The sequence below is a fragment of the Haladaptatus sp. R4 genome (assembly GCF_001625445.1).
Taxonomy (GTDB): Archaea; Halobacteriota; Halobacteria; order Halobacteriales; family Haladaptataceae; genus Haladaptatus.
This window is the reverse complement of the sequence record NZ_LWHG01000021.1, coordinates 667,134-724,642: the sequence shown is the minus strand read 5'-3', so window position 1 is coordinate 724,642 and position 57,509 is coordinate 667,134. Positions and strand designations below refer to the sequence as shown.

Here is a 57,509-nt window from a genome sequence, read left to right as displayed (position 1 = left end):
GTTGTCCCGTCGGCCGTCGTTGGGGTGAATCGTGACGTTGACGCTCACGTTGTCCACGGCGCGCGTCCAGATGGTTTCGACGTCGGGGGCCACCGACTCCTCGACGCGGCGGTCGTCCTCCTGTTCGAGGCTGGTGATTCGGACGACGAAGATGGCCTCGTCGGTTTCGAGGACGAACTCCTCGCCGACCGCCAGCGTCTCCTCGACGGGAACGTCCGCCTTCGCGGTGAACGACTCGCCTTCCTGCGAGACGACGACGTCGATTTCCTTGGTCTTCTCCTCCTCGATTTTCGTCTTGTGGACGTGGTCGCACTCGGTACATCGCACCGTCGCCTGTCCACCCGGCTTGAGGACTTCGTGAACCGTCTCCAAATCGGGGGAACAGGATGGGCAGACGACTGCCACACGTTCCGCTGTATCGCTCATGGAGCGGTGTAGGAAGTCAGGCCGTAAAAGTGCGTGGAGTTGTGGGAGAGGACGGCAAACGGAACACTCATGGAATCCGGCCGTACTCGTAGAGTCGAAATGAGACGGCGGAGGTTCGTCGGGAAAATCGGTGTCGGTGCCGTGACGCTGTCGCTCGGCGTCTCCGGTTGTAGCGAGTTCGTCGGCGGGGAAAACGAAGTCACGATTCCGCTGTTCGTCACGAACTACGACGGGATGGACCGGACGCTCACCGCGATTTGGCGCGCCGACGATGGAGAACGAGGTCGGGAAACGGGTACCGTTCCCGCCGGAAACCGGATTCGAATCGCCGATATCGGTGCGGACAACGGCGTAACCGTCGAACTCCCGACCGGATTTTCGAAGGGTGGTGGTCCGTTCTGGGATGCGACCTCGGCGGAAATATACCTCACCGTGAACGACGGTATCCAAATTCTCCCGTCGAAATCCGGGTGAACCTCACCCGTCGAAGTATAACTCGTAGTGGTTCGCACAGGCCGGATTGAATTCGGCGTCACAGTCGGGACACTGCGAGCCAGAATCGAGATACTCCGCAATCGTCAGTTCCGCACCGCAGACGCCGCACAGCACCGCCTCGGTGTCCCGTTCGTCTTCCGGCCACGTTTCGCGCGGATGCTCGGCGACCGCGTCGTGACACCGAAAACAGGGATAATACTCGTCACAGCACGGGAACCGAATTGCGATCACGTCACGCTCCGTGTCGTAGTGGGCACAGCGCGTTTCGGCGTCTACATCGACGCCGTGGACGTCGATTCCGTGGATGGTTCGCATCTGCTGGTCGATTTTATGGCTGTGGCAGTTCGACTTCCTCGCCGTCCGCGTAGACCGTCGGCTCACGAATGATGCCGTCGAGGTGGAGCGGAGCGTCCGTGTCGCCGCCGATGCCCGCGTCGTCGCCGATGGCGATGTGGACCGTGCCGCCCGCCTTCTCGTCGAGGAGGACGGAGCCGACGAGTTCGGTGACCGCGACGTTGGTGCCGATGCCGAGTTCGGCGAGGTTGTAGGCGTCCTGTCCGACTTCCTCCGCTCCCGTCTCGACCTGCTCGCGGATTTCGTCGTCGCTGATACTCGTGACGTAGCCGTCTTCGACTTCGAATTCGAGTGTCTGGCCGTCTTCGAGGAGGCCGTGCGGGCGCATGGTGCCGTCCACGACGTACTTGCCGTTCACGTTCTCGGGGCTGACGAACACCTCGCCCGCGGGAAGGTTGGTGAAGTCGCCGGGTTCGTGACAGAGGCCGGTGTCGTCGTACCACTCGCGGTCGCCGGGTTCGAAGGTGATGTCCGTCCCCTTCTCGGTCGTGACGCGAATCTCCTCCGCGTCCTCGACCTGCGCGAGCACGTCCTTGCAGTGCTCGTCGATGTTCTCGTAGTCGGCGGCGAGACCCGTCACCATCACTTTTTGTGTGATGCCGGGGAGGGTGGCGATGCGTGCCCCCTCGTCGTTCGCGTTTCCGCGTGCGCGGGTGTGGCTCAAACTCTTCGTCGTCGGCGCGAGGACGACGTCGGCGGCGGCCATCGCGGCGGCGACGGCGGCCGGTGGCTCCTCGCCGTGCTGGTTTCCGACGGGATAGCGGGTGATCGTCACGTCGTCGCTGATCTCGCTGGCGGTGTCGTACAGCGCCTTGCCGATGTCCCAGCGCTTGTCGTCGGTGATTATCGCACACGACTCGTCGGCTTCGAGTGCCATACACTGCTCGACGGCGGTCTTCGCGGCGTCGTCCAGACTCATAAATGGCGGTTGCGTTCGGGAGCGGTTAGGTGTTCCCTTTCGTGGCGTTTGGGTCGGGATTTCGTCCCGATATCGACGACCTCGAAACCGCCGAATTACTCACTTTCGAGTTGTGTTCTGCCCGGATTCGCTCGAAACGGTTTTAATGGCGGGGGTAGCAGGCCCACGTACATGCTACAGGTCGGCATTAACGGGTACGGGACTATCGGGAAGCGAGTCGCTGACGCCGTCCGCGCACAACCGGACATGGAAATCGTCGGTGTCGCGAAGACCCGGCCCAATTTCGAGGCCGAAAGTGCCGTCGAGAAGGGTTATCCGCTCTACGCCGCGATCGAAGAGCGGGCGGACCAGTTCGACGACGCGGGTATCGAACTCGCGGGAATGGTGGACGAGATGGTCGAAGCGGCCGACGTCGTCGTGGACGCTTGCCCATCTGGTATCGGCGCGGAGAACAAATCGCTGTACGACGAGTACGACACGCCCGCGCTGTATCAGGGCGGCGAGGACGCGAGCGTCGGCGAGACGAGCTTCAACGCCCGCGCCAACTACGACGAATCGATCGGCGCACAGCACGTCCGCGTCGTGTCGTGCAACACGACCGGTCTCTCCCGGCTCGTCGCCCCGCTCCGCGAGGAGTACGGCGTCGAGAAGGTTCGGGCGACCCTCGTCCGTCGCGGTGGCGACCCGGCCCAGACCGGTCGCGGTCCCATCAACGACATCGTCCCGAATCCGGTGTCGCTGCCGTCCCACCACGGTCCGGACGTGAAAACGATCTTCCCGGACCTCGCCATCGATACGCTCGGACTGAAGGTTCCGGCGACGCTGATGCACATGCACAGCATCAACGTCTCGCTCGAATCCGAACCCGACGCCCGGGACGTGCGCGAACTGCTCGAAAGCCAGTCGCGGCTGTTCGTCGTCCCCGAACACATGGACATCGACGGCGCTGGAAAGCTCAAGGAGTACGCCATGGACAGGGGCCGCCCGCGCGGCGACTTCTGGGAGAACTGCGTCTGGGGCGAGTCCGTCTCCATGGAAGGCAACGATCTCTATCTCTTCCAAGCCATCCACCAGGAGAGCGACGTCGTGCCGGAGAACGTGGACGCGATTCGGGCGGTGACGAATACGGCGGACGCCGAAGAGAGCATCGAGACCACCAACGACGCGCTCGGAATCGGCTTCTAAACCGACTCTTTCGACTTCGACTTTTTTCGAAGACACGAGTAGTACGCTCTCCCATCCGGCGAACCGAGTAACGCGGATACCGCCGCTGTGCGTCGCCAGTACGTAGTGGCTACCATCGTGTGCCTCGATATCATGACTCAATCGAATTCGAAATTGCCGTTCGGTATCGGCCGGTTCGACCGTTTACGAACGGAGTCGAACGAATGATTCCGATGCGAATGGAGTTACGCTCGGCGCTCCCGTCACTGATTTTCTTCGTTACCGGCGATTAGTCCCGAATTCAGCGCTTCGAAAAAGATGCGAACGGACTCAACGATACCCGGCGTTCATTTACCATCTCCCCGATGTGGTGAAACGGGTGGGTTGGACGGCAGAGCGGTCAGACGCTGTCCAGAAACGGTCTCTCCCGCCCGGAGAGAAAACAATGAGAAAGTCACTCAAAATCCTGCTCGTCATGAGCATGGTCGCCAGTGTGTTCGCAATCGGCTTCGCGGGTAACGCGGCCGCACTCGCCGACGACAACCAAGTACAGGTCAGCGGTCAGTATGCGAATTCGAACGTCGATCAGACGCAGTATGTCGCACAGGGTAACGCCAACTCGCAGGAGGACAACTACGCGGTCTCGGCCGCCGGTAACCTCGGAAGCGGTGAGGCTGAATCCGGTAACGCGTACGCGATCCAAGCCAGCTACCAGAGCAACGACAACTCGCAGTCCGCGTACTCGAACGCTCAGAACTTCAACTGGCAGAACCAGGACGACTAATCGAGATTCGACGGACGCTGATTTTTTCGGAATACTGCACTCGTACCCGCAAACCGGGGACTCCTCGCCGTGATTCTGTCGTCCGGAAAACGGCACGTCTGACGGCTGTCCAAAACCTTTTCCCCGGGAGGGACTTACCCTCAGGTATGCGACGAGACGATCGCGACGACCCCTTCGACGACCTCTTCCGCGAAATCGAGCGCATGATGAACGATATGATGGGCGGCAACGTCGATATGCAAGTCGACACCGGGACGACCGGGTTCGGTGCCGACACGCACGTCGATATCCACGAGGACGAAGAGTTGGTCCGCGTCATCGCGGACCTGCCCGGCGTCGAGAAAGACGACATCAACCTCAAATGCGACGGCGAAGCGATGACCATCAGCGCCGTCAGCGACCACCGCGAGTACGACGAGCGAATCTCGCTCCCGGCGCGCGTAGACGAGAGCTCCGCAAAAGCAACCTACAACAACGGCGTCCTCGAAGTCACGTTCGAGAAAACCGACGAATCCGCGAACATCAGCGTCGAGTAGTTCGGACGAGTTCGGCGAGGCGGTCGTACAACCCATTTTCGTACTTCGTTTCTTCGTCTATCGTCGGTCGTGCGTTCGTCTCGTTGACGACGACACGGTCGTCGAGGGCGAGCAAATCGACACCACAGAACCGAATTCCGAGCGTCTCCGCCGCCTGTTCAGCGATCTCACGATACTCGTCCGGTAGGGAGACGCCACGTGCTTGTGCCCCTCGGTGGACGTTGTGTTTCCAGCGTCCGGCATCCAGCGCCTCCTCCGGGAGTCGGCGCTCGACGGCGCCGACGTACTCCCCATCGACGATCATCGCCCGATAATCGACGGCGTTCGGGAGATACTCCTGCACGAGAAACGATTTGTCTCCCGTCGCCCGGTAGTCGTGAACGAGATTCAGGTAATCGATCACTCCGAGGAACGAGTCCAAGTCGTCCACTTTTGCGATGCCCGTCCCGCGCGTCGTCGAGTTGGGTTTCACCACGACCGGCGAATCGAACCGCCCGAAGACGTCGCGGAGGTCTCCCTCATCGACGGGATTCGAGACCACGACCGTCTTCGGGACGGGAATTCCCGCCCTTCCGAGTCGCGCGATGACGCCGCCCTTGTTTCGGGAGGTGAGGACCGCCTCGCGGCCGTTCACCCACGGGACCGAGAGCAACCCATCGACCACGCCGCCCTCCATCATCCGTGACGGATAGACGAATCCCACGTCGAACTCGTCGGGCGTCCACGGCGGGGATTCGAGGTCGAACGTCCGTTGCTCGCTCCGAACGTGTCGAACTCGAATCCCCCGCTCCGCGAGCGGTTCGCGGATTCGCTCGAACGTCTCCTGTCGGTACGCAACCGCCAAATCCAGCATCGGTCGTGCGTTCGTAGCCGTCGCTAAAAAGTTCGCCCGTCTCGGATCATTCGACGCGCTCGAACCGATGTCGGAACACCGTCGCGTCGTCGTCCCACTCGAAGCCATCGTGGGCGCGGTCCAGTCGCTCGCGGTAGGCGTCCAAATCCTCCGAGCCTTCCGCCCGTGCGTCCTCGTCGGTCAAATCGCCCAACGTCCGTTCGGTTACCGCCACGACCTCGAACGTTTCGCCATCGATGTCGAAGGTGTCACCCTCCTCGGCGTACGGGTTGCCGCGGTGAAGCTGTGACACCTGACCGGCCGTGACCGCTCGCTGAACGTGCTCCGACGGGAGTAGCGTGTCGGCGTCGATTTTCGACATATCCGTCCTTCGTCCTCCATCGAAAAAACGACTGCCCTTCGACCGTTCAGCCTTTCAGCACGCCGCCGATTGCGCCACCGATGGCGTTGTTGAGCGCCAGCAGGAACGCGACCAAGATGGCGATGAGGAACAGGCCCATGCCGCCGAACAGCGACCCGGCCGGACCGCCGACGAGTCCGCCGAAGACGGTTCCGGCCAGTCCGACGAACAGGGCGACGACGATTCCGCCGAGCGCTCCGGAGAGGAGGCCGTGCCAGAAACCACTCCCGAGACCACCACCGGCGACGTAACCCGCCGCAAAGCCGCCGATCAGTCCGGCACCGACGTGGCCGATTCCGGGGAGGGCGAACGCCACGATTCCGGCGAGGACCGACACGACGAAGCCGACGAAAACCGCGTACCAGTTAGTCATGAGTAAATAGGTTGGGAGGGGGAAAACAAAAGTCTCTCGCCAAAATCGGCTGGCAGAACGGTATGAACGCCCTTTTAAGGTGGGAGGGCATACGAACGTCCATGATTTTCGAGACCCTTCCGACAACGCCCACGTCGGAGGAACTCATCGACAAGGCATTCTCGCGGGCGACACGGGCAGGCCGGGCCAAAAGCGGTATTCAGGCTCAGCAGTCCATGCTCCAGACCGCTTCGAACATCCTCTCGGACAACATGCAAAACGTCGTCACCGCGTGGCCGGACTTCCAGGAAATAGACCCGTTCTACTACGAACTCGCGGACGCCGTCGTGGACGTCGACGAAGTCAGAAAGAGCCTTTCGGAGATTCAGTGGGCCTCCCGGAAGACGAAGGACATCGGCCGCGAGTACCAAGGTAAACTGCGCGGCGACATCAACTACGCTCGCAAGGTGCGAAAACAAGGGTTCGCCCGCCTCGCGTCCATCGTGGAGGAAGTCGAGGACGACCTCGACCGAATCGGCGAGGCGCGAAACGACCTGCGCACGCTTCCCGACATCGACCCGTCGGCCCCGACCGTCGTCGTCGCTGGCTACCCCAACGTCGGGAAGTCGTCCTTCGTCAACACCATCACGAACGCCCGCAACGAAATCGCGGAGTACCCGTTCACCACGAAGGGTATCCACGTCGGTCACTTCGACCGCCAGCACATCCGCTATCAGATCGTTGATACCCCCGGACTGCTCGACCGTCCGGCGGACGAGCGAAACGCCATCGAAACGCAGGCGGTGTCGGCGATCACTCACCTCGCCGACTGTATCCTGTTCTTCGTGGACGCGAGCGCCTACTGTGGCTACCCGCTCGACGCGCAACTGGAACTCCGCGATTCGGTCGAAGCGGAGTTCGGCGACGTGCCCGTCCTCACGGTCTGCAACAAAGCCGACCTCTCGACCGACGTGGAGGCGGACATGTACATGAGCATCGAAGAAGATGACAACGTCACGGAAACCCTCGACGCCGCCGTGGACGCCATCGGCTACGAACCCGAACTGCCGTTCGACGGATAGACCGATTTTCCGGACGCCGCCTCAGGCCGGAACTTCGCTAGTCTCCACGTATCGGATCTGAACCGCGACGTTTCTTCCCGTCCGCTGTGCGATTCGGTCGTGGATCCGCCTCGTGAGTTGTGGATACTGTTCCCCTTTCGGCTTACCGACGGTGACGACGACCCGATCCGGTTCGCGGAACGGTAGGTTTCGCGTGTAGTCGTTCTTCCCGACCGGGAACGTTTGACTGTACTCTACCTGCATCCGCAGCTTTTCGGCCTGCTGATACCGCGGTTCCTGAAAGACGTGGTTCGTCGCGATACTGGACCCCTGTTCGAACTGCGAACTCTGGTAGGTAAAATACGTGACTCCGCCGAGGAACACCGACAGGACTGCGATCCCGATGACGAGGGCGCCGATCCGTTTGACGGTCTCCTCGCGGGATGCTTCCAGTCTGAACCAGTTTTTTGGCCGATACCCCATGTACTGGAGCGTCACGAGGGCGGCGAGGTTGATCGAGAGGACGTTCACGAGGACGAGGACGAACGCCCCCAGCGCGACCATCGGCTTTTGCCACGCGATACCGATACCGACGGCCGCGGCGGGCGGGATGAGTGCCGCCGCGATCATGACGCCGACGAGGGCGACCGACACGCCAGCGGCGAGACTGACGACGCCCGCCGCCCCTGCGCCGAGCGCCACGATGAGCGAGAGGAAGTCGGGCGACAGTCGCCCGCTGATCTGGGATATCTGGGTGATGTCCGTGCTCGGTGGGAAGAGAAAGAGGTTCCTGATGAGGAACGCGAAGATCGTCGCGCTGCCGATGGCGACGGCGACGCCGAGCAGTTGGAGTTTGACGCCACGGCGAAACATATCGGGTTCGTTCAATACGGTACCTACTGACGCGGACAGCGCGGGACCGAGCAGTGGCGCGATGACCATCGATCCGACGACGACGGCCGGGGAGTCGAGCAGGAGTCCGGCGGTCGCCACGACGGCGCTCACCACGGTCATGAAGACGAAGGTCTGGAACCGGGGAGACAGCTCCCGCGCTTGCGTGAGGATTTCGTCACGAGCGATCCTGTTTCCGCCGTTTTCCGCTTCGTAGCGTTTTGTGAGTTGCTCGAACTCGCGGGACGTGTCCGTCTCGGCGTCGATGATTACCGTGTGGGCTTCGTCGCTCAACCCTGCGTCGTGAAGCTTGTCGATGACCGGTTGCACCGCGTTCTGCGGGAGCGGAAACGTCGCGATAGCGGCGTACCGACGGCCACCAGTCTCGTCGGTGACGAAGAAGTCGATTCCCTCGGATTCGAGCGTGTCGATGACGGTTTGTCGCTCGCCCGTCGGGATGGATACCTGTACGAGTCGCACGTCCTCCGATGCGGTTCACAGATTGATATAATCGCGGGCCGATATGCCGTTGGTTCATCCGATTTCTCTGTCAACTGCTACTGTCCGTTAGGGTGCCCTATCGACGCCGACGTAGCGAATTTGAACGGAGACGTTCCGTCCCGTCCGCCGGTAGAGTTTGGTTCGAATGCGTTCGGCCAGTCCGGGATAGGTTCGGTCCGTGGGTTTTCCGACGGTGATGATCACTTCACGAGGCTGATGAAACGGGAGCGTCGGGTCCCGATACTTTCGGGGAAGCGAAAGGGAGGGTCCGTATCGAACGACCGTTTCGAGTCGCTCTCCCCCCGCGTATCGCGGTCGTTCGAGCAGTGAATCGGTCGTCTCTCGGACGGTATGCTTGTACTGTGCGTCCTGTATCGAGGAGTACGTCACCCCACCGAGAAAAACCGAGAGGAGGACGATGACGACGAAGAGGACCGATGCACGCTTGAGCATCTCTCCTCTCGAATGTCGTCGTTTCAGCCACCCCCGCGGTCGATAGCCCATGTACCGGAGCGTGATCAGTGCCGAGAGATTGATGGCCAGAAGGTTGACCAGTACGAGGATACCGGCGCTCACGGTGACGGCCGGTTCGCCCCACGCGAGGCCGATGCCGACCGTCGCAGCGGGCGGGATGAGCGCAACGGCGATCATGACGCCGACGAGGGCAGTCGAAGCACCGGCCGACAAACTGATGATTCCGGCGATACCCGCGCCGAGTGCGATGATGAGCGAGAGGAAATCGGGGGAGATTCGAATCGCGACCTCGGGTATTTTCGTCACGTCCGCTCCGGGCGGGAACAGCGGAATCGACCGAATCAACGCGGCGAAGAGGGCGGCGCTTGCGACCGCGACGATGACGCCGAGGGCCTGTAACCGTACGCCCCGTCGAAACAGGTCACGGTCGTCGAGAACCGTCCCGATGCTCGCTGACAGGGCGGGGCCGACCAGCGGTGCGATGACCATCGACCCGACGACGACGGCGGCCGAATCGAGCAGAAGTCCGGCGGTCGCCACGACGGCGCTCACCACGGTCATCGTGACGAACGTTCGGAGGCTTGGAGAGAGTTCACGGGCGCGGATTCGAATCTCCTCGCGGGCGATGCGAATTCGTCGCCCTCGCTCCTCCCTGTAGCGTTCCACGAGTCGCTCGAAGCGATTCGAGACGTCGACCTCGGCGTCGATGACGATGACGTGAGCAACCTCGCTCAGCCCCGCATCGCGGAGTTCGTCGATGACCGGTTGCACCGCGTTCTGCGGGAGCGGAAACGTGATGATCGCGGCGTAGTCCTCCGCACCGCCCCGTCCGCTCGTCTCCTCGGTGATGTAGTAGTCGATGTCCCTCGCTTCCAGCGTTTCGATTACTAGCTCCCGTTGCCCCACCGGGATGGCGATTTCCACGAGACGCACATGCCGAGCACGACCCAGAGGACAATAAGTCTCGACGCGGGAGACGGCGGAAAACCACGGCGGTTAAACGTCGAGCGGCGTACGAACCACTATGTTCGAAAATCGACCCGGCCGAGATGCGGAAATCGTGTTCGTCGGGCGCTCGAACGTCGGCAAATCCACGCTGATGCGTGAGTTGACGGGCCACAAGTTCGAGACCGGTGGCAAACCCGGTGTCACGCGCCAACCCAACCACTTCGACTGGGCCAGCGAGGATTTCATGCTCACCGACCTGCCCGGTTTCGGGTTCATGTCCGGCGTCGAGGAGGAGTACAGGGAACAAATCAAGACCGACATCGTCCAGTACATCGAGGAGAACGCCGAGAAAATCCTGCTCGGCGTGCTGGTCGTCGATGGGAAGAGCGTCATCGACATCATCGACCGTCACTCGGGCGAGGACGAAATCCCGCACGACGTGGAGATGTTCTACTTCCTCCAGGAGGTCGGTATCCCGGTCGTCGTCGCCGTGAACAAGATGGACAAAGTGGACGACGAGGACGAACGCCTGAACGACCTCTGTGACCGCCTCGGATTGCATCCGCCGTGGAAGCAGTGGCAGGACACCATCGCCCCGATCAGCGCGAAACGCGGCAGTATCGACACGCTGAACGAGGCCGTGAAGACCCACCTGCACGAGGAGAAGCGCGACGACCTGTTCAAGTTCTTCTCGTAACGAAGGGAATCGGACGTTCGTCAGGGATTCGGGACACTGGTCAGTTTGGTCACGACATCGGGTATAAACTTTTGCAGGGGTACGAATTTTTCAGGAGTGCGAGTCGTCGAGAAGTCGTTCCCTCGCAAATCGGGTGATTCAAACCCCGCCGTGCTCACGTTCCCACGAATCGCATCGCACCCTCGGCGACGATTCGCGCGACTTCGACCACCTCGTCGGTGTAGACGAACTCGCCCGCGCCGTGGATGTTCTCGCCGTCGGGGCCGACGATGACGGTCGGCAACTCCGCACGGTCGCCGAGATAGTTGAAGTCCCCGACGCTGGCGAAGTAGCCGAACTCGGGTTCGACGCCCGCGACGGATTCGGTTGCGCCGACGAGCGATTCCACGAGGTCGTGATCCTCGGGCGTGACGTACGGGCCGTATTTGATGCCGGGGTCCGGCGATTCGCGAAACCCGAGTTCCACCTCGCTTTCGATGTCCAACTCGGCAACCGCGTCCTCGGCCTGTTGGCGCACCACGTCCTCATTTTCCCCCAGAACGACGTGGCGGTCCACCATGAGGTGGGCGCGCTCGGGCACCGACAGCGTCTGACTGCCACCCTCTACCAGGAGCGGGCAGACCGACCCGTCGCCGAGTTTCGGGTGACTTCCGGTATCGAGGTTCGAGAGCGCGTCGGCGACCTTTCCGGCGTCCACGACGGCGTTGATTCCCTTGTGCGGTTGCGAACCGTGGGCGGCGTGGCCCTTGACCTCGATGTCGTAGAGGAAGCGTCCACGAGCGCCGAGGAGGAGTGCGGGGTTTTGGATGTCCTCCTCCTGTGCGAGGATGGGGCCGGGTTCGGTGACGATGGCGGCGTCGTAGTCGTCGGTGTAGCCGTCGCGGATGAGGCGGTCGGTGCCGAGGCCGTACGGGCCTTCCTCGTCCACCACGGCGGAGAGAACGACGTCGCCCGCGAGTTCGGTTTCCGATTCGGCCAGCGCTTCGAACGCGACCATCACGGCGGCCAGTCCGCCCTTCATGTCGCAGGCTCCCTGTCCGTACAGCTTTCCGTCCTCGATTCGGCCGGAACAGGGGTCTTCCTCCCAGTCCTCCACCAGCAGGACGGTGTCCATGTGCGCATTCAGGAGGACCGTGGGAGCGTCAGGGTCGTGACCTTCCAACCGGGCAAGGACGTTGTCGCCCTCGTACTCGGTGATCTTCGGCTCGCTGACGTGGTGGTACTCGGGTTCGAGCCCCCGGGAATCCAACCAGTCGTAGACGAACTCGCTCAGTTCGTGCTCCTCGAAGTACGGCGAGGGGATACGCACCATCTCCTGCAGGAGGGAGATGGTTTCCTCGGGGTCGATCGCGGAGGTCGCTGTTATAGCCGCTTCAGCGGCTTCAGTCATCCGAGACGACCTCCGGCCCGCTCGTCTCGCGCTCCTCGCTCGACACGCCCGGAAGGGTGTCGAGAATCGCGCCGACGTCGGTGCCGCGCCGGTTGCCGAGTCGCCAGTAGACGGTGAAGATGCCGAGTCCGACGACCATCCACGGGAGGTAGATGCGGAGCGTCGGCGTGGCCTCGAACGCGGTCCAGTACGTGTTCAATACCGTCGCGCGGAGCGCGCTCAGGACCGGAATGGTTCCGGCGAATGGCGCGCCGATGAAGTCGGCGACGGAGCCGGGAAGCGCCGTAACGAAATCGCCGACTGCACTCGGAAGACCGCCGAAGTTAGCGGCCTTCGTCAGCAGTCCGGCGGCCCCGACGGCGGCGACGACACCCGTAATGGGCGTGAGCCATCCGTAGTCGAAGCCCGCCTTCTCGGCGAGGTCCGGGCGGGAGAGCCGAACGTACAGCAGGGTCAGGGAGACCGTCGAATAGGCGATGAGGTAGCTGAACGTCGCAATGATGATGGCTTCGTCGAGGCCGTCGCTCCAGAACGTCAACGCCGCCGCCACGGCGTACAGCGTGACGAGCGAGTAGTGGGGCGTGCCGAACCGCTGACTCACCGCGGAGAACTGCTTCGGAAACACCTCGTCCCACGACCACGAGTAGGGCATCTTGATGCCCGCGGCCATCACCGCGTGGACGCTGGAAGCGGTGGCGAGGAGACCGCCGAACGCGACGATGGCAGTCGCGCTGTTACCCAGGAACGCCTCCGCCGCCGTCGCCAACGGCCGGTCCGAGTTCGCCAGCACGGTGTAGTCGCCGACGACGCCGTAGATGACGACGGCCGTCCAGACGTAGAGGACGATGAGGAGCGCGGTGCCGCCGACCATCGCCAGCGGGAGGTTTTTGGACGGGTTCTTGACTTCCGCGCCCATCTGTCCCGCGACGGCGATGCCGATGTAGGCGTAGAACAGCGGAACGGCGGCCCCGATGAACCCGTCCATCCCGCCGGTGAAGAACGGGTGGTAGTTCGCGGCGTTCACGTGGAACGACCCCGGAATCACGAGAATGAGGATGGCCACCATCAGCACGGCCATGATGGCGTTCTGCGAGAGGCTGTACTCCTTCGTCCCGACGAGGTTGACCAGAAAGAGGACGGTGAGGAGCACGAAGCCCGCGATTGTCGCGTCGATACCGGGATAAAACACCTGTAAATAGTTGCCGAAGCCGAGCGCGAGCACGGCGTCTGCGGCCATGTACCCCAACCACTTCGACCACGTGACGATGAAGCCGGGGAGCCGATTGTCGAACGTCCGCGAGATGTACGCGTACGACCCGGCGGCGGCCGGGAAGATGGTCGCCATCCAACTGTAGTTCACCGCGATGGCCATCGCCAGTATTCCCGAGAGGATCACCACGAGGATGACGCTCGGTCCAGTCGTCGAACTCGCCGTACCCAGCGTGACGAACAACCCGGCCCCGAGCGTCCCCGCGACCACCGTACTCATCGCACCGAACAGCCCCATATCCCGTGAAAGGCTGTTACTGTCCTTGCCGTGTGAGGATGACATATGATGACACACAACTAGGCGGGGCCTTAGTCCCCGTCCCTCCCATGTGCGGGGTTGGGGCTAAGACGGGTGGATGATGCTTGTACTGCAGTGATTCAGGTAATTGCTTGTTTTTGTATGAGTGCAACGACCGCGATGAAGGCTTAGAAAGCCCCGCCCGCTTGCGGCCGCTGTGCGAGATATTTCGCCTCGCGTTGCTCGGCCAAAATAGTTGCTCACACAGACGCCCACGTAAACGCGAGCGGGCGGCCCCTTTCATCCCACCGTCGGAGACATGCTCCGACGAGCTCCCGTTCGCACGCTTACGGGAACACCCAGACACCGCAACGTACCGCACCACACCCCTCTCCAGCCGATTCGCTCCGGGAGAGCAACGCTCTCCCGTGCTCCCGTTCGCACGCTCACGGGAACTCCACTCCTACCAGTCGTTCCGCTCATCCCTCGCGCGATAGCCAGCACCCCCTCGGCCGGAATGGCCTCGGTCCTGCTGGCCCGCGCGCCACTGCGGTTGGTTCGTCTCGCACAGTCCGTCCATCCGAGCGAGGAATGACGAGCTAAACACACCGCATCACTTACCGGGAGAAGAAAAACGAGAAGAAGAAACCCCACTCACCGACTTCGCCGTTTCTAATTCGTGGAAACGATTTCCACGACGGACCGGTGATCGAGCTCCGAACTCGAACCGATCTGGCGCTTGCTCCGGCAGTCGATGCCGTGGAGGAACCCGTCGCCGATGTCGCTGTGCAGGTGGTACGCGAAGTCCTCGGCCGTCGAGCCACCGGGGAGGAGGAAGCAGTCGCGGAAGACGCCCTTCTCGCTGGCGCTGCCGTTGGCTGAACCGGGGAAGATGGCGATGAGGTCGAGTTCGTCGAACAGCGCGGCTTCGAGGGCGCGCTGGACGCCGGTACCGTCGAACTCGTTCGTGAACTCCCGAATCTGGTTGAGGCCCTGTTCCTGCTCTTCGCTGATGTCGCCCGTGATTTCGAAGTCCGCGTCCCCGGCGTCGTAGTCGATGACGCCCTGTTCGGCGGCGTTCTTGAGCGCCTTCTCGGCGTGGGCGCTGGCGGGGATGATGGTCAGGTGCTCGTAGTCGGGGTCGGAGGTGATGTCCTCGTAGTTCGCTTGGGCCTCGGGCGTGTCCATCTTGTTCGCCGCGATGACCATCGGTTTGGTGCGCTTTCGAATCTCGCGGGCGAGGGCTTCGCGGTCCTCGTCCTCCCACGTCTCGGGGTCCAAGTCGAGGCCGAGCGAGAGGATGATCTGTTTGATCTCGTCCTTGTTCGTTTTGAACGCCGACATCTGCTCGGCGAGGTCCTCCTCGATGTGTTTCTCCTCACCGGCGTAGCCCGAGCGGAAGCGCTCGATACCCTTTTCGAGGACTTCGAGGTACCACATGTCGAGTTCGTTTTCGAGGAAGGCGATGTCGTCGCGCGGGTCGTGACCCTCGGTCTTCTCGCCTTCGATGTCGGTCTTCCCCGAGAAGTCCACCACGTGGACGAGCACGTCGGCCTCGTTCAGGTCGGAGAGGAACTGGTTGCCCAACCCCTTGCCCTCGTGTGCACCGGGGATGAGTCCCGCCACGTCCACGAGTTTCGTCGGGACGTAGCGCGTCCCTTCCTCACAAAACCCGACACTGGGGGTGCAACTCTCGTCGAATTCGGGTGCGGCGCACTCCACGCGGGCGTACGCCTCGCCGATGGACGGGTCGATGGTCGTGAAGGGGTAGGCACCCTCCGGCACGTCGTTCATCGTCGCGGCGTTGAAGAAGGTCGATTTACCCACGGAGGGTTTCCCGACCAGTCCGATTTTGTAACTCATTAGGCCGGATTGGGTGATTCGAGGCTAAAGGCGTTTTCAAACGACGGGACGGCTGCCGAATGATACCGAATGGCTCGGTTCGCGTGCTCACTCGGGAACCGTCGGATCGATTCCGTGGCCCGGTCCCGAAATATCGATAGTCGGCCCGCCGGTCCCCTCGATCACGTCCTCTGTAACGAGCAGGTTGCCGTCCAAATCGACGTGCGAGAACGATCCGATTCCGGCGACGAGGTGTGCGCTGGTGTGGATCCCGAGCGCGCTTTCGAGCATGCACCCGATCATCAGTTCGACGTTCGCCGCCTCCGCTATCGACGCGATGTCCCGAGCGGCGAGCAGTCCCGACTTCCCCAACTTCACGTTGATCACGTCCACCGCGTCCTCGCGGACGACCCGAATCGCGTCCTCCGGCGTGAAGACGGCCTCGTCGGCCGCGACCGGAACCGACACGGCGTCCCGCGCCCGCGCCAGTCCGACCACGTCCGCCGCCGGGGTGGGCTGTTCGATGAGCGAGAGATCGATTTCCCGCGATTCGATTTCGCGGGCGAACTCCGCGGTCTCCTTCGGCGTCCAGCCCTGATTCGCGTCCACCGTCAGTTCCGCGTCGGGCGCGCCCTCGTGAACCGCCGCGACGCGGGCGACGTCGTCCGCGACCGAGGTGCCCGTCTTTACCTTCAGGCAGTCGAAGCCCTCCTCCGCTGCCCGCGTTGCCCCCCGCTCCGCGTCCTCGGGAGGCATGATGCCGATGGTGAAATCCGTGTCCACGGGGGCTGTCGGTCCACCGAACAGTTCCGAGAGGGACATCTCCCGCTCCCGGCAGTAGGCGTCGAGAATCGCGGTTTCGACCGCGAAGAGCGCGGAGACCATGCCCGGGAACGTGCTTCGGACCTCCCCGATGAGGCTTCGATAGTCGGCGAGCGACTTCCCTTCGAGCAACTCCGTCGCGGCGCGAGCGGTGGCGAGCGCCGCCTCCTGTGTTTCCCCCGTGACGGGCGTGAGCGGTGAGCCTTCGCCGTATCCGGTCACGGTCTCGGTTTCGACCGTCACGAGGACGTTCGTCGCGCTGTGTTGGGTCCCGAGCGAGATTTCGAACGGTTCGCGCAGGGGCAGGTCCAGGGGTTCGACCCACGCCCGTTCGATTTCCATTTACAGCGCCTCTCGGACCATGCCGAGGAGGTCCTCCGGACCGCCCTCGTCGTAGACGTTCGCGGCCGGGACGGAGTATTCGACGTCCGCTGGGTCGCCCCACGTCGAGACGCCAGCGACCGTCGCGTCCGAGAGTTCCTCCACGAGGTGGCGCTCGGCTTCCACGCCCGCGAGCGGCCACTGGTCGAAGTGGGTCCTGTTCTCGCGGTCCGGGTCGTCCACCAACACGACAGCGTCCGGCCACGAGCCGTGAAGGACGCCCAGCGTGACGCTCGAATAGGCGCGGTGGGTGAGCGACGCTTGGCCCTCCACGAAGACGATGTCGTGGTCCTCCGCGACGGCGGAGACGAGGTCTTCGACGACGCCAGCCGTGAAATCCGCCGGAACGCGGTCGATGACGACACCGTGGTGTGCGCCGACCATGATGCCGGTCTGACCGGTCGCGACCCAACCCGCGTTCAATCCGGCGCGTTTCGCCGCGCGATACAGTTCGAACGTCGTCGTGCGCTTGCCGACCGCACAGTCGGTCCCGGCGGTCAGCACGACGTCGGCATCGGCGTCGTCCACCGACCCGTCGCCGACGCGTAGGTCGTCCTCTTCCGGCGGTTTCCGCACGTCGAACAGTGTGACGCCGTGTTCGTCGGCGAGGCTGCGCCAGTGTTCCTGCTCGGAGAGGAAGACGTGCAGTCCGGAGACGATGTCGAGTCCGGCCCGGATGGCCTCCTCGATGTCTTCGACCCACTCGTCGGGCAGTTTGCCACCGGCGGGTGCGACGCCGATGACGAGCGCCTCGGCCTCGGGCGCGCGGTCGAGTGCGTCGCCGGTCGAGGAGACGATCGGCACGTCGCGCGTGTCGGGACGACCCAGTACCTCGCTCGTGAGGTTACCGGCGTGCGTCGAGTCGATGACCGCTCGTGCGTCGAACAGTTCGCTGTGCATGACGACCCCGTTGGCCGTCTTTCCATCCATCGTTCCGAATGCCCCCTCGGCGAGAACGAGTGCCGGGGCAGGGGCGTCGAACGAATCGCGGAGGTTCATATGGTACACTGGCTCACAGCCATTGAAAGCCTTCCCCCCTTTCATGCACGGGTGTCGATCCGTAGACCCCTCACTTCTGTCACCTATGCTAACAAATGTCATTCTCCCTGCCATACACTTTTGCCAGCTTCATTCCTCTATCCCGATAGATGACCACAGCGGAGCGCGCCGGACTCCGAGTGACGCTCGACATCTGGCACCCCAACTGCTGGACGCTCGAAGTGACCGAAGGCCGGGTCGCGGGACTGCTCGGCCACGGCGTCCACACCATCGACGGCATGGCGACCGGACGGTTCACGGCCTACGGCAACACGCTGGAGGAGGTGGACGACCTCGTCGAAGCGGTTCGGGACTCCGAGTTGACGGATTCGGTGTGGGAAACCGACCACCCGCACGCGACCGAGGACTCGGTCGCGTTCGGAAGCGCGAGTCGCGGCATCGTCGTCCACTACGATCTGCAAAACAGCATCAACGACGCGCTCGTCTCTCGCGGGTTCATCCCCGACGAACCCGTCCGGATGTACGGCGGGCGCGAGTACTGGACCGTCATCGTCGAAGCCGAACGGGACGAACTCCACGAGCGAATCGAGGACGTGTGCGAGGAGATGGACGCCGACGTCCGCGTTCGTCACGTCGCAACCGCCGAAACCGGGGCTGGCGTCCTCCGAACCGACGACCTCTCGGAACGACAGCGCGAGGCCTTCGAACTCGCCCGACGGCGAGGGTACTACCAGTGGCCTCGGAAGGTCACCGCGTCGGAACTCGCCGAAGAGATGGACGTGTCGAAGACCACGCTGCTCGAACACCTGCGGAAAGCCGAAGCGAAACTGCTGGGATAGCGGGTTAGTGGGCGGTTCTACTCCACCTGCGACGAGAGGACGCTAGCTTCGTTGCGATTGCAAGACCAAGCCACACGAATACCGCAACGCACCGGGGCCGCCCACACGCCTCCCCAACCGATTCCCTCGTCGCTAGCGCTCCCTCACTCATCCCTCGCACGGGTATGTCGGAGTGACGCGGCCAGTGGTCGGCCGCGTCGTCCCGTCAGCGCGCGCCACTCGGTTGGACGGGCCGGGCAATACTGCTGATCTTTCATCGTCGCTGAAATCGCAAAATCAGAACAGTCGGTTCGTCACACGCACGAACCCCTTCTCTCCGTTACTGAACGCCGGTCGCGTTCTTCAGGAGTCGCCAGCCGTCGTCCTCGGGTTCGAGGACGTCCCGGCGGACCATCTCGTCGAGGACTTCGCTCAGACGGTCGGGTTGGGCGATTTCCATCTGGATTCGCTCCACGTCGTGGTACTCGTTGAGGTAGTGGCGGATGTCGTCCTTCGTGAATACGTCCTCGTCGGTGCGGTCGAGCGCGCCGCTGGTGATGTCGATCATGTCCTCGATGAAGTTCCACGGGTAGACGATCCACGCCCACTCTTCGAGGCGCTCGCCGATGTAGTCGGGGTCGAACTCGCTGGTCTGGAGGAGTTGGAGGGTCGCGGTCCGGATTTCGCCCGCGTCGCGCTCGCTGACGTACTCGGCGGCGTGTTTGATCGACCCGCCGGTATCGGCGATATCGTCGATGATGAGCACGTCCTTGCCCTCGACGCTTCCCTCCGGCATCGGGTAGCGGACTTCGGGTTCGTTGGACTTCTGGGCCGCTCCGACGTAGTGTTCCATCTTCAGGCTCGTCAGGTCGTCCAAGCCGAGGAAGTCACAGATACACCGCCCCGCGAACCAGCCACCGCGCGCGAGGGCGACGATGACGTCTGGCTCGAACTCGGACTCTTTCACCTGTTCGCTCACGTCACGGCAGAGACTGTAGATGTAATCCCAGTTGGTGATGGTACATTTGAAATCGTCCGGGATATCGCTCATTCTATCCGAAACTCGCGCGCCGTGGCACTTAACGGTTTACAGGTACGCGCCGAATCGGACGGCCGAAGACGGGAATTATACTTTCGTTACCACCATGAACTATATTACGATTCGCGACTTAATATTCTTGAATCGAGCAGTGAAAATACACGGATGGTCTCCCGACGACCACCGCAAGAACCCCTACCCATGACACATACACAAGAGTTCGAACATCTCCTCGATTGCAAGAACGTCCTCGGCGTCGATTACGACGAGGACACCGACACGCTCACCGTCTTCGTCTCGCAGAAACTCCCGGACACGGAACTCGCGGACGAGGACAACGTGAAAAAGCGCGTCTCCGGCGTCACACTCCACGTCGAGGACGCGGGGTACGGCGACGAACGCGATGGTTTCGACGCGCTCGCGTTCCTCCACCCATTCCCGAGGCGGAGGGCGACCGCAAGGACCGTCACCGACCCGTCGTTGGCGGCATCAGCGAAATCAACGCGAAATCGACGGCCGCGACCGCCGGGCCGTACCCCGCCCGCGTGACCGACACCTCGAAGGCGAACTGGGGTGATTCGGTCTCCGAGGGCGACCTCGTTCGCCTCTCGAACAATCACGTCTACGCCCGAGTCAACGAGGCCGACTTCGGCGAACCCGTCATCCAGCCGTCGCCGATGGACGGCGGGAGCATGCCGGACGACAAGACCGGCGAACTACGTGGCTACGTCACCGTCGAGGACGACGCACTGGTGGACGTGGCGGCGCGCTCGGTCACCCCTGAACAGGAATCCACGGAGTACCACAAACTGGACGACTCGTGGCCGACGAGCATCCGGCGGGACGAGTACCGCTCGCTCAAAGGCCAGACCGTGACGAAATCGGGCCGAACCACCGGCGTCACGAGCGGCGACGTGAAGGCCACCGGCGCGACCGTCCGGGTGAACTACGGCGATGCGGGGGCAATCAAACTCCGCGACCAGTGCATCGCGGGACCGATGTCGAAGGGCGGCGACAGCGGGTCACCCGTCTTCCTCGACTCGTCCGGCGAACTCGTTGGCCTGCTGTTTGCCGGGTCCGAACGCCAGACCATCTTCTGTAAGATCGGCTCCGTCGAATCCGAACTCGGCGTCGAACTGCTGACCGAAGAACCCGGAAGCGGTGGCAGTGGCGGGGATGATGGCAGTGGTGGAGACGGGGGTCGCGGCGGAAGCGGCGGATCACCGACCTACCACAAGACGTTCGACACGACGGTTTCCGTCTCGACCGACGGGGCGGAACTGTCGCTCGAATCCTTCTCCGTCACCGGCCCGGCCGACTCGGACGACCGCGTGAACGCCGTCGCGACGAGTCCGGCACCGCGACCGGAACCGGGTGGCTCGCTGCCCAAGGCAACCGCACCACCTTCGAACTCACCGCCGAACACGCACGCGACGACAGCTTCGTCCGGGACGTTTCCGTTACCCTCGACGTGCCCGATTCGTCGCCGGAGTCGTTCGACGTGGACGTCTCCGGCGGGTACGTCGTCAACTCGTCGTAACGTTCAGACGGCGGTTTCGATTTCGCGTTTTTTGGTGGCGAACGACTACACTAACTCGGCGTCCACGACGCCGAGTTGTTGGAGCATCGCGAGGTTGTCCGGATGGAGCCATCGCTCGACGATTTCACCGTCTTCGATGCGGGTGAAGACCGTCTGCTGGACCTCTATTTCCCGTCCGGTCGGTTCGAGTGCTCCCATCGGTCCCTCGTGGGTTCCACGGGCCGTGAGCCGCATGGCGACCGTGTCACCCTCCGCGACGATGTCTTCGACTTTCTGGGTGATATCCGGGAACGCGGCCACGAACCCCTCGTAGGATTCACGAATCGCCGTCCTCCCTCGCAGGTCCCCGAACGGATTGTGCTCGATTGCGTCCTCGGCGTACAGTTCGTCCAACAAATCGAAGTTTCCCTCGGCGAACACCTCTTCCGGAATGCGTCGGGCAATCCGTTCGTTCGTTTCGGGCGTTTCGTTCGTCATTTCGATCCCTCCGTCGTTTCGTGGGTCGGGTACATCGCAACCACACCGTCAGTAGTTCACGAAACGGCCTGCGTTCGCGGGTCAACATGTTCCTGTGTTTATTAGCTTCGCTAACCGACGTCAAGGTATGCCGAAGGTGGAGTTACGGATAGACGGCGCGGCCGTGGACGACTGGCTGGCCGACCTCTCGACCGAGTTTCCGGACGACGAGTTCCGACTGCTGGCGACGCAGTCGAGGGAGGAGCACCCGCTCGCGCTCCTCGAAGCACGGACGAAAGAGGGCGACCGGTTCGTCAGGCGGTTCGAAGCCGCACCGGAGGTGCTCTCGTCCGACGTCGTCTATCACGACGACCGTCTGGTATTGGTCCAGTTCACGACCGTCGTAACCGAACTGTACGACGCGCTTCGCGGGTCGGACAACGTCTCGCTCTATCCGACCGTCCTCCGAAACGGCCGGTTTTCGGTTACCCTGACCGCATCGCACGAACGGCTGTCGAACTACGCCGACGAGTTACGAAAAGCGGGAATTCCGTATCAGGTCTCGTCGCTGGCTCAGTCCTACGACTCCGGTGAACTGCTCACCGAGCGCCAGCGGGAGTTCGTCACCGCGGCAGTCCAGCGGGGATACTACGACACGCCGCGGGGGTGTACGCTCACGGAACTGGCCGAGGAGTTCGAGGTTCACAAATCGGCGGCGAGCAGGCTACTTCACCGGGCCGAAGGGCGGATCATGAGGGAGTTCGTCGAATCGGCAACCAAAAAGTAGCGGCGAGTCGAGTTCGTTGGCCGTTCAAACTCCCTCGGGAACAGCGTCGAGTTGTTTGAGCAGTCCGAGGGCGTCGAAATTCCCCCACAGCTCGGTGATTCGCCCGTCTTCGAGGTGCATATCGATCATTCCAGTCACCTCTATCTCGTTACCGGTCGGGGCGACTCCCATGAACTCGCCCTCCTGTGTTCCCCGCAACGTCCATCGATACATCACGGTATCGCCTTGCGTAATGATGTTCTCGATGGTTTCGTGGTAGTCCGGGAACGCAGTCCGGTTCATCTCGATGAACTCCTTGTACTTCTCCCGTCCTCGAACGTCCCCCATGTCCGGGTCGTGCCGGACGAAGTCCTCAGCGAGATACTCATCGGCCACTTCGAGGTTCCCATTGTTGAACGCTTGCTCCACGAACTCCCGAACGATTTCCGTGTTTGCAGTGGTTTGTGCCATCTCATCCCTCCCCGCTGGCTAGCTACTGCATGTATGGCGATGAATGTTTCTGAAACTGAATATTCAGGTCAATGAAGATTAGTGCCGAAAACGGTAGTCGGTGTGGAGGAGGCTCCTTCATGTGCTCGTTTTGTTCATACAAGACGACTACCGTCGCTGACAACTTCGTAACCCGTTCGTGGCGAACCGCTGTTTTTGCCCGCACTTTTATCGCTGAATACGCTGTAATACTTTGTATACATGACGTCCGTCAGTGTACGACTCCCGGACGACGAAGCCGACCAGTTGGACGAAGTGGCCGAGTTGCTCGGAGAAGACCGTAGTACGACCATCCGAAAAGCACTCGGTGAGGGACTCTCGGAGCTTCGGATCAGAACGGCGGTCGAACGATACCAGTCCGGCGATATCTCGGTCAACGAAGCCGCCAGAATCGCAGGCGTCAGTCTCGGTGAATGGTTCGAAATCGCCCGCGAACGAAACCTCACCTCACAATTGTCGCCCGATGACCTCGAACGGGATGCGGATTCGGCCCGCAAGCTATGACCTCGACGCCACTCCTTTTCGATGCGACGACGCTTATCGCGCTCGGGACCGTCGGCGAACTCGATTTGGTGACGCACTTCGACGGGATTCCCGTCGTGCTCCCGACGGTTCGAGGCGAAATCACGACCGAACCCGAACGGACGAACGTCGACCGACTCGTCTCGAATGAGGGCGTCGAAACCGATGTTTGGCTTCCGATGACGACCGATCCATCAACTGACGAGTTCGACTCACCGGCACGAGAGATTCTCGGCGAACAGGAGCGGAACGGCGATGTCGCCATCGTTGCCAGCGTGTTGGCGCGAACGGACGTTGACCTCCCGATAGGGGTCGTTTCCGACGACCAACGAGTCAGAACCGTCTCTCGCGGTCTCGGCGCAACCGTCACCGGAACCATCGGCGTCATCGTCCGAGCAGTGGATGCGGAACTTTCCGCAGAGGTGGGCAAAGAAATCGTTCGAGACGTAGACGGTCACGGGCTCCACATGACCGGCGAACTTCGGGAAAAAGCGTTCGACCTGATAGACGACGCGGCGACCGACTAGTCCGCCTTCGCCTGCCAGCTTCGCAATCTATCTTCGCTGACGCCGTTGACCTGGTCGGCGACCGTCTCGACTTCGGCGTCCTTCAGGTCGTCGATGGTGTCGATACCGGCCTCGGCGAGCTTTTCGGCGGTCTTCGCGCCGATGCCGTCGATGATTTCCAGTCCACTCTTCTGTTCGCGCTGTTTGAACTCCTCGTAGTTGCAGATGGGACAACCGAGTTCCCACGGTTCGTCCCCGTTGTGCACGACGAGCTCCGGCAGGTCGTGTTCGTCACATCGCTCGTCGGTCACTTCGATGTCACCTCGGCGCGGGAGCGGCAGCGAGTAATCACAGTCGGGGTAACGCGTACAGCCGACGAGTCGGGAGCCGGTCTGAAGCTTCTTGATGGCGAGCTCGCCGCCGTGCTCTTCACCACAGTCGGGACAATCGCCGATGATTCGATCCTCGGCCTCCTCGGCCTCCTCGGCCTTGCAGAGCGGACAGCCGTGGACGAAGGTGCCACGTCCGGCGAGGATCTTCACTTCCCGCAGGCCGTGTTCCTCGCATCGGTCCTCCAGGATGAGCGGTTTACCCTTGTTCGGGAGCGGCAGCGTGTACGTGCAGTCCGGATAGCCGTCACAGCCGACGAAGTACGAGCCGCGCCTGCTCTGGCGCACGAGGAGGTCCTCGCCGCAGTCGGGACACGGTCCGAGCGTCTTGTCCTCCTTCAGCGACTGCTGAAGCTGTTCGCCGATCTCCTCCCGTGACTCCTCCAACTCGTCGAACACCGTGGCGAGGAGTTCCCGCGAGGAGTCGGCCACGTCGTCCAAGTCGGCCTCGCCCTCGGCGATGGCGGTCATGTCCTCCTCCAGTTCGCGGGTCATCGTCTCGCTGACGACGAGGTCGGCGTAGTCCTCGGCGGCCGTCACGACCGCCTGCGCGAGGCGAGTCGGGCGGGGCGGGTCGCTCTCCAGATAGCCGCGGTCGTACAGTTTCTGGATGGTGTTGTGGCGGGTCGATTTCGTCCCGATACCCATCTTCTCCATCTTCTCGATGAGTCTGGACTGGCCGTACCGCCGCGGTGGTTGGGTCTCCTTGTCCTCGATGCGCGTGTCGGTGACGGCCAACTCCTCGCCCTCCTCGACGTTGGGTACGTAGTTCTCGCTGGTGTTGAAGTACGGGTAGACGGCGTGATAACCTTCTTTGAGCAGGCGCTTGCCGTTGGCCTTGAGGGTCAGGTCGTCCACCGTGGAGACCACCTTGAGGTGTTCCCACTTCGCCGACTCCGCGACGGTGGCGAAGAAGCGGCGGACGACGAGTTCGTACACGTCCCACTCGTCGTCGCTCAACTCGCCCTTGGTCGGGATGTCCTCGGTCGGGTGAATCGGCGGGTGGTCGGTCGTCTCCTCGTCACCTTCCGTCGGTTCGATCTCGTCCTGTTCGAGGAGGCTCTCGGCGTCCTCTCCGAAGGTGTAATCACCGGCAAAGGTGTCGAGCAGTTCCTCGGGGTCCAAATCGTCCGGGTAGACCGTATTGTCCGTCCGGGGGTAGGTCATGTACCCAGCGGTGTAGAGGTCCTCGGCGATGCTCATCGCCCGCTGAGCGGAGTAGCCGAGGCTCCCCGCTGCCCGGATGAACTGGGTCGTGTTGAACGGCGTGGGTGGGGTGTCGGTGCGGGTGCGCCGCGACACGCTATCGACGGTGGCTCCCGTGGCCTTTCGAAGCGTCTCGTAGGCTTTCTCGGCCGTTTCCTCGTCCCAGACACGCTCGGCTTCGTTGCCGTCCTCGTCGCGGTAGAAGTACTGGGACTCGAACTCCTCGTCGTCCTTCCGGAGGTCGGCGAACATCTCCCAGTACTCCTCGGGGTCGAACGCCTGAATCTCGCGTTCGCGGTCCACGATGAGTTTCAGCGTCGGGCTCTGCACGCGGCCGACGCTGATGAAGTCGTTGCCGAGCTGCCGGGCCGAAAGCGAGAGGAAGCGCGTCAGCGCGGCACCCCAGATGAGGTCGATTATCTGGCGCGCTTCGCCCGCCGCCGCGAGGTCGAAGTCAAGTTCGTCCGGATTCTCGAAGGCTGAGGTGACTTCGTTCTGCGTAATCGAGGAGAATCGGACACGGTTGATGGGCGCATCCTCGTTCACGTCGCGGACGAGTTCCCACGCCTCCTTCCCGATGAGTTCTCCCTCGCGGTCGTAGTCGGTCGCAATCGTCACTTGGGTCGCATCACGCGCCAGCAAGCGGAGCGTGCGGACGATGTTCTCCTTCGTCGGCTGTTTCTCGACGCTCGCGTCGATGAGTTCGACGGGTTCCACGTCGCGCCAATCGTTGTACTCCGGAGGGAAATCCACCCCGACGACGTGGCCTGACAGCCCGATGCATCGCTTGCCGCCCCACTTGTACACGTTGACGCCGTTTTGTCGGTCGGTCTCCGCACTCTCGCCGGAGAGGATGTCGGCGATTCGACGTGCGGCGTTGTCTTTCTCGGTAATGATGAGTTCCACTCACGCACCACCCCTGTTCGCGTCAGTCATCGCCCGTCGCTACGGGTATGGCGCTGGTAAACGTTTCGCCAGCGAAAAGAACGGATTCGGGGCTCCGATTATCCGCAGTGATAATGGAAGAAACGGCTATGTGCGCCCTCTCAGTACAGAAACACATTCTGATATGTTCGGTTCTGTATCTTTCTCGGGCGGCGTCGTTCTCACCGGCACCGCTCTCGGCGGCGGTGTCGGGTTCGTACTCGCACGTCACGCGTGGTCGAACCGTGACGTGCCCGGCGCGGTGTCGTTCGCCTCGCTCATGCTCGCCGTCGCCGATGGTGCGTCTTTTCGCTGCTCGTCCTCACGAGTTCCTCGCTCGTTTCCGCTCGCCGCTGGACGACGCTCATCGGCATCTGTGTCACCGCAATTCCCATCCTCTGGTTGACCTTCGCGCTCGAATACACCGGCCGCGAGGATTGGGTCACGAGAACGACGCTCCCGCTCATCTGGGCGGAGCCAGTTTGCTACATCGTCTTCGCACTCGTGAGTCCCGCCCGGGGGTTCGCAAACGAAACCGCGCGGCTGACGACGAGCGACGGCCTCACCGCCTTGTCGGTCGTGCACACCGGATCGTTTTACTTCCATCTCGTCTACCTGTTCGTCGTCCTCGTCACCGGGTTCGGTTTTCTCACATCCTTCGTGGTGCAGGCCGACCGACTCTACCGGAAACAGACGGTCGCGATCATCCTCGCGGGATTGGTTCCCTTTTTCAGCATCTCGGTCTTCTCCGTCGTCGATTTGAACGTCGCTTTCGGGTTGACGCCCGTTTTCTTCGCCGCCAGCGGCATTCTGGACAGCCTCGCGCTGTTCCGCTACAACTTCCTCGACGTCGCGCCGCTCGCTTCGGAAGTCGTCCTCTCCGAGATGGACGACCCGGTGATCGTCGTCACCGACGGACGAATCGTCGAGTACAACTCGGCGGCGGAACCGCTGTTTCAGGTCGACAGCGTCGTCGGGAGCCAACTCGAAACAGCCGTTCCCGGCCTGCTCGACGCCGTATCATGCGGACATTCTTTCACCCCCGCCGTCCGAACAGACGACAGTATGGGGGAGACGCCCGTCTACGACCCCCGTTCGACACCGATCCGTGACCACCACGACGCCCATCGTGGGGACATCTTCGTCCTTCGAGAGATAACCGAACAGAAACGGCGAGAGGAGACGCTTCGTGCGCTTCAGTCCGCGACGCGTCGATTCATGGACGTGGAACGGCCGGAAGCGATCGCCGATGTCGCCGTGCAAACCGCCGACGAGGTGTTGGACCACCCCTACTCGGCCATCCTCTTTCCGGACGATGACGAAACGATCCTTCGGTCGGTTGCGATGACGTCCCTCCTCGAACGCGGTCTCGACGAGGAGTTGGCGTTTTCGCGTGACGTCGAATCGATGTGGTCGGTGTTCGAATCGGGAACGCCCGTCGTTTACGAGTCCCTCGACCTTCTACCGAGGTCCAAATACGGGTATCTCCCGGTCGGTTGTCTGTTGTTGCTCCCGCTCGGCGAACACGGCGTTCTGGGTGTCGGCAGCGACACGAGAAAACGGACGTTCACGGAGAACGAGCGCCGCTTCGCACGGGTTTTGGCGAGCACGACGGAAACGGCGCTCGACCGCGCACGGCGCGAGCGGGAACTACGGGAGAGCCAGGCGATGGTCGAGGAACGAACCGAACAGATCGAGTTCTTCAACGGCGTTCTGCGCCACGACATCCTGAACGGAATCACGGTCGTGAACGGCAACCTCGAACTCCTCGAACCCCACGTCAAAGCGTCCGGAACGTCGTATTTCGACACGGTTCGGAAGTGGAGCGAGGACATCGGCGCGTTGACCGAAAAGGTGCGGTCGGTCAGCCAGACCGTCACCGATTCCGAATCGGTGTCGCTGGAATCCGTTTCCCTCTCGGCGGCCGTGACGAGACGGGTCACGAAAGTCAGGGACACGTATCCGAACGCGAGCGTCGAGACCGATATCGAGGAGGGACTGACCGTGGCGGGCAACGAACTGCTCGGCGAGGTCGTGGAGAACGTGCTGTTGAACGCCATCGAGCATCACGACGACCGATCACCCTCCCTCGTGGTTCGAGCACGACGTTCCGAAGGTTCGGTTCGAGTCGAAATCGAGGACGACGGACCGGGAATTTCGGACGGGATGAAAACACAGGTGTTCGACCGCAACGTCACGTCCGAGACGACTGGCTCCATCGGGTTCGGTCTCTACTTCGTTTCCGTCATGATGGATCAGTACGGTGGTGCGGTGTGGTTCGAAGACGCGGACCCGCGTGGGACGGTTGCCGTCCTTACGTTCCCGCAGGACGACCGACCGGAATAGCCGTCTGTCAAAAAGCCCAACAGTGAATAAATGCTACCTAAAAACCAAAGATATATGAGTAGTTGATTGATTATCTCTATCAATACCGTCCCCGAACATGACGACAGCAGGTACTATCGGCGTGCTAATAGTGGACGACGAACCGGAGGTGACGGTTCTCTACGAGAAGTGGCTCTCGGACCACCGAACGTACGTCGCACACGACGGAACGGAAGCACTCTCGATACTCGACGAACGGGCGGCGGAGATAGACGTCGTGCTCCTCGACCGAAAGATGCCCGCGTTGAGCGGCCCCGAGGTTCTCGAACGAATTCGAACCGATGGGTACGACTGCCGTGTCGCCATGATCACCGCGGTGGCACCGAGTTACGACATCATCGACATGAAATTCGACGAGTACGTCACGAAACCTGTCGATAGGGGTTCACTCCAGGGGACGGTCGAGTCGCTCTACAACCGTGCGGAGTACGCGGAGACGCTGACACACTACTACTCGTTGGTTTCGACCCACGCGAACCTATTGGCCGAATATCCCCCCGACGAACTACAGGAAAACGACGAGTTCGTCTCCCTCGAAGCCGAAATCGACGACGTTCGCCGCACGCTCGATTCTTCGCTCGAAGTCAACGACCACCGGGAGTTCCAGCACGCACTCCGCGAGATTCAGTGACGAGTGAGGAGAGAACCGGCAGGGAGGGGGCGGAACACGTCCGTTTAAGCGCAGTTCGCTCGTTGTACTCGGACGGAAATGGCTGGACGAAGATCGGATCGTGTCGATATGACGACGGGAGCCATCTCGCCGAAGTTGGTGACGCTGGCGTGGCCGCTGGTCGTCGGCAACCTCCTGCAGACATTCTACAACCTCGCGGACATGTTTTGGGTCGGACGCGTCGGCACCAACGCCGTCGCTGCCGTTTCGCTCATGTTCCCGACCTCGTGGTTGTTCGTCTCGTTGGCGATGGGACTCACGGCGTCGTCGGTCGCGCTCGTCTCACAGCACGTCGGCGCGGGCGATGACCGCGCGGCCGACAACGTCGTCGCACAGACGACCCTCATGACCGTCGTTATCGGTGTCGTCCTCGCCGCGTTCGGCTTCGCGTTCCGTCATCAACTCCTCACGCTCATCGGGGCGAAAGGATCCGTCTACGTGCAAGCACTCGGGTACATCGAAGTGCTGTTCTTCTCCATTCCGTTCACGTTCCTCTTTTTCGTCTTCCGGGCGGTGCTTCGCGGCGCGGGTGACACCCGCACCGCGATGTGGCTGATGGTGCTCTCGGCCGGGATGAACGTCGTCCTCGACCCGATACTCATCCTCGGATACGGCCCGCTTGGTCCGATGGGAACGCAGGGCGCGGCGGTCGCCACGCTCATCTCTCGCGTGTTCGCGGCCGCCAGTCGGCGTCTACGTCCTCCTGCGCGGCGACTGGGGGATTCAGCTTCGACTGGAGGACCTCCGTCCCGACTGGCCGGTGTTGAAACGACTCGCCACGCTCGGCTATCCCGCGACCATCGACGGTGCGGCGCGGAGTTTCGCCTCGGTGGCGATGGTCGCGTTGGTCGCCCGGTTCGGCGCGGTCCCGACGGCGGCGTACGGCGTCGGCATCAGGATGATGTCCGTCTCGTGGACGGTGTCGGGCGCGGTCGGACAGGCCGCCGCGACCGGCGTCGGGCAGAACCTCGGCGCGGAGACGCCCGACCGCGCCGCGGAGGTGACGTGGAAAGCGACCGTCGGAACGATGGTGGTGCTGTTCGGTGCGGGCGGGTTGATGATGGCCTTCCCGGGCGTCGCCATGCGGGTGTTCACGGACGACCCCGCCGTCGTTCGCGTCGGTGCCCACTTCCTCCGAGTCATCGGACCGTTCCTCTCCTTCTTCGGCGGCCTGATGGTGATTCAAGGAGGGTTCCGCGGTGCGGGCAGCACCGGGGTTGCGATGGCCCTGTCGTTCCTCTCGCGGTGGATACTCCGCATTCCGATGGCCGTCCTGCTGGCCTACGGGTGGACGTACCAACTCGGGCCGCTCACGCTCTCGGGCATGGCGTGGGGCGTCAACGGTCTCTGGTGGTCGTGGTCGCTGTCGGCGGTCGGGGCGTTCGTCGTCGGCGTGCTCTGGTTCAGCCTCGGCCACTGGCGACAGGGCGTGCTGGACGAGGAGAAAGCGCCCTCGGCCGCGGACTGACCGCGAGTCGGAATACAGCGTGCAAAACAGCCCGCAGTCTCAACACTGTTCCCTTACCGACGTGGGGCGGTTTTTCGGTTCAACTGTTCACGGGCGACCCAGATGACGCCGAGACCGAGACAGAGAACGACGACGAGGCTCGCGAGGAGGAGCAGGCTCCCCTCCATCGACGTGGTGTAGGGCAGCAGTGTCGTGGAAATCGTTTCGATCATCCACCCGAGCGGGGACGTTTCGCCTGATCCTTCGTAAACGAGGTACGTCAAAAACACGTTGAAAACGAGCGATCCGCCCGCGGAGTAGACGACGAACCTCCGCAGGTCCATTTCGGCGAGTCCGGCGGGAATCGAGATGGCCGCGCGTACGAACGGAAGCATTCGGCCCCAGAAGACCGAACTCCGACCCCATTGCTGAAACCAGCCCTGACTTCGTTCCAAATCCGACTCGGAGACGTGGAGGATGTGTCCGTACCGATGAAGCGCCGCCTTCCCGTTTTTACCGAACACGTAATAGCCGAGGAGGCTCCCTACCGTCGCTCCAGCGGTCGTGACGACGACGAAAAACGCGAACGATAGCGGGTCGTGGACGAGTTGTACCGCCGCAAACGGGACGACGATTTCGCTCGGCGCGAAATGGAGAATGAACGCCGTTTCGAGTGCCAGATAGAGGAAGACAGCCAGGTAGCCGTATTTGGTGACGAACGAAAGTGTGGTACTGGCTAACCAGTCGAACATTCAAAATAGCGTTCACTGTTCTCCACCATCAATTTTTTCATGCAGAAGACCATCAGTATAATTGATAGCTAAACATACCCTTCTGGAGAACTGATGTGTTCTCCATAGACATCCGTTCACCGTCGATTCGCCTCCAGCATCGTCACGGCGGCCCCACCGGCGATGACCGGAAGCAGATAGGTTCCCGCTCGGAAGACGAGAAGCGCCGCCGTTATCACCGGAAGCGGAACGTTCGTCAGGCTCACGAGTAACAGGATGTACGCGGCATCGATACCGCCAAAGCCGCCGGGGAGCGGCGTCACGCTCGCCGTCATCGCCAGCGGGACGATGAACAGCGGTGCTTCGACCGGAATCGCGTAGCCGAGCGAGTAGAGCGAGAGCCAAAGGCAAACCGCCAGAAAGAGCCAGCCAACCGCCGAGAAGAACAGTCCGACGGCGAGTCGATGCGGTGTCCGTGCGATCTGTTCCAAATTCGAGAGAAACAGCGTCACCCGTCGTTCGAGTTCTTGCTCCGGAACGTCGACGTTCAGCGGGGTTTTCCGGCTGAGGACGCCCCCAACCGGGACAACCAACTCACGAGCGATGCCGCGAGCGTCTCCCTCGACCGCCACGCGAACACCGCGACCACGGCGACCAGGAGGGCGACGACCAGAAACAACACCAGTGCGAGTTTGAGTCGCGGATTGAGCGTCGCTCGGACGGTGAAGTACGCTAATCCGACCAGTGCGAACCCAACGGAGGGGAGGAAATTGATCGTATCGACGCTCACGACGGCCGACAGTCCCGTTTCGTACTCGGCATCCGTGGCACGCGAGACGAACAACGCGGCGAGGGGTTCCGCACCGGCCTGTGCGAACGGGGTGATGCTGTTGGCGAAAACGATGCTCAGATAGATCAGCATCGTCCGAGGACGTGACTGTGGATACTCCAGCAGCGACAGGACGACGTGCAACGCCGAACTCCACGCGACCTGCCAGCAGGTCACGGCAACCACGATGGCGAAGATAGCGCTCGGCCTCGCGGCTTTGAAGGCGGCGACGACCGACGAGACACCCACGAGCGAGACGATGATGATTAGCACGACGAGCGACGCGAGAAGGCCGAGCACGACCGACCGGACGTTCAACTGCGCGCCCCTTGCATCCATCTCCCCATCCCCCTGTTCCACCCGTTCGTTCCGAACCCGACCCGATTCATCCACACACCGGTGAACGACCCGTACCGGTAAGAATGGTATCACGATTTGGGGAACATGTTCAGTCCCGTGAACCAATCCGAGACGCCACGTCCACCGGAATCCGTTTTCCGCCCTCGTAGACGACGAGGGTCACGAACAGCACCCCCACGCCGGTCACGACCAGCGCTCCCTGGGGGGAGAGCCCGAGGTCGGTCACGAAAAACCGAGGGTCGTTCCAAATCCACGTGACGAGCGAGTAGGCGGCCACGGGGACGCTCATCGCGCTCGTGATGAACAGCAACCCGAGGACGGTTCCGACGATACCGACCACACGGAGCAACGCCGCCTTCGCGGCGAGTGGATTCGCGCGAATCCACTCGCGGTGGGTCCAGACGACGACGAGTACGACAACCGACGCCACGACCCCCATCAGAACCACGGGAAAGTGACTCCGCACGTACTGCACATCCAGCGTCAGAACTGCAACGAGTGCCGCGAGCGCTCGGTGAACTGGAGTCCCGGCTTGCGTTCCGGCGTACGCCAAGTACGTCAGCGCGGAGACGAACACGGCGGTTCCGGAGGCCGTGTAGAGCACAAATCGGCGAACGTCCATCTCCGCGATTCCCGCCGGAATACTGATGAGCGCCCGGAGAACGGGAAGAAATCGACAGAAAAAGACGGTTCCCTCGCCCCACCGATGAAAGACACGCCGCCCGCGTTCGAGATCCGCCGGAGTCAGATGGAGATACGTCCCGTATCGCTCCAGCACGTACTCGCCGCCACGCCCGAACACGTAGTAGACGAAGACGCTTCCCGCGGTTCCACCGGCCGTCGCCACGGCGACGAACACGACGAAGCTGACCGGTCCATGAACCAACAGCGCGGCCGCAAACGGCAGGACGACCTCGCTCGGCACGAAATGCAACAGCAGCCCCGATTCGAGGAACATGTAGACGAACACCGCGAGCAGGCCGTACTGCTGGATGAACGAGTTCGTGGTTCCTACGGGATCGGCCATAGCACACCCACGACTGGAACGGGATTAGTGTCCGTGGCCGTCACACCCCACGCCAAAACCATCCGTAGCTTTAAATCGAAAACCGCGACCAAACGGCGGTATGCCCTAACCGACTGCGCGATGGGGTCGAGGCTGGTGTGTGGCATACCCCTCGCGGTCGATTCTGCCGCCTGTTTGCACCTATTCGTCCAGTCGCTCGCGGAGCATGCCGTTCACGCTTCCGGGGTCGGCACTGCCGCCGGTCTTCTGCATGACCTGCCCGACGAGGAAGTTGATCGCGCCGCCTTCACCGGCGTGGTAGTCCTCCACGGTGTCCGGGTTCTCCTCGATTGCTTCTTCGACGGCTTGCTCGACTTCGCCCGAGTCGGCCTTGCCGAGACCCTCGCGGTCGATGACGGTCTCCGGGTCGTCACCCTCGTCCAGCATTTCGCGGAGAACCGTCTCTTCCGCGTTCTTGGCCGTAATCTCGTCCTCGGCGACGAGACGGATGAGGGCCTTGAACTCGCCGAGTCGTTCCTCGACGTCCGTGATTTCCATGTCGCGGTAGTTGAGTTCGCCGAGGAGACTGTCGGCGACCCACGCCGCCGCGAGGTCGGGGTCGAACTCCTCCGCCACGTCCTCGTAGAAGTCCGCGACCTGCTTGCTCGACGTTAGCTTGCTGGCGGCCTCCTTGTTCAGGCCGTACTCCTCGCGGAACCGTTCGCGGCGAGCGTCGGGGAGTTCCGGGATTTCGAGCTTCTGCTTCCAGTCGCTGACCTGCAACGGCGGCAAGTCCTCCTCGCGGAAGTAGCGGTAATCCTTCTCGGCTTCCTTGGAACGCATCGAGACGGTCGAGCCGTGCGTCTCGTTGAAGTGGCGAGTCTCCTGTTCGATCGCCTTCCCGCGCCGGATGAGGTTCCTCTGACGGCTCTCCTCGTACGCGAGTGCGCTTTCCGCGCCCTTGTGGCTGGAGATGTTCTTGACCTCGGTTCGATTGGCGTCCGCGAGCACCTCGTCGGAGATCGATCCGTCGTCGTTCACGTCCTCGGCCGGGATGATGGAGAGGTTCGCGTCGATACGCAGGCTGCCGTCTCGGGTGGAGTCGAACGCGCCGAGGTATTCGAGCACTTCCTCCAGCTTTTCGAGGAACGAGACGACTTCGCCGGGTTCTCGGAAGTCCGGTTCCGTGACGATTTCCATCAACGGCGTCCCGGCGCGGTTGTAGTTGACGAGCGTGTAGTCCGCGCGGTCGATGCCGACGGTACGGGTTTCGATGTCCCCGGTTCCATCACGAACGTGACGGAGGCTCCCGGGGTCTCTTCGAGGTGGGCGCGGTGAATGCCGACGGCTCGCGTGTCGCCCTCGAAGCTGAACTCCAGCGTGCCGTCCTGACAGATCGGCGCGTCGTACTGGGTTATCTGGAATCCCTTCGGGAGGTCGGGGTAGAAGTAGTTCTTCCGGTGGAAGGTCGTCTCTTCGGGGATATCGGCGTCGATGGCCTTGCCGACCTTGACGGCGTATTCGACGGCCGCCTCGTTCAATACCGGGAGCGCTCCCGGCAGTCCGAGACAGACCGGGCACGTGTAGGTGTTCGGTTCGGCGTCGTCTTGGTCGGTCGAACACCCGCAGAAGATCTTCGTGTCCGTCTCCAGTTGGACGTGGATTTCGAGGCCGATGACGGCCACGAGTTCGCCCTCTTGGACAGCCTGAGCAGTCATTGCTCACTGGTTGGTCGGGTGAGTGTTAAAATCCTGCGGGACGTGCCGAGCCACGACGGTTTCCCGTCTTTGACGCGGTTCGGGAGTTCCGGTGTCGAGCGAGTGATCGGCACGCTTGCAGGCAAGGTACCGGTGATAATCTCCTCTCTAAGTGGGTCGAGGTCGAATCCGTCGGTAAGATGGAACCGACCGAACTGAATGCCGTGCTCGAAGAGGCAGGTCTCTCCCCATATCAGGCGGATGCGTACGTCACGCTGCTCGAACTCGGATCGGCGTCGGCGAGCGAAATCGCGTCGATGAGCGGGGTGCCGCAACCACGAATCTACGACGTGCTTCGGACGCTGGACGACGAGGGCTACGTTACCGTCTACGAGCGCGACCGACTATACGCCCAAGCAACCCACCCGTCAGAAGCCCTGTCTGGGCTCAAGACGGCAATCGAGCGGTACGAATTCGCCATCGACGAAATCGAGACGCGATACCAAGCACCCGAGGTGCGGGAAGGTGACGTGAGTCTCGTCCAACGTTTTCGAACGGTGTTGGACCACGCTCGCGAATCGATCGGGATGGCGAACGAGCACATCCAACTGGCGGTTCCCGCCGATCAGTTCACCACGCTCCAACCGCTGTTGCGGGATGCCCACGAACGCGGCGTGTACGTTCAACTCTCGCTCCACCTCCCGCCCGACGACGAACTCCCGTTCGACCGTTCGGAGTTCGAGGGAGTGTGTACCGAAGTCCGCCGACGTGACCTCGCCGGGCCGTTCCTCCTGTTGGTCGACCGCCAGCGCGCCTGTTACGCGACGAACAGTTCACGGGAGTACGGCGTGCTCGTGGACGACTACACGACGACGTACGTGTTCCACTGGTACTACCTGACGCGACTCTGGGAGGTGTACGAGACGATATACGACGGACGCAACGAGCGACCTCCGTACTCGTTCGTGGAGATAACGGACTGTATTCGCGGGATAGAACCCCTTCTGGACGATGGTGCCGAGATATTCGGACGCGTCGAAGGGGAGTTGGTGAGAACGGGACGGGATCGCACGCTCACGGGGCAGTTCGTTGACGTGGAGTATACCGGTACCAGAACGGAAGGGACACCGGCCTCGCTCATAGAACTGGCCGCGGAAGCGACGATCTACTTCCAAACGGAGGAGAAGCGATACACGATCGGCGGACGGGGAGCAGAAAGGGAGGACATCGCCGCGAAACGGTTTACCGTCGAACGAATCGACGGCCCCTGATCGTCGTCCTTCGACCGGAAGGACGGAGACGCCAAGGCGAATTCCCGCTTTTCGGTGGGTGATGCAGTTGCTACTGTGTGCGACAATCCAGCGTGAGCGAATCTCCGCACTCCGAGCGTAGCATCCCGGATCAAAAACGGAGGCCAAGGCCACGCACTTCGAGTTTCTGTCGGACGGTCGGGGGTCGCCGACTTTCGGACAGTATCTTTCGAAGAAATGATAAACCCGTTCCAGATTCGAACCAATAGCCGGGTGGAATTATTTAGAGTCAACAGATACTTCCTTGCCTAAACATTGAACAGCGTCCAGATGCACGCAATCAGCGAAGTTCGATCTCACTTCGACAGGAACGTACCCGAGAACGGCGCAAAACTGGAATCCGTTGTGAACGACCGTATACTGCGTCATTCATGACTGCAATCGAGGAGTTCCGGCGCGAATCCGATCCGTTCATATTCGCGCTCTCGCTCGTTCCCCTGATCGGAATCATCGTTAGCATCGTCGCGTGGCCGGATGCCGCCGCGTCAAAACTGGCGACTGCGAATACGTTTATCATCTCCAATCTCGGATGGTTCTACCTCTTGGTGGTGTTCCTCTCGTTCGTCTTCGTACTGTACATTCTGTTCAGCCCGTGGGGACGTATCAAACTCGGCGGCCCGGACACCGAACCCGATTTCTCGTTCTGGCAGTACCTCGTACTGACGTTTACCGCTGGTCTCTCGTCGGGTGGCCTGGAATTTTGGGGGCCGGTCGAACCGCTCGTCCACTACAACACTCGGCCGCCGTACTTCAGTTCCAATGTCGGTACGTGGGCGCGGATGGTCGACGCACTCCAGTATGCCATCTTCCACTATGGCATGTCCGCGTGGGCCACCTACCTCGTATTCGCCGTCTCCATTTCCTACTTCGTCTATCGGAAGGATACGTCGTTCCGACCCGCTATCATTCTCGCCCCGTTCGTCGGTGCCGATAACGTAGGCGGCTGGGTCGCTAAACTGGTTGACGCGATGGTCGTCATCATCACCATCAGCGGCATCACCGTCTCCTTCGGCCTCGGCATCAGCCAGTTCACCGCTGGTCTCGGATATAAGTGGGGCATCCATCTCGGCGACACTGGCCGTATCGGGCTTATCCTGCTGGTCGGTGCCTTGTTCTTACTCTCCGTCGTTACCGGAATCAAGAAGGGCATCCGTCGGTTCGCCGACCTCAACATCGTGTTGCTACTCGGACTGATGGCCGTCACGTTCGTGTTTAGCCAGCCCGCATCGCTGGTCAACCTCGGTACGGAAGCGCTCTCCGGGTACGTGACCGACTTCGTCGGCATGAGCCTCTACTATAGCCCGAAGGCCACCGACTGGCTCGGCTCTTGGACGCTGTTTTTCTGGCCGTGGTGGCTCACGTTCGCACCGATGGTCGGCATCTTCATGGCGCGTATCTCCCAAGGGCGGACGCTCCGCCAACTCGTCTTCGCGGGGCTCTTCGGTTCGTTTGGGCTTACCGTCCCCTGGTACGTCGCTACCGGCGGCTCCGCGCTCCTCCTACAGACCTCGGGTGCCGCAGACCTACTCGGCATCTACTCGAAATCGGGCCTCGAAGCCGTCGGATTCGCACTGTTTGAACGACTCTTCCCGTACCCCGGCGTGTTCTCGGCCATCCTACTGGCGCTCGTCATCAGCTTCCTTATCACCACGTTGGACTCCTCGACGCTCAGCATCGCCATGGTCATCGTGAAAGGCGACGAATCGCCGTCCTCACTCAACCGCGTCATCTGGGGGCTGATGATGGTGCTTCTCACCGTCTCACTGAGCCTCGCTGGCGGTATGCCCGTTCTCCAGTCGTTTACCATCCTCGTCGGGTTGCCGACTGCTATCCTCTGTGCCGTCACTATGGTCGGCATGCTTCTCGAATTTGAACGAGAATTCCCCATCCTTACCGAGGACGATATCGACGATACCGATGACATCGAAACCGCACCGATGCAGTCGACGGTTCAGCAACGCGCAAGGCAAACCCCAGACTCCGACGACTGAATCGGTATCGTTCCGTCGCTGGCACCTCGTGATCGTCTAGTTGGGTCACCCGGGGTTTCGGGGTTTTCCAATTCGCGCGAGAGCGGCCGAATCGTGTTGGAGGGACAGGAACTCGAAAAGACAGAAAATTGAAAATAAGGGGGGTTGGAGGGACGGGAAGTCACCATACCTATCTCTCGACGCTCGGGATTCCTCCGTCATCAGCGGACGGGGATGTCACGTCGATGCTTCCCGTTCGTGGGAGAGGTGGGAAACCGTCGGAAGGATACCGGTGAAGACCGCCACGAGGAGGGCGAGGACCAAGGCCGGAACCAACGCCGCCCGTAACGTCGTCGCGTCGGCGATGACGCCGATGATGACCGGTCCGATGGCGAACCCGCCGTAACCGGTCGTCGAAACGGCGGCGATTGCTGGTTCGGCCGGTGACTCGGGGTCGTAATTCCCCGCCATGCTCATCGCGACGGGCATGAGACCGGCGAGGCCGAAACCGAGCAACGCCAAGCCGACCAGCGAAACGATCGTTTGGGCGACGAGCGTCAACGCGAGACCGAGGGCGGCGACGATGGCAGTGGTTCGAATGAACCGCTGAGAACCGAGTCGAACGACGATGTAGTCGGAGAGGAATCGACCGAGCATCATCGTGAGGGAGAACGCGCCGAATCCCAGTGCGGCAACGGTTGCAGAGGTACCGACGCTGCTCTTGAGGAACACGGCGCTCCAATCGTTTCCGACGCCCTCGATAAAGAGCGCACAGAATCCGATGGCGCAAAACCCGGCGAGCTTTCGGGATGGGAGGGAGAAAGCGGGTTCGGCGCCAGAGTCGCCGTTCTTCGGGAGGAGCCACGCACTCGCGGCGAGTCCACCGGCGAGCAAGGCGAGACCGACGATCAGGAAGTGCGTTCGAACCGAGAGTCCGAGCGTCGTTGCGACTGCGCCGATACCCGCACCGATCAACCCGCCGCCGCTGAACAGCGCGTGAAAACTGCCCATTATCTGTCCCGAGTAACCGTGTTCGATACGCATTCCTTGGGCGTTCGCGGCGACGTCGGTCAACCCCTTTCCGACCCCGAAAACGACGAGCGTGGTGACGAGGACGTCGAGTCTGTTGGCGAGCGTAATCGAGAGGAGCGAGAGGCAGTACACGGGGAGTCCGATCCGGATTATCCGTCTGCCGCCGTGGTGAGAGACGAGCCATCCGCCCGCGACCAATCCGACGATGCTTCCACACGCCAGTCCGAGGAGTGCGAGTCCGATGTCACCTGACGATGCGCCGATCTTGGACCGAACCGCTGGAATCCGAACCGCCCACGTCGCAAAGACGATACCCAGCACACCGAACACGATGGAATCGGCGATGCGGGCGCGGCGAGGCGTCTCCGAGATGTCGCTTGGAAGGCTCATCGAACGGGAGTTGAGGATCCGTGGCTATAAGACTTGTCAGGTGACCTAACAATACCCGTTGTAAATCGCGCGCTTGGACACGGATGAGAATATGCCCCGAACTCTCTTTTATCTGATAGTTAACCCACATATTCGGCAGTGAACGGGACGGTAAATGATAGTGAAACGCGACGGACATATCTAGAATTTCTTACATTTGTCTGACGCACCTTTATAGTGAAACCATCACGCATACGTTATTATGACTAGCCAGCGCGACCGGATCGGTTCGCTCGAATCGCGGATGGAGGAACTGGAAGCGACGATTCGTGGCCTGACGGAGGAACTCGTGGACGCAAACCAGCGTATCCGCGAACTGGAGCAGGCACGGGAAGCGGAGGAGGAGGAGGAATCGTCGCAGGCCGAAGAGGCTAAATCAGACGAGTCTAAGGACGAAACAGACAACGAGGAGTCCTCCGAATCCGGATCCGGATCCGGCGACGATATCATCGTCGCGTAGGGGCTCCCCCACGAGCAATCCATGCACATCAAGACGCTCGTCCTCGACAAGTTCAAGAGCTTCGGCCGGAAGACCGAAATCCCGTTTTACGAGGATTTCACCGTGGTTACCGGCCCGAACGGCTCCGGCAAGAGTAACATCATCGACAGCGTGCTCTTCGCGCTCGGGTTGGCCCGAACGCGGGGTATCCGCGCCGAGAAACTGACCGACCTCATCTACAATCCCGGCCACGATGGAGACGAGGGGACGAGCAACGGACCGCTCGAAGCCTCGGTCGAAGTGATTCTCGACAACTCCGACGGAACCCTCGACCGGGCACAGGTCGTCAACGCCGCCGGAACCGACAACGTCGGTGACGTGGACGAAATCACCATCAAACGGCGGGTCAAGCAGACCGAGGACAACTACTATTCGTACTACTATCTGAACGGTCGCTCGGTCAACCTCTCGGACATTCAGGATTTGCTCGCGCAAGCGGGCGTGACGCCGGAGGGGTACAACGTCGTCATGCAAGGCGACGTGACCGGCATCATCAACATGACGCCGTTCGAGCGGCGCGAAATCATCGACGAAATCGCCGGAGTGGCGGAGTTCGACGCGAAACGGGACGCCGCCTTGGAGGAACTCGAAGTGGTCAAGGACCGCGTCGAGGAGGCCGAACTCCGGATCGAGGAGAAGGAGGACCGCCTCGACCAACTGCGCGACGAGCGCGAGACGGCGCTCGAATATCAGGGGCTTCGGGAGGAAAAAGAGGAGTACGAGGGCTATCTGAAGGCCGCCGAGTTGGAGGAGAAGCGCTCCGATTTGGACGCCACCCGCGCGGACATCGACTCCCGAAAGGAGGAACTCGTTACCCTCCAGCGCGATTTGGACGAAAAGCAGGGCAAAGTCGTCCGACTGGAAGACAAGTTGGAGGAACTCAACGCCGAGATCGAGCGCAAGGGCGAGGACGAACAACTCGCCATCAAGAGCGAGATCGAGGAGGTCAAAGGCGATATCTCCCGTCTCGAAGACAAAACCGAGACGGCCGAGGAGAAGATTTCGGATGCGGAAAGCCGAAGACGACAGGCGTTCGTGGAGATCGACCGCAAGCAGGAGACGGTCGACGAACTGAACGGCGACATCCGCGACATCAAAATCGAGAAGGCCTCGGTCAAGGGTGAGATCGGCACGAAGGAGTCGAAACTCGCCGAGATCGAGGAGGAGATCGAGAACGTCGACACCGAGTACGACGAGGTGAAAGCCAACCTCGCCGAGAAGAAGGACGCGCTCGAAGCCGAGAAGGGAGAGAAGAACGAGCGTCAGCGCGAGAAGGACCGACTGCTGGACGAGGCGCGACGACGTTCCGACGCGGTCAACGAGAAACAGAACGAACTCGCCGAAGCGCGCGACCGAATCCCCCAACTCGAAACCGAACTCGGCGATTTGGCCGACGAACTGACGAAGGCCGAACGGAACGCCGGGCAGATAGAGGACGTGGTGTCGGACCTCAAGGACGAAAAGTCCGAACTCCAGTCGGATTTGGATTCGGTCGAGGGGAAAATTCAGTCGAAACAGCAGGAGTACGCGAAACTCGACGCACGGGCGAACGAGAGCGGTGATTCCTCGTTCGGCCGCGCCGTCTCCACGATTCTGAACAGCGGGCAGGACGGCGTTCACGGGGCGGTCGCCCAACTCGGCAGCGTGGACCAGCAGTACGCGACGGCGTGTGAGACGGCCGCCGGTGGTCGACTGGCGCAGGTCGTCGTCGACGACGACAGCGTCGGGCAGCGCTGTATCGAGTACCTGAAACAGCGAAACGCCGGACGGGCGACGTTCCTGCCGATTTCGAAGATGAACAAGCGCCGTCTTCCATCCGTGCCGAACACGCCAGGGGTGGTCGATTTCGCGTACAACCTCATCGACTTCGATTCGCAGTACGCGTCGGTGTTCTCCTACGTCGTCGGCGACACGCTCGTCGTGGAGGACATGGAAACCGCCCGCGACCTGATGGGCGACTTCCGCCTCGTCACGCTCTCGGGCGAACTCGTGGAGAAGAGCGGGGCGATGACCGGCGGTTCGACCAGCGGGTCGCGGTACTCCTTTTCGGCCTCCGGAAAGGGGAAAATCGAGCGCGTGGCGCGGAAAATCAACGAGTTGGAGGACGAACGTCAGTCCATCCGGAGTTCGATCAACGACGTCGAGGAGCGGTTGGACGACGCCCGCGACCGGCAGACGGACGCGACCGACCAGGTCCGAACCATCGAGAACGACATCGAGCAGAAGGAATCCGAACTCGAATCCATCGAGGAGCGCATCGGTTCGCTCCAGTCGGAAATCGATGAACTACAGGAGGAGCGCGAGGACGTAACCGAGCGAATGGAGGAACTCGACGCTGAGGTGTCCGATCACGACGAGACCATCGCGGACATCGAGGACGACATCTCGGAGTTGGAGAGCGAACTCGCGGATTCACAGATTCCGGAGTTGACGAGCCGGGCCGACGAGGTACAGGCCGAAATCGATTCGCTTTCCGACCGGATGGATGAACTCGACGGCAAACTCAACGAACTGCAACTCGAAAAGCAGTACGCCGAGGACGCCATCGACGACCTCCACGACGACGTGGAATCCGCGCAGAATCGCAAGGCAGAGCAGGAAGAGCGCATCGCGGAATTCGAAGCGGACATCGAGGAGAAAGAAGGAACCCTCGAAGCGAAGCGCGAAGCGGTCTCCGAACTCGAAGAGGAACTCTCCGAACTCAAGGAGGAGCGCGCCGAGCAGAAGGAGGAACTGCAGGAGGCGAAGTCCGAGCGCGACTCACAGCAGTCGAAGGTCGAAGCCGTCGAGAACCGCCTCGAAAGCCTCCAACGAAGCGCAAATCGGCTCGAAGAGGAGGTCGCCGAACTCCGCGAGGAGGTCGGCGAGTACGACCCCGAGGACGTGCCGAATCACGACGAGGTGCAGGAGAACATCGACCGACTCACGCGGTCGATGGAGGCGCTCGAACCCGTCAACATGCTCGCCATCGACGAGTACGACGAAGTCGACGACGAGTTGGACGACCTCAAGGAGCGCAAGGCGACGCTGGTGGAGGAACGGGACGGCATCCGGGAGCGCATCGACTCCTACGAAGCCCAGAAGAAGGAGACGTTCATGGAGGCGTTCGACGCCATCGACGACCATTTCCAAGACATCTTCACGCGCCTGTCGGCCGGGTCGGGCGAACTGTTCCTCGAAGACGAGGACGACCCGTTCGACGGCGGTCTGACGATGAAGGCGCAACCGGCAGACAAACCCGTCCAACGTCTCGATGCGATGAGCGGCGGGGAGAAGTCGTTGACCGCGCTGGCGTTCATCTTCGCCATCCAGCGCTACAACCCCGCGCCGTTCTACGCGCTGGACGAGGTGGACGCCTTCCTCGACGCCGTGAACGCCGAACGCGTGGGCGAGATGGTGGACGAACTCGCGGGCGACGCCCAGTTCGTCGTGGTCTCGCATCGCTCCGCGATGCTCGACCGTTCGGAGCGCGCAATCGGGGTGACGATGCAGGGCGACAACGTGAGCAGCGTGACGGGTATTCGGTTGGACGGGGAGCAGGAGGTGCCTGCGGATGACTAGCGATGTTCCGAAGGAGCATCGAGATGCGAATAGCGCGGAACGGAGTTCCGCGGACAGTCGAGCGGCGGAGCCGCGAGACGACGACGAAGCCGCGAGCAACGAGATTCCAGAGGAATCTCCAGACGCGAACGGCAACGCCGTGAGCGACGATTCTCCAAAGGAGAATCGAAACGAAAACGACGACATCCCGCTGAACATCGCCGGTCACGAGGACCGGGAGCGGGGCGAGTCGGGGATGCTCTCGGACCTGAAACCCGACGACCCCAGCGACTTCGACGACGACGAAGTCGAACCGGTCGAACTCCTCGTTCAGTTGGCGGAGGAGGGCGAGATAGAGCCGTGGGACATCGACATCGTGGACGTGACGGACAAGTTCCTCGCGCGGTTGGACGGGACTGACCTCCGGACGTCCGGCCGGGCGCTGTTTTACGCCAGTGTGCTCCTGCGGATGAAGAGCGACGCGCTCCTCACGGACGACGAACTCGAGGAGGAGGAACTGGAACCGTGGGAAGCGCCCATGGCGATGGACGAGTCGGACGGCTTCGATCCCATCGCGTCGCTCGAAGACGAGATGGAGCGCCGTCTCGACCGGAAGAGCGCCCGCGGAACGCCGGAGACGCTGGACGAACTCGTGCGCGACCTGCGCGAGCACGAACGCGGGTCGTGGTGGAAGGAATCACGGACGTACGACACCAGCGATTCGCCGCAGGGCTTCCGGCGGGGAACCCAAACCCTCGATTACCACTCGGGCGACGACATGCGGTTCGACGACGAACCGACGGAGTCGGAGGTGACGGGGACGACCCACGACGAGCACATCGAGACGGTCATCGAGGACGTGCGGGAGGCGCTGTTCGACCAGTACGAAGCGGGACGGACGGAAGTGCTCTATGCGGAAATCGAGATGGTCGGTTCGACGCGCGTGATGACGTACCTCGCCCTGCTGTTTCTGGCCCACCGCGGCACCCTCATGCTCGACCAGGACGACCTGTTCGGCGACCTCTGGGTGCAGGACGCCCGCGATGCCGAGGATGAAGAACCGCCGGAACTGCTAGCTGATTGATCGGTGCTGGCTCAATCGAGCACGGATTCGAGCGCGTCCATCGTCGTTTCGACGTTCGTCTCCGTCGCGTTGTAGCCCATGTGCCCGACGCGGAGGATGTCGTTTTCCAGGTCTCCCAGTCCGGTAGTCACGAGGACGTCGTGGTCGTCGTACAACTGTCGCTGTACGTCCGTCGCCCGTCCCTCTATTTCGAAGGCCGTGACGGTGGGCGAGCACAGGGACTCGGAACCGGGGAAGGGGGAGAGTCCGAGTTCCTCGCCCCGTTTCCGGCACCGGTCGGCCGCGGATTCGTGCCGCGCGAAGACGTTCTCCCTGCCTTCGTCCAGAATTCGGTCGAGCGACGCCTCCAACGCGTAGAGGTTCGAGACGAGGTGAGTGTATGGAAGGAACGAGAAATCCGCGTCCTGCCACGGTTCCAGACTGGTGTAGAAGCCGTCCTGTTCGGTCGCCTCGACTTTCTCCCACGCAGCGTCGCTGACCGACATGGTGGTCAGGCCGGGCGGTGAACTGAAACACTTCTGGGACGCGCCGAGACAGACGTCGATGTTCTCGACCGGGACCGCCGTCCCGCCGAGCGACGAGACGGCATCCACGATGGTGAGGACGCCCGCGTCTTGGAGCGTTCCCAGAATCTCGTCGAAATCGTTCAGCAGGCCGGTCGGCGTCTCGCAGTGTACCATCGTCGCGGCGGCGAACTCGCCGGATTCGACGAGTTCGGCGACTTGCTCGGGATCGAACGCCTCGGTGTAGTCGATATCGTGGACGACCGGGTTGCACCGGCCATCTCGACGAAATCGGCGAAGCCGTCGCCGTACAGGCCGTTGGCGAGGCAGAGGACGTCCTCGCCCGGCGAGACCAGTGACTCGACGGCGGTTTCCAGACCGAGGATTCCCTCGCCGCCGAGGACGACCACGTCGTCGTCCGTGCCGTACACGCGGGCCAGTTTGTCGAGGAGGGTTTCGTAGTACGACGCGAACTCGGGGTTTACGTCGGGGTTCATCGCCGGTTTCGCCATCGCTTCCCGAACGTCCTCGGGGACGGCGGTCGGACCCGGCGTCATCGTGAGCGTGTTCTCGTCCATATGGTTCCTCTGCGTTCGCGGTCGGATAAACCGTTCCCGTTTCACGGACCCGCGTCCGGTTATAAAAACGTGCGACAATAATCATACCACGAACAGAATTAACGATATTTATAATTATTATCCAACTTTTCACTCGTAAGCAAAAAGAATGTAGTTATTCGTCAGGGATATCCAGACAGGAGGCACTCGTCTTGGAAAACGCTACGAGAGATACCGGAACGAATCGATTTATCTACATAACCGCCGCGATTGCGGCGCTGAACGGGTTGTTGTTCGGCTTCGATACGGGCGTCATCTCGGGTGCGCTGTTGTACATCGACAACAGTTTCGGTCTCACCCATCTCATGCAGGAGATCATCGTCAGCGCCACGCTCGTCGGCGCGATAGTCGGAGCGGCCGCCGGTGGGCGGTTGGCGGACCGATTGGGACGACGTCGGCTCATGGTCGCCGGGGCGTGCGTGTTCTTCGTCGGATCGGTCGTGATGGCGTTCGCGCCGAACGTCCCGGCGCTCGTCGTCGGGCGTCTCGTGGTCGGGTTCGCCATCGGCGTCGCATCGATGGTCGGACCGCTCTACAACTCCGAAATCGCGCCGCCGAAGATTCGTGGGTCGCTGGTCTCGCTCAACCAACTCGCGGTGACGTCCGGTATCCTGCTCGCGTACCTCGTCAACTACGTTTTCAAGGGACCGGGCGGTTGGCGCTGGATGCTCGGGTCCGGCGTCGTTCCGGCCGCGGCGCTCGCGCTCGGGATGCTCTTCATGCCGGAAAGTCCGCGCTGGTTGGTCGAGAACGGACGCCTGGACGAAGCCCGGTCGGTCCTCTCACGAACCCGTTCGGAGGACCGTATCGAGGAGGAAATTCAGAACATAGAGGAGACGGCGAAAGTCGAGGAGAACGACGCCTCGACCCTACTCGAATCGTGGATTCGTCCCGCGCTCATCGTCGGCGTCGGTCTCGCCGTCCTCCAGCAAGTGACCGGTATCAACACCGTCATCTACTACGCACCGACCATCTTCAAATCGACCGGGTTCGGGGCGTCCGCATCCCTGCTCGCCACCGTCGGCGTCGGACTGGTCAACGTCGGCGCGACGATCTGTGCGGTGCTCCTCGTCGACCGCGTCGGCCGTCGTCCGCTCCTGCTCGTGGGACTGACCGGTATGGTGCTCGCGCTCGGCGGGTTGAGCGCTGTGTTCTTCCTCCCCGGCCTGTCGGGTGTCGTCGGGTGGGCCGCCGTGGGCAGTCTGATGTTCTACGTCGGCTTTTTCGCCATCGGAATGGGACCGGTGTTCTGGTTGCTCATCTCCGAAATCTACCCACTTCAAGTCCGTGGGTCGGCCATGGGCGTCGTCACCGTCGCCAACTGGGCCGCGAACCTCCTCGTCTCGCTGACGTTCCTCACGCTCATCAACGGCGGGACGTTCTCCGGGGTCGAGTTCGGCGGCATCGGACAGACGGGGACGTTCGGGCTGTACGCCGTCTTGAGCCTGTTCTCCCTGCTGTTCGTCTACTGGAAGGTTCCGGAGACGAAGGGCCGTTCTCTCGAAGAGATCGAAGCCGACCTGCGCGGCGGCACGAGCGGGAAGTACGCCGACGCGAGCGGGGAAACGGCCGAGAACGCCGATTGAGGCTCATCGGCTCCGAACTCGTGTCGAATCATGCGAACGATTAACTGTCAGAACAACTCATTTTCACGGGATGTCTCGCCCTTCGACGCTGGCCGCCCGTATCCGCCGGGCCGTGACCAAAATCGGCGTCCCCATACTGCTGGCATACCTCTTTTTCGGGATGGATTGGCCGGTCCCGGACCTGGCGCTGATGGGACTTTATTTCACCCTCGTATTTTTCGTGCTCGATTCGAATCTCGTCCAGTATCCGCGCTCTACGGTCGGCATCGAACGCCGAGTGGACACGGAACCGGTGGACGGAGGGACCGACTGTAGCGTCTGTGACTCGACTATCGAGACCGGACAGCGGCGGACGTACACGAAACAGGCGGTGCTGTTCGGCGTTCCGCTCTGGACGATCGACGGGGGAGAAAACGACTACTGTTCGTCCTGCATCGACGGCGAGGTCCACGATTCCGACGGTGACCGGACTCACGAACCGGAACGAAACGAGGAACGGGAACCCGAACCGAACTGAACTAAACTGACTAAACTGACTAAGCTGATTGAACTGAACGGAACTGACTGAACTGGAACCGACCCGACCGACTCAGTCGAGATACTGTCCCGCGAGCAGATCGACTTCTTCCCGCGTTTCTTCCGGAATCGCTTCCGTCGGGGTGTTGACTGTGCCTTCGAGCGCGTGGGCACAGTCACACTCGCGCTCGTCCGGCATCGACCGAATCGCGTGTTCGACGACCTCCTTGATGGCGTCCTCGTTCTTCGCGGCGTTGTCGAGCACTTCCTCCAGCGTGACTTCGCTGTCCTCCTTCCACACGTCGTAGTCCGTGACGCCCGCCACCGTCGCGTAGCACATCTCGGCCTCGCGGGCGAGTTTCGCCTCCGGAATCGCCGTCATGCCGATGATCTCGAAGCCCTGTGCGCGGTAGAACTCGCTCTCGGCGCGCGTCGAGTACTGCGGGCCTTCGATGCAGACGTACGTGCCGCCGGAGTGGTGATCCGCGTCCGTCGCCTCGGCGCTCGCGTCCGAAAGGTGCGAGACCATGTGCGGGCAGTACGGGTCGGCGAATGGCATGTGGACGACCATGCCGTCGCCGAAGAACGTCGGCGTTCGGTGTTTCGTGCGGTCGAAGATCTGATCGGGAATCACGAGCGTCTGGGGCGGTAGTTCCTCACGGAGGCTCCCGACGGCGTTGCTCGCCAGGATACGCTCCACGCCCAACTCCTTCAGCGCGTAGATGTTCGCCCGGTACGGCGCTTCCGTCGGGGTTTTCTGGTGTTTCGGTCCGTGTCGCGGCAGGAACGCGACTTCCTTCCCGGCGATTTTGCCGATGGTGACCGGTGCGCTCGGTTCGCCGAAGGGGGTCGTCACTTCCTCTTCCCGCGTGTTTTCCAGGGGCAGTGCATCGTAGATGCCGCTTCCGCCGATGAAGCCGATCATGACCGGTACTCGTCGTGGTACGCACCTAAACGACACGGGTTCGAGTTACGTCACGGCTGGCTGGTTTTTGGTTTCGTGGACTCGATTCGAGCGACAGATAGTTGAACAGTTGTTCATCTATTCAATTAACAACGCGGTCGGGCCTTCTTCGTACCGACTGGAATCACAACACCAAATTCGTCCCCCGGCAAACGACGACGGTCGCTCTATTCTCGCGATGAAAACGAAGAAAATCCGCCCGATCCCGCACCGTCTTCTCGCCTATGGGCTCAGACGTTGGCGGTCTCGCGGGAAGAGAACGGCCTCACGAATGTTGTCCAGATCGAGCATGGTCATGACGAGGCGCTCGCCGCCGAGGCCCCACCCGGCGTGCGGGGGCATGCCGTATTTGAACATCTTCGTGTAGTAGTCGAACGCTTCGGGGTCGAGGCCCTGCTGTTCGAACCCTTCGACGAGGCGATCGTAGCGGTGTTCACGCTGCCCGCCCGAAACCAGTTCCATGCGCGGGTGCATCATGTCGAAACCGGTCGAAAGCTCGTCGTCCTCGTCCTGGTCCATGATGTAGAACGGCTTGATCTCGCTGGGCCAGTCGGTGATGAAGTAGTGGCTGCCGACGTCCTCGCCGAGCGCCTTCTCGCCCTCGGTCGGAAGGTCGTCGCCCCAGACGAGCATCTCGTCTAGCGCGCCCGTGGCGTTGATTCGTTCGATGGCCTCCTCGTAGGTGAGTCGCGGGAACTCGCCTTCGGGGACTTCGAACTCGATGTCGAGCGCGTCGAGTTCGTCCCCGCAGTTCTCGGCGACGCCCTCGTAGGCGGCCTTGACGACCGCTTCACAGGCGTCCATCGCCTCGTGGTGGTCGTAGAAGGCGCTCTCGAAGTCGATGCTGGTCGCCTCGTTCAGGTGTCGGGGCGTGTTGTGTTCCTCGGCGCGGAAGATGGGACCGATTTCGAACACGCGCTCCAGTCCGGAACCGACCATGAGCTGTTTGAAAAGCTGGGGCGACTGGTTCATGAACGCCTCCTCGCCGAAGTAGGTGATAGGGAACAGCTCCGTCCCGCCTTCCGTCCCCGTCGCCACTATTTTCGGCGTGTTGATTTCGCTACAACCGAGTTCGCGGAACTTCTCGCGCACGGCACGGAGCACCTCGCCGCGGATCTTGAAGACGGCTTCGACCTCGGGCTTGCGTGCATCGAGCGTCCGGTTGTCGAGGCGAGTCGAGAGGTCGGCGTCGACCTTGCCGCTGGGGTCGAGCGGGAGTTCGGGTTCCGCTTCCGCGATGACTGCCACGTCCGTCGGGACGATTTCGACGTCCGTCGGCGCGCGGGGTTCCTCCTTTACCTCTCCCGTGATCTCGACGACGCTCTCGCGGTTGACGTCGAGACCGGTCTCGACGAGGTCCTCGTCCATGTCCTCTTTCTCGAACTTGACTTGGATCTTCCCCGTCGTGTCGCGGACGATGAGGAACGCGATTCCACCGAGGTCGCGGATTTCGTGAACCCAGCCAGCCACCGTGACGGTGTCGCCGGGTTCGGCATCCGCGGTGTAGGTTCGGTCCTGCATACGCCGCAATTCGCCCGGGACGGGCTTAAACGCGTTCGTTTCCGTTCACCGAAACATCCGATTCGGACGTGTTTGTCCGTCGTGCGCGGCGACCCGGCGGGTACGTCAGTCCGTCGTGCACGTCAACCCGGCGGCGATCGTCTCGATGAGCATGTCGCGCATGGCGGGGTAGTACTGTCCGACCTGCTCGCGGTAGACGGTCAGGTACTTGACCATCCCCATCATGCCACCGATGGCCAACGGGTCACCCTCGCGGACACGCCCCTCCGCCTGCCACGTTTCGATGTACGGAAGCATATGCGCTAACGACGCCGCTTGCAGGGATTCCATCTCCTCTTCCGTAATATCGCCCACCGCCCGCATCACTTTCTCCAACTCCTCGCCCGCGACGAGTTGCATGAACAGCGGGTTTTCCTCCATCTCCTCGGCGAGCAGGGCCATAAACCGTTGAATCGCCAGTTCGGGGTCGTCCTCCACCGCGAACGAGTTGGCGACGATTTCGTCGGCCACGGCGTGACCCTCCCGCTCGGCCACATCGAGATACAGTCGCTCCTTGGAGTCGAAGAACTGGTAGAACGTGCCGTTGGCGATGCCGACCGGGCCGGTGAGGTCCGCGATGGTTGTCTTCTGCAGGCCGTACCGTGCGAACAGTTCGGCTCCCGTCTCCAGCAACTCCTCGCGGATTCGGTCGCGCTCGGCGTCGCTGAACCCTTTCACGCGATGTCCCTCCGCTGGAAGACCGCGCGGCTGACGAGCACCAGTGCGGCGGTGCCGACGAGCAGGATTCCAGCGCCCGCCCAGTCGTAGTTCCCGGAGACCAGAATCGCCGTCGGGTCGTAGTAGTGCATCGGGCTGAGGGCACCGAGCCATCCCATGTCCGCCGACTCGCCCACCGAATTGAGCAGGAACAGGACGAACACGGCACCGAGTCCGCCTCGTTGTGCGATGTCCGCCCGGTCGAACAGCACGGAGAGGAGCAGTCCGATTGCGCCGCACGCGAGCAGGTACGGGATCGAGAGCAGGTGAACCACGGCCAAATCGGTGACCGACACCGACTCGCCGATGGCGACGACGCTCGCGTACACGACCACGCCGACGACGACGTTGAGGACGACGATGACCGGCACGATGGAGAGGAACTTCTCGACCAGCACCTTCGAGCGCGAAATCGGTGTGGCGAGCAGGATGTCCATTCGGTCGCGTTCCACGTCGCCGGCGATGAGGTTCCCGGCGATGTACGCGACGTAGATGCCGAGCAGGAGCAGCCAGAAGAACTGGTACATCTCGATGGCGAGGAATCCCGACATCGTCGTCAACGAGAACCCGCCGCCGCTCGCACCGAACGCCGCTTTCATCGCCGGTGGAAGGTTGTTCCAGTAGGTATCGATGCTCGCGCCGGAGGATTTGATGGACGGGAAGAGGGCGGCGTACAGCACCGCCATCAGGCTCATCAGGACCGCCAGCGCGACCGTTCCCTTGACTCGCCGCGAGGACTCGTAGCGCGTGATTTCAAACATGGCTCTCACCTCCGTCGCTGACGGGAACGTCGTCCGCCACGTCGGTGGTTTCCCCATCTTCGCGCTCGCTTCCAGCGATCTCGTCGCCGTAGAACCGCATGAACACCTCGTCGAGCGGCGCTTCCTCGATATCGACGTCCACGATGTGGTACCGCGAAAGGTGGTCGAGCAGGGTGTCGTACTCGCCGGTGAAGGTGAACTGCACCGCACCGTCGAGGGTGAGGTCGTGAACGCCGTCGATGTCGAAATCCTCGCGGTCGATCGGGTCCGACGTTCGCATCCGCACGCGTTTCCCGCTCCTGTCGAGCAGCGTCTCCACGTCCTCGGTCGTCACGAGTTTCCCGTCGCGGATGATGCCGACGCGGTCACACACTTTTCGAACCTCGCTCAGAACGTGACTGGAGAAGAAGATCGTTACACCTCGTTCCTGTTCGTCGTCGAGGAAGTCGTAAAACCGTTCCTGCATCAGCGGGTCGAGACCCGAGGTCGGTTCGTCCATGATGACCAGGTCGGGGTCGTGCATGAACGCCGAGACGATGGCGAGTTTCTGTTTGTTCCCTCGCGAGAACTCCTCGATCTTCCGCTCGACCGGCGCGTCGAACAGTTCGAGTAACTCCTCCCGTCGGTCGTCGCCCTTCAGCGACGCCTGATAGTCGAGGAATTCGGTTCCGGTCGCGTCCTCGTCGAATCCCGGGTCGCTCGGAAGGTAGCCGAGGTGCCGCTTCGCCTCGATGAGCGCGCGCTCGTCCCGAACGTCGTATCCCAGTACGGTCGCGTCCCCACCGGTCGGGGCGATGAACCCGAGGAGCGTTCGAATCGTCGTCGTCTTCCCGGCCCCGTTCGGACCGAGGTAGCCGAACACTTCGCCCTCGGTCACGGCGAGCGAGAGGTCTTCGATTCCCCGCGTCTCACCGTAGTACTTCGTCAACCCGGTCGTTTCGAGTGCGGTCATAGTCCCGTGCATATTGGGGATATGAATATATGAATATTTGCTTCGTATATTTTTGAACGAAGGATTTTGCTGTCTCAGTTGCTCTCGGAACGAAAAACGGCAACTAAGCGAGCCAATAGCTCACGAGTGATTCGAACCGGTTGGAGGAAAACTGCTGCCGATAGATTCCGGTTTACGCCGATTCCGCGCGCGCCTTTTTGGCGTCCCGTGCGCCCTCGACCGTCTCGCGGACCGCGTCCGCACCCTTGTCGTGAACGAGGTCGCCGACGACGACCGTGTCGGCGTATTGGGCCATCGTGTTCGCCGATTCGTAGTCGTGAATGCCGCCGCCGTAGAACAGCGTCGCCTCGTCCAACGCTTCCTGTGCCATCCTCACGGTCTCCGGGTCGCCGAACATACCGGAACACTCGATGTAGATTATCTCCTGGCCGAGCATTTGTTCGGCGAGTTCGGCGTAGGCCGCCACGTCTTCTGGCGTTTGGTCGCAGTTCGCATCGGTGTACTGGGCAACGCTCGCGTCCGGGTTCAGAATGATGTATCCCTCGGTGTGGGTTTCGGCCCAATCGATCTCCGACATCCGAACCCACTCCTTGTGCAGTCCGGCGATCCACGCGACGTCCCGCGTGTTCAGCACGGTCGGAACGAGGTAGCCGTCCAGCGCGTCGCTGTCCACGACGACGGCGGGGTTGCTCGGTTCCTGATAGAGCGGCACGTCGTACTCGGAACAGGCGTCGATGACCCGTTGCATCTTCTCCGTCGTGATGTCGAGCGTTCCTCCGATTTCGAGCGCGTCGGTGCCGGTCGCGCACACGTCGGCGAACGTATCGCCATCCACGAGGCTCTTGTCGGGGTCGAGCTTGGTTATATGGTTCCAGTCATCCCAAGGCGCAGTCATAGGATTCCTTTCAGAACTCCCGGCTAAAACAGCTTCGGAACGACATTTCGTGTCCGACAAGCTACCTTCGACCGTAATCGAGCATCGAGAGGACGGCGACCCGAGGCTTAAACAGCACCCCGTCCCCACTGACAGAACATGCACACCTGTCGAACCCTGCTGGTGGATGCGTTTACGGACGAACCGCTGTCCGGAAACGCGGCCGGGGTGGTTCCGGCGGCGGACGACTTGTCGGCCGACCAAATGCAAGCCATCGCCCGAGAACTGTCCGTCAGTGAGACGGCGTTTTTCGTCGAAAGTGAGGAGGCGGACCGCCACGTCCGGTACTTCACGCCGACGACGGAAGTCGACCTCTGTGGACACGCGACCATCGCGTCGCACGTCCACCTGTTCGAAGCGGGGGATATCGAACCGGGGACGCACACGCTGGAGACGAACGTCGGCGTGCTGGACATCGACGTAACGGACGATGGCACGGTCTGGATGACCCAAGACGACCCCGAAGTCGAGAGCGTCGACCTGGAGTACGACCGACTGGGTGACGCGCTGGGTATCGACCCGGCGGCGCTCCGCGACGTTGGCGAGGACCTCCCGCTGGCGGTCTCTTCGACCGGTCTTCCGATTCTCATCGTCCCGGTCAACTTCCTCTCGCACGTCGGTAGTGCGGACCCCGACATGGACGCCCTCGTGGAACTCGGCGAGGAAGTCGGGGCCATGGGAATCTACGTCTTCACCTTCGACGCCGTCGAGGCGGAATCGACGCTCCACGGACGGATGTTCGCCCCCGCCGTCGGGATCCCGGAGGACCCCGTCACCGGAACGGCGAGCGGGTCGGTCGGCGCGTATCTGCGGGCGTTCGGTGCGTTCGAGGACGAGGACGAAGACGACAACGAGAACGAAAGCGGGGACGGGAAGGAGAACGGGAACGGGAGCGGGGAATCCGACGGATTCCCCGACGAACTGCGATTGGAACAGGGTCACTTCGTGGACCGGCCGGGCTACGTGCGCGTGCGGGTTGACGACGAAGCGGTGCGGGTTGGCGGGCGGGCGACGACGGCACTGGACGGCGATTTGGTCGTTCCGGACGCCGGGGACGACGATATCATCGAAGCGTAACGACACACTCCGAGAACGTGGCTCCGTCGGACTTCTTTCGATACGGGTGTTTCGGTACTGTTGCCTCGCCGCATGACGGCTGATAACACAGCTATAAGTTATGTATTAGCAGAGAAAACTATTTGTATATTGCAATTATTCATTATACTACGCCTCTCTGGATAGTCTCTCATCTATTGTTCTTGTCCGTGGGCTATCCGAGTGGTTTGGAGAAAACATGACCCAGAAGGAAATGCCAACCGTAGACGAGGATGTCACGCCAGTATCGAGTCCTACCGACCTTTCGAACGCCTTCGACGCCCTGCGTCGTCCGGAGCGGAGGGCCGTCCTACAGTACTTTGGAACACCGAACGTCGACAGGAACGGGGCCGCCGACGTGGACGAACTCGTCGAGTTCGTCTCGGAACGACTCGGAGAACTCGACGAGAGGGCCGTCGAATCCTCGCTGTATCATCACCACCTGCCGAAACTGGCGGATGTCGGGCTTATCGACTACGACAGGACGCGCAGCGTCGTCAGTCGTCCTGAGGATGTCGGTAAATTATGCGAGCTAATTCTGAAATAATGGGTGATCCTGACGCTGTTTTGCCTGGCTTTCGAAATCCATATTCGATTGTGAGTTACTTTCCTTCAGCGCCTCGGTCGGAACATTCTTTATCTATCTGCTTGTTCCCCCCCATACGCAATGGTTGTACTCTGGCTGGATGAAATCAGTGCAAACGACCTCGAACTGGTCGGTGGCAAGGGTGCCTCGCTCGGTGAACTCACGGGCGCGGACCTCCCCGTTCCCCCGGGATTCGTCGTGACCGCCAAGACCTACCGTCGGTTCATCGAGGAAACCGGAATCGACGAGGAGTTGTTCGAGGCCGTCGACGTCGATACCGAGGATTCTTCTGCACTGGCGGCTGCCGAATCGCGGGCGGAGGAACTCATTCTCGGTACCGAGATTCCCGACGATATGCGCGAAGGAATTCTCGCCGCCTACGACGGACTGGACGACGGAAAGGCGTTCGTCGCCGTTCGCTCCTCCGCGACGGCCGAGGACCTCCCGGACGCATCGTTCGCGGGCCAACAGGAGACGTTTCTCAACATCACCCGCGACGACTTGGTCGAACGGGTGAAAGAATGCTGGGCGTCGCTGTTCACCCAGCGCGCCATCTACTACCGACAGGAGAAGGACTTCGACCACCGCAAAGTGGACATCGCCGTCGTCGTCCAGCGCATGGTGGACGCCCAAAAGAGCGGCGTCATGTTCACCAGCCACCCATCGACCGGCGACGCGAAGATCATCATCGAGGCCGCGTGGGGTCTCGGCGAAGCGGTCGTCTCGGGGTCTGTCTCCCCGGACAACTACGTCATCGACCGTGAGACAGGCGCGGCCGAGGACATCACCATCGCCGACAAGAAGGTGATGCACACGAAGGACGCGGACACCGGCGAGACCGTCGAGCGAAGCGTTCCCGACGACAAACGGAACGCCCGCGTCCTCACGGAGGCCGACATCGACCGCCTCATCGAACTCGGCGAGGAAGTCGAGGACCACTACGGCACCCCGCAGGACGTGGAGTGGGCCATCGTCGATGGCGAGGTCTTCATGCTCCAGTCGCGGCCGATAACGACCATCAACGAAGGCGGTTCCATCGAGACCGAAGGGTCCGAAGGCGTCGCCGACGGCAGCGGGGCCGCCCAAGCGACCGAAAGCCACGAAATCCTCGTGGACGGTCTCGGTGCCAGTCCCGGTATCGCCAGCGGCGCGGTGCGAATCGTCTCGAAACTCGACCAACTCGACAAGGTCGGCGACGGCGACATCATCGTCACGGAGATGACGACGCCCGACATGGTGCCCGCGATGAAGCGCGCC

Annotated in this window: 50 protein-coding genes and 4 pseudogenes (2 of these 54 cut by a window edge); 24 read left to right on the top strand and 30 right to left on the bottom strand. The window is 61.9% G+C overall.

Annotation, left to right across the window (positions count from 1 at the left end):
- On the bottom strand, positions 1 to 426 hold the 5' portion of the coding sequence (locus tag A4G99_RS13185; protein WP_066144378.1) for an HVO_0476 family zinc finger protein. It extends 225 nt beyond the left edge of the window; only the first 426 of its 651 coding nucleotides appear in the window; it begins with the start codon at positions 424 to 426; the stop codon falls past the left edge of the window.
- Between the two features lie 99 nt (positions 427 to 525).
- Between A4G99_RS13185 and A4G99_RS13180 the strand changes: the two genes are divergently transcribed.
- On the top strand, positions 526 to 900 hold the full coding sequence (locus A4G99_RS13180; protein WP_066144376.1) for a hypothetical protein: 375 nt from the start codon (positions 526 to 528) through the stop codon (positions 898 to 900).
- A 3-nt stretch (positions 901 to 903) separates the two neighbouring features.
- Here A4G99_RS13180 and A4G99_RS13175 read toward each other — a convergent pair whose 3' ends face one another.
- Together A4G99_RS13175 and A4G99_RS13170 are read right to left on the bottom strand one after the other, a co-directional pair.
- Positions 904 to 1,236, bottom strand: coding sequence for a CHY zinc finger protein (locus A4G99_RS13175; RefSeq protein ID WP_066144372.1), 333 nt, complete (start codon positions 1,234 to 1,236; stop codon positions 904 to 906).
- Between the two features lie 13 nt (positions 1,237 to 1,249).
- Positions 1,250 to 2,194 carry an aminopeptidase gene (locus tag A4G99_RS13170; protein ID WP_066144369.1) on the bottom strand — a complete coding sequence of 315 codons (945 nt, stop codon included), beginning with the start codon at positions 2,192 to 2,194 and terminating at the stop codon, positions 1,250 to 1,252.
- Positions 2,195 to 2,365: 171 nt separating this feature from the next.
- On the opposite strand from A4G99_RS13170, the gene A4G99_RS13165 reads away from it, so the two are divergent.
- The 3 genes from A4G99_RS13165 (at position 2,366) to A4G99_RS13155 (ending at position 4,678) form a co-directional block, all read left to right on the top strand.
- Positions 2,366 to 3,379, top strand: a complete 1,014-nt coding sequence (locus tag A4G99_RS13165; protein ID WP_066144366.1) for a type II glyceraldehyde-3-phosphate dehydrogenase — start codon at positions 2,366 to 2,368, stop codon at positions 3,377 to 3,379.
- A gap of 424 nt (positions 3,380 to 3,803) precedes the next feature.
- Positions 3,804 to 4,142 (top strand): hypothetical protein, encoded by a 339-nt coding sequence (locus A4G99_RS13160; protein ID WP_066144363.1) that lies wholly within the window; start codon positions 3,804 to 3,806, stop codon positions 4,140 to 4,142.
- 146 nt (positions 4,143 to 4,288) lie between these two features.
- Positions 4,289 to 4,678, top strand: a complete 390-nt coding sequence (locus A4G99_RS13155; RefSeq protein ID WP_066144360.1) for an Hsp20/alpha crystallin family protein — start codon at positions 4,289 to 4,291, stop codon at positions 4,676 to 4,678.
- On the opposite strand, the gene A4G99_RS13150 is transcribed toward A4G99_RS13155, so the two are convergent.
- From A4G99_RS13150 to A4G99_RS13140, 3 genes are read right to left on the bottom strand one after another with little or no spacing between them, the layout of a single operon-like run.
- Positions 4,665 to 5,531: a RimK family alpha-L-glutamate ligase gene (locus A4G99_RS13150; RefSeq protein WP_066144357.1), complete on the bottom strand. Its 867-nt coding sequence runs from the start codon at positions 5,529 to 5,531 to the stop codon at positions 4,665 to 4,667. The two genes, A4G99_RS13155 and A4G99_RS13150, sit on opposite strands and share 14 nt — an antisense overlap.
- Positions 5,532 to 5,577: 46 nt before the next feature.
- Positions 5,578 to 5,892: a hypothetical protein gene (locus A4G99_RS13145; RefSeq protein ID WP_066144353.1), complete on the bottom strand. Its 315-nt coding sequence runs from the start codon at positions 5,890 to 5,892 to the stop codon at positions 5,578 to 5,580.
- Positions 5,893 to 5,938: 46 nt separating this feature from the next.
- On the bottom strand, positions 5,939 to 6,304 hold the full coding sequence (locus A4G99_RS13140; RefSeq protein ID WP_066144350.1) for a DUF5518 domain-containing protein: 366 nt from the start codon (positions 6,302 to 6,304) through the stop codon (positions 5,939 to 5,941).
- Positions 6,305 to 6,405: 101 nt separating this feature from the next.
- On the opposite strand from A4G99_RS13140, the gene A4G99_RS13135 reads away from it, so the two are divergent.
- The gene (locus A4G99_RS13135) at positions 6,406 to 7,365 is read left to right on the top strand and encodes an NOG1 family protein (RefSeq protein ID WP_066144347.1); all 960 of its coding nucleotides are present in this window, start codon (positions 6,406 to 6,408) and stop codon (positions 7,363 to 7,365) included.
- Positions 7,366 to 7,386: 21 nt separating this feature from the next.
- On the opposite strand, the gene A4G99_RS13130 is transcribed toward A4G99_RS13135, so the two are convergent.
- Positions 7,387 to 8,715, bottom strand: a complete 1,329-nt coding sequence (locus tag A4G99_RS13130) for a TIGR00341 family protein (RefSeq protein WP_066144344.1) — start codon at positions 8,713 to 8,715, stop codon at positions 7,387 to 7,389.
- A gap of 87 nt (positions 8,716 to 8,802) precedes the next feature.
- Positions 8,803 to 10,143 carry a TIGR00341 family protein gene (locus A4G99_RS13125; RefSeq protein ID WP_066144341.1) on the bottom strand — a complete coding sequence of 447 codons (1,341 nt, stop codon included), beginning with the start codon at positions 10,141 to 10,143 and terminating at the stop codon, positions 8,803 to 8,805.
- Between the two features lie 91 nt (positions 10,144 to 10,234).
- Between A4G99_RS13125 and engB the strand changes: the two genes are divergently transcribed.
- Positions 10,235 to 10,855 (top strand): GTP-binding protein EngB, encoded by a 621-nt coding sequence (gene engB / locus A4G99_RS13120; RefSeq protein ID WP_066144338.1) that lies wholly within the window; start codon positions 10,235 to 10,237, stop codon positions 10,853 to 10,855.
- 154 nt (positions 10,856 to 11,009) lie between these two features.
- Here the strand turns inward: engB and A4G99_RS13115 are convergent, their stop codons facing one another.
- From A4G99_RS13115 to A4G99_RS13095, 5 genes are all read right to left on the bottom strand, one after another.
- A complete protein-coding gene (locus A4G99_RS13115) occupies positions 11,010 to 12,245 on the bottom strand; it encodes a M20 family metallopeptidase (protein ID WP_066144334.1) in 1,236 nt (411 codons plus the stop codon).
- A complete protein-coding gene (locus A4G99_RS13110) occupies positions 12,238 to 13,797 on the bottom strand; it encodes an APC family permease (protein ID WP_223301869.1) in 1,560 nt (519 codons plus the stop codon). The genes A4G99_RS13115 and A4G99_RS13110 overlap by 8 nt, the downstream gene beginning before the upstream one ends.
- Positions 13,798 to 14,424: 627 nt before the next feature.
- The gene (locus A4G99_RS13105) at positions 14,425 to 15,615 is read right to left on the bottom strand and encodes a redox-regulated ATPase YchF (RefSeq protein ID WP_066144328.1); all 1,191 of its coding nucleotides are present in this window, start codon (positions 15,613 to 15,615) and stop codon (positions 14,425 to 14,427) included.
- 87 nt (positions 15,616 to 15,702) lie between these two features.
- On the bottom strand, positions 15,703 to 16,758 hold the full coding sequence (locus A4G99_RS13100; protein ID WP_066144325.1) for a dipeptide epimerase: 1,056 nt from the start codon (positions 16,756 to 16,758) through the stop codon (positions 15,703 to 15,705).
- Positions 16,759 to 17,796: a DUF1611 domain-containing protein gene (locus A4G99_RS13095; RefSeq protein ID WP_066144322.1), complete on the bottom strand. Its 1,038-nt coding sequence runs from the start codon at positions 17,794 to 17,796 to the stop codon at positions 16,759 to 16,761.
- A gap of 149 nt (positions 17,797 to 17,945) precedes the next feature.
- Between A4G99_RS13095 and A4G99_RS13090 the strand changes: the two genes are divergently transcribed.
- Entirely contained in the window at positions 17,946 to 18,635 is a 690-nt protein-coding gene (locus tag A4G99_RS13090; RefSeq protein ID WP_066144319.1) for a helix-turn-helix domain-containing protein, read from the top strand.
- A 319-nt stretch (positions 18,636 to 18,954) separates the two neighbouring features.
- Here A4G99_RS13090 and A4G99_RS13085 read toward each other — a convergent pair whose 3' ends face one another.
- Entirely contained in the window at positions 18,955 to 19,665 is a 711-nt protein-coding gene (locus A4G99_RS13085) for a phosphoribosyltransferase (protein WP_066144316.1), read from the bottom strand.
- A 189-nt stretch (positions 19,666 to 19,854) separates the two neighbouring features.
- Here A4G99_RS13085 and A4G99_RS27295 point away from each other — a divergent pair, with 189 nt between their 5' ends.
- A complete protein-coding gene (locus A4G99_RS27295) occupies positions 19,855 to 20,202 on the top strand; it encodes a hypothetical protein (RefSeq protein WP_223301868.1) in 348 nt (115 codons plus the stop codon).
- A gap of 1,036 nt (positions 20,203 to 21,238) precedes the next feature.
- Here A4G99_RS27295 and A4G99_RS29850 read toward each other — a convergent pair.
- Positions 21,239 to 21,670 carry an ester cyclase gene (locus A4G99_RS29850; protein WP_066144314.1) on the bottom strand — a complete coding sequence of 144 codons (432 nt, stop codon included), beginning with the start codon at positions 21,668 to 21,670 and terminating at the stop codon, positions 21,239 to 21,241.
- Positions 21,671 to 21,797: 127 nt separating this feature from the next.
- On the opposite strand from A4G99_RS29850, the gene A4G99_RS13070 reads away from it, so the two are divergent.
- Positions 21,798 to 22,436, top strand: a complete 639-nt coding sequence (locus A4G99_RS13070; RefSeq protein ID WP_066144312.1) for a helix-turn-helix domain-containing protein — start codon at positions 21,798 to 21,800, stop codon at positions 22,434 to 22,436.
- A gap of 24 nt (positions 22,437 to 22,460) precedes the next feature.
- On the opposite strand, the gene A4G99_RS13065 is transcribed toward A4G99_RS13070, so the two are convergent.
- On the bottom strand, positions 22,461 to 22,886 hold the full coding sequence (locus A4G99_RS13065) for an ester cyclase (protein ID WP_066144309.1): 426 nt from the start codon (positions 22,884 to 22,886) through the stop codon (positions 22,461 to 22,463).
- A 240-nt stretch (positions 22,887 to 23,126) separates the two neighbouring features.
- Here A4G99_RS13065 and A4G99_RS13060 point away from each other — a divergent pair, with 240 nt between their 5' ends.
- Positions 23,127 to 23,429 (top strand): UPF0175 family protein, encoded by a 303-nt coding sequence (locus tag A4G99_RS13060; protein WP_066144306.1) that lies wholly within the window; start codon positions 23,127 to 23,129, stop codon positions 23,427 to 23,429.
- Positions 23,426 to 23,974, top strand: coding sequence for a hypothetical protein (locus A4G99_RS13055; RefSeq protein WP_066144303.1), 549 nt, complete (start codon positions 23,426 to 23,428; stop codon positions 23,972 to 23,974). Before A4G99_RS13060 ends, A4G99_RS13055 begins: the two co-directional genes overlap by 4 nt.
- On the opposite strand, the gene A4G99_RS13050 is transcribed toward A4G99_RS13055, so the two are convergent.
- Positions 23,971 to 26,454, bottom strand: coding sequence for a DNA topoisomerase I (locus tag A4G99_RS13050; protein ID WP_066144300.1), 2,484 nt, complete (start codon positions 26,452 to 26,454; stop codon positions 23,971 to 23,973). The two genes, A4G99_RS13055 and A4G99_RS13050, sit on opposite strands and share 4 nt — an antisense overlap.
- Positions 26,455 to 26,784: 330 nt before the next feature.
- Here A4G99_RS13050 and A4G99_RS13045 point away from each other — a divergent pair, with 330 nt between their 5' ends.
- The 3 genes and pseudogenes from A4G99_RS13045 (at position 26,785) to A4G99_RS29845 (ending at position 30,995) form a co-directional block, all read left to right on the top strand.
- Positions 26,785 to 28,818, top strand: a complete 2,034-nt coding sequence (locus A4G99_RS13045; protein ID WP_223301899.1) for a histidine kinase N-terminal 7TM domain-containing protein — start codon at positions 26,785 to 26,787, stop codon at positions 28,816 to 28,818.
- A gap of 97 nt (positions 28,819 to 28,915) precedes the next feature.
- Positions 28,916 to 29,488: a response regulator gene (locus A4G99_RS13040; protein WP_066144297.1), complete on the top strand. Its 573-nt coding sequence runs from the start codon at positions 28,916 to 28,918 to the stop codon at positions 29,486 to 29,488.
- Positions 29,489 to 29,566: 78 nt separating this feature from the next.
- Positions 29,567 to 30,995: pseudogene (locus A4G99_RS29845) on the top strand (MATE family efflux transporter).
- Positions 30,996 to 31,048: 53 nt separating this feature from the next.
- Here A4G99_RS29845 and A4G99_RS13030 read toward each other — a convergent pair.
- The 5 genes and pseudogenes from A4G99_RS13030 to gatB form a co-directional block, all read right to left on the bottom strand.
- Positions 31,049 to 31,726, bottom strand: coding sequence for a DedA family protein (locus tag A4G99_RS13030; protein WP_066144294.1), 678 nt, complete (start codon positions 31,724 to 31,726; stop codon positions 31,049 to 31,051).
- Between the two features lie 116 nt (positions 31,727 to 31,842).
- A complete protein-coding gene (locus tag A4G99_RS28760) occupies positions 31,843 to 32,298 on the bottom strand; it encodes a flippase-like domain-containing protein (RefSeq protein ID WP_190303754.1) in 456 nt (151 codons plus the stop codon).
- Positions 32,253 to 32,927, bottom strand: coding sequence for a flippase-like domain-containing protein (locus tag A4G99_RS28755; protein ID WP_082837812.1), 675 nt, complete (start codon positions 32,925 to 32,927; stop codon positions 32,253 to 32,255). The genes A4G99_RS28760 and A4G99_RS28755 overlap by 46 nt, the downstream gene beginning before the upstream one ends.
- A gap of 55 nt (positions 32,928 to 32,982) precedes the next feature.
- Positions 32,983 to 33,921 carry a DedA family protein gene (locus tag A4G99_RS13020; protein WP_066144292.1) on the bottom strand — a complete coding sequence of 313 codons (939 nt, stop codon included), beginning with the start codon at positions 33,919 to 33,921 and terminating at the stop codon, positions 32,983 to 32,985.
- 180 nt (positions 33,922 to 34,101) lie between these two features.
- Positions 34,102 to 35,618: pseudogene (gene gatB, locus A4G99_RS13015) on the bottom strand (Asp-tRNA(Asn)/Glu-tRNA(Gln) amidotransferase subunit GatB).
- A gap of 179 nt (positions 35,619 to 35,797) precedes the next feature.
- Here gatB and A4G99_RS13010 point away from each other — a divergent pair.
- The gene (locus A4G99_RS13010; protein WP_066144289.1) at positions 35,798 to 36,868 is read left to right on the top strand and encodes a TrmB family transcriptional regulator; all 1,071 of its coding nucleotides are present in this window, start codon (positions 35,798 to 35,800) and stop codon (positions 36,866 to 36,868) included.
- 410 nt (positions 36,869 to 37,278) lie between these two features.
- Positions 37,279 to 38,898, top strand: a complete 1,620-nt coding sequence (locus tag A4G99_RS13005; protein WP_066144286.1) for a BCCT family transporter — start codon at positions 37,279 to 37,281, stop codon at positions 38,896 to 38,898.
- 216 nt (positions 38,899 to 39,114) lie between these two features.
- Here the strand turns inward: A4G99_RS13005 and A4G99_RS13000 are convergent, their stop codons facing one another.
- Positions 39,115 to 40,299 carry an MFS transporter gene (locus tag A4G99_RS13000; protein ID WP_082837811.1) on the bottom strand — a complete coding sequence of 395 codons (1,185 nt, stop codon included), beginning with the start codon at positions 40,297 to 40,299 and terminating at the stop codon, positions 39,115 to 39,117.
- A gap of 241 nt (positions 40,300 to 40,540) precedes the next feature.
- Between A4G99_RS13000 and A4G99_RS12995 the strand changes: the two genes are divergently transcribed.
- From A4G99_RS12995 to A4G99_RS12985, 3 genes are read left to right on the top strand one after another with little or no spacing between them, the layout of a single operon-like run.
- Positions 40,541 to 40,798, top strand: coding sequence for a hypothetical protein (locus A4G99_RS12995; protein ID WP_223301866.1), 258 nt, complete (start codon positions 40,541 to 40,543; stop codon positions 40,796 to 40,798).
- Between the two features lie 21 nt (positions 40,799 to 40,819).
- Entirely contained in the window at positions 40,820 to 44,398 is a 3,579-nt protein-coding gene (gene smc, locus A4G99_RS12990) for a chromosome segregation protein SMC (protein ID WP_066144283.1), read from the top strand.
- Positions 44,391 to 45,461, top strand: coding sequence for a segregation/condensation protein A (locus A4G99_RS12985; RefSeq protein ID WP_223301865.1), 1,071 nt, complete (start codon positions 44,391 to 44,393; stop codon positions 45,459 to 45,461). The genes smc and A4G99_RS12985 overlap by 8 nt, the downstream gene beginning before the upstream one ends.
- A gap of 11 nt (positions 45,462 to 45,472) precedes the next feature.
- Here A4G99_RS12985 and A4G99_RS12980 read toward each other — a convergent pair.
- Positions 45,473 to 46,542: pseudogene (locus A4G99_RS12980) on the bottom strand (pyridoxal-phosphate-dependent aminotransferase family protein).
- A gap of 77 nt (positions 46,543 to 46,619) precedes the next feature.
- On the opposite strand from A4G99_RS12980, the gene A4G99_RS12975 reads away from it, so the two are divergent.
- Positions 46,620 to 48,167, top strand: coding sequence for a sugar porter family MFS transporter (locus A4G99_RS12975; RefSeq protein WP_394337457.1), 1,548 nt, complete (start codon positions 46,620 to 46,622; stop codon positions 48,165 to 48,167).
- A 70-nt stretch (positions 48,168 to 48,237) separates the two neighbouring features.
- Positions 48,238 to 48,684, top strand: coding sequence for a hypothetical protein (locus A4G99_RS12970; RefSeq protein WP_066144277.1), 447 nt, complete (start codon positions 48,238 to 48,240; stop codon positions 48,682 to 48,684).
- A 72-nt stretch (positions 48,685 to 48,756) separates the two neighbouring features.
- On the opposite strand, the gene mtnP is transcribed toward A4G99_RS12970, so the two are convergent.
- The 6 genes from mtnP to A4G99_RS12940 form a co-directional block, all read right to left on the bottom strand.
- Entirely contained in the window at positions 48,757 to 49,608 is an 852-nt protein-coding gene (gene mtnP, locus A4G99_RS12965; RefSeq protein WP_066144274.1) for an S-methyl-5'-thioadenosine phosphorylase, read from the bottom strand.
- 261 nt (positions 49,609 to 49,869) lie between these two features.
- The gene (aspS, locus tag A4G99_RS12960) at positions 49,870 to 51,168 is read right to left on the bottom strand and encodes an aspartate--tRNA(Asn) ligase (RefSeq protein ID WP_066144271.1); all 1,299 of its coding nucleotides are present in this window, start codon (positions 51,166 to 51,168) and stop codon (positions 49,870 to 49,872) included.
- 105 nt (positions 51,169 to 51,273) lie between these two features.
- Positions 51,274 to 51,885: a TetR/AcrR family transcriptional regulator gene (locus tag A4G99_RS12955; protein ID WP_082837810.1), complete on the bottom strand. Its 612-nt coding sequence runs from the start codon at positions 51,883 to 51,885 to the stop codon at positions 51,274 to 51,276.
- On the bottom strand, positions 51,882 to 52,685 hold the full coding sequence (locus A4G99_RS12950) for an ABC transporter permease subunit (protein WP_066144268.1): 804 nt from the start codon (positions 52,683 to 52,685) through the stop codon (positions 51,882 to 51,884). The genes A4G99_RS12955 and A4G99_RS12950 overlap by 4 nt, the downstream gene beginning before the upstream one ends.
- Complete coding sequence (locus A4G99_RS12945) at positions 52,678 to 53,637, bottom strand: ABC transporter ATP-binding protein (protein ID WP_066145208.1); 960 nt, start codon at positions 53,635 to 53,637, stop codon at positions 52,678 to 52,680. Before A4G99_RS12945 ends, A4G99_RS12950 begins: the two co-directional genes overlap by 8 nt.
- Before the next feature lie 172 nt (positions 53,638 to 53,809).
- Positions 53,810 to 54,532 (bottom strand): phosphoglycerol geranylgeranyltransferase, encoded by a 723-nt coding sequence (locus A4G99_RS12940; RefSeq protein WP_066144265.1) that lies wholly within the window; start codon positions 54,530 to 54,532, stop codon positions 53,810 to 53,812.
- 138 nt (positions 54,533 to 54,670) lie between these two features.
- Here A4G99_RS12940 and A4G99_RS12935 point away from each other — a divergent pair, with 138 nt between their 5' ends.
- The 3 genes and pseudogenes from A4G99_RS12935 to ppsA all read left to right on the top strand — a co-directional run.
- On the top strand, positions 54,671 to 55,648 hold the full coding sequence (locus tag A4G99_RS12935) for a PhzF family phenazine biosynthesis protein (protein WP_066144262.1): 978 nt from the start codon (positions 54,671 to 54,673) through the stop codon (positions 55,646 to 55,648).
- Positions 55,649 to 55,865: 217 nt separating this feature from the next.
- Complete coding sequence (locus A4G99_RS12930; RefSeq protein ID WP_066144257.1) at positions 55,866 to 56,213, top strand: hypothetical protein; 348 nt, start codon at positions 55,866 to 55,868, stop codon at positions 56,211 to 56,213.
- Positions 56,214 to 56,333: 120 nt separating this feature from the next.
- Positions 56,334 to 57,509: pseudogene (ppsA, locus tag A4G99_RS12925) on the top strand (phosphoenolpyruvate synthase) (it continues 1,124 nt past the right edge of the window).

Bases quoted from the DNA above. Each gene is read 5' to 3' on its own strand.
- aspS (WP_066144271.1), bottom strand. From the start codon at position 51,168: ATGCAGGACCGAACCTACACCGCGGATGCCGAACCCGGCGACACCGTC.
- A4G99_RS13090 (WP_066144319.1), top strand. From the start codon at position 17,946: ATGACCACAGCGGAGCGCGCCGGACTCCGAGTGACGCTCGACATCTGG.
- A4G99_RS13060 (WP_066144306.1), top strand. From the start codon at position 23,127: ATGACGTCCGTCAGTGTACGACTCCCGGACGACGAAGCCGACCAGTTG.
- mtnP (WP_066144274.1), bottom strand. From the start codon at position 49,608: ATGATCGGCTTCATCGGCGGAAGCGGCATCTACGATGCACTGCCCCTG.
- A4G99_RS13165 (WP_066144366.1), top strand. From the start codon at position 2,366: ATGCTACAGGTCGGCATTAACGGGTACGGGACTATCGGGAAGCGAGTC.
- A4G99_RS27295 (WP_223301868.1), top strand. From the start codon at position 19,855: ATGACACATACACAAGAGTTCGAACATCTCCTCGATTGCAAGAACGTC.
- A4G99_RS12930 (WP_066144257.1), top strand. From the start codon at position 55,866: ATGACCCAGAAGGAAATGCCAACCGTAGACGAGGATGTCACGCCAGTA.
- A4G99_RS13110 (WP_223301869.1), bottom strand. From the start codon at position 13,797: ATGTCATCCTCACACGGCAAGGACAGTAACAGCCTTTCACGGGATATG.
- A4G99_RS13065 (WP_066144309.1), bottom strand. From the start codon at position 22,886: ATGGCACAAACCACTGCAAACACGGAAATCGTTCGGGAGTTCGTGGAG.
- A4G99_RS13140 (WP_066144350.1), bottom strand. From the start codon at position 6,304: ATGACTAACTGGTACGCGGTTTTCGTCGGCTTCGTCGTGTCGGTCCTC.
- A4G99_RS12985 (WP_223301865.1), top strand. From the start codon at position 44,391: ATGACTAGCGATGTTCCGAAGGAGCATCGAGATGCGAATAGCGCGGAA.
- A4G99_RS13105 (WP_066144328.1), bottom strand. From the start codon at position 15,615: ATGAGTTACAAAATCGGACTGGTCGGGAAACCCTCCGTGGGTAAATCG.
- A4G99_RS13135 (WP_066144347.1), top strand. From the start codon at position 6,406: ATGATTTTCGAGACCCTTCCGACAACGCCCACGTCGGAGGAACTCATC.
- A4G99_RS13010 (WP_066144289.1), top strand. From the start codon at position 35,798: ATGGAACCGACCGAACTGAATGCCGTGCTCGAAGAGGCAGGTCTCTCC.
- A4G99_RS13030 (WP_066144294.1), bottom strand. From the start codon at position 31,726: ATGTTCGACTGGTTAGCCAGTACCACACTTTCGTTCGTCACCAAATAC.
- A4G99_RS13095 (WP_066144322.1), bottom strand. From the start codon at position 17,796: ATGAACCTCCGCGATTCGTTCGACGCCCCTGCCCCGGCACTCGTTCTC.
- A4G99_RS13175 (WP_066144372.1), bottom strand. From the start codon at position 1,236: ATGCGAACCATCCACGGAATCGACGTCCACGGCGTCGATGTAGACGCC.
- A4G99_RS13150 (WP_066144357.1), bottom strand. From the start codon at position 5,531: ATGCTGGATTTGGCGGTTGCGTACCGACAGGAGACGTTCGAGCGAATC.
- A4G99_RS12970 (WP_066144277.1), top strand. From the start codon at position 48,238: ATGTCTCGCCCTTCGACGCTGGCCGCCCGTATCCGCCGGGCCGTGACC.
- A4G99_RS13070 (WP_066144312.1), top strand. From the start codon at position 21,798: ATGCCGAAGGTGGAGTTACGGATAGACGGCGCGGCCGTGGACGACTGG.
- A4G99_RS13100 (WP_066144325.1), bottom strand. From the start codon at position 16,758: ATGGAAATCGAACGGGCGTGGGTCGAACCCCTGGACCTGCCCCTGCGC.
- A4G99_RS13020 (WP_066144292.1), bottom strand. From the start codon at position 33,921: ATGGCCGATCCCGTAGGAACCACGAACTCGTTCATCCAGCAGTACGGC.
- A4G99_RS13040 (WP_066144297.1), top strand. From the start codon at position 28,916: ATGACGACAGCAGGTACTATCGGCGTGCTAATAGTGGACGACGAACCG.
- A4G99_RS12940 (WP_066144265.1), bottom strand. From the start codon at position 54,532: ATGACTGCGCCTTGGGATGACTGGAACCATATAACCAAGCTCGACCCC.
- engB (WP_066144338.1), top strand. From the start codon at position 10,235: ATGTTCGAAAATCGACCCGGCCGAGATGCGGAAATCGTGTTCGTCGGG.
- A4G99_RS12995 (WP_223301866.1), top strand. From the start codon at position 40,541: ATGACTAGCCAGCGCGACCGGATCGGTTCGCTCGAATCGCGGATGGAG.
- A4G99_RS13005 (WP_066144286.1), top strand. From the start codon at position 37,279: ATGACTGCAATCGAGGAGTTCCGGCGCGAATCCGATCCGTTCATATTC.
- A4G99_RS13155 (WP_066144360.1), top strand. From the start codon at position 4,289: ATGCGACGAGACGATCGCGACGACCCCTTCGACGACCTCTTCCGCGAA.
- A4G99_RS13180 (WP_066144376.1), top strand. From the start codon at position 526: ATGAGACGGCGGAGGTTCGTCGGGAAAATCGGTGTCGGTGCCGTGACG.
- A4G99_RS13145 (WP_066144353.1), bottom strand. From the start codon at position 5,892: ATGTCGAAAATCGACGCCGACACGCTACTCCCGTCGGAGCACGTTCAG.
- A4G99_RS29850 (WP_066144314.1), bottom strand. From the start codon at position 21,670: ATGACGAACGAAACGCCCGAAACGAACGAACGGATTGCCCGACGCATT.
- A4G99_RS13085 (WP_066144316.1), bottom strand. From the start codon at position 19,665: ATGAGCGATATCCCGGACGATTTCAAATGTACCATCACCAACTGGGAT.
- A4G99_RS13170 (WP_066144369.1), bottom strand. From the start codon at position 2,194: ATGAGTCTGGACGACGCCGCGAAGACCGCCGTCGAGCAGTGTATGGCA.
- A4G99_RS12945 (WP_066145208.1), bottom strand. From the start codon at position 53,637: ATGACCGCACTCGAAACGACCGGGTTGACGAAGTACTACGGTGAGACG.
- smc (WP_066144283.1), top strand. From the start codon at position 40,820: ATGCACATCAAGACGCTCGTCCTCGACAAGTTCAAGAGCTTCGGCCGG.
- A4G99_RS12950 (WP_066144268.1), bottom strand. From the start codon at position 52,685: ATGTTTGAAATCACGCGCTACGAGTCCTCGCGGCGAGTCAAGGGAACG.
- A4G99_RS13115 (WP_066144334.1), bottom strand. From the start codon at position 12,245: ATGACTGAAGCCGCTGAAGCGGCTATAACAGCGACCTCCGCGATCGAC.
- A4G99_RS13000 (WP_082837811.1), bottom strand. From the start codon at position 40,299: ATGAGCCTTCCAAGCGACATCTCGGAGACGCCTCGCCGCGCCCGCATC.
- A4G99_RS13160 (WP_066144363.1), top strand. From the start codon at position 3,804: ATGAGAAAGTCACTCAAAATCCTGCTCGTCATGAGCATGGTCGCCAGT.
- A4G99_RS12935 (WP_066144262.1), top strand. From the start codon at position 54,671: ATGCACACCTGTCGAACCCTGCTGGTGGATGCGTTTACGGACGAACCG.
- A4G99_RS13055 (WP_066144303.1), top strand. From the start codon at position 23,426: ATGACCTCGACGCCACTCCTTTTCGATGCGACGACGCTTATCGCGCTC.